Source organism: Vibrio parahaemolyticus (assembly GCF_900460535.1).
Classification (GTDB): domain Bacteria; phylum Pseudomonadota; class Gammaproteobacteria; order Enterobacterales; family Vibrionaceae; genus Vibrio; species Vibrio parahaemolyticus.
The window spans coordinates 1730141-1787811 of sequence record NZ_UHIL01000001.1; the positions used below are offsets into that span (position 1 = coordinate 1730141).

General features: G+C 46.1%; 54 protein-coding genes and 1 pseudogene (2 of these 55 running past the window's edge). 26 read left to right on the forward strand and 29 right to left on the reverse strand.

Features of this window, described 5'->3' with window-relative positions; translation table 11 throughout:
* The 5 genes from DYB02_RS08505 to DYB02_RS08525 form a co-directional block, all read left to right on the forward strand.
* Positions 1 to 1580: the 3' portion of a DmsA/YnfE/YnfF family dimethyl sulfoxide reductase gene (locus DYB02_RS08505; protein ID WP_029804213.1), read on the forward strand. It extends 868 nt beyond the left edge of the window; 1580 of the gene's 2448 nt are visible here — the last part of the coding sequence; the start codon falls outside the window, past its left edge; its stop codon occupies positions 1578 to 1580.
* On the forward strand, positions 1580 to 2209 hold the full coding sequence (locus tag DYB02_RS08510; RefSeq protein WP_029804214.1) for a DMSO/selenate family reductase complex B subunit: 630 nt from the start codon (positions 1580 to 1582) through the stop codon (positions 2207 to 2209). The genes DYB02_RS08505 and DYB02_RS08510 overlap by 1 nt, the downstream gene beginning before the upstream one ends.
* Positions 2209 to 3060 carry a dimethyl sulfoxide reductase anchor subunit family protein gene (locus DYB02_RS08515; protein WP_029804215.1) on the forward strand — a complete coding sequence of 284 codons (852 nt, stop codon included), beginning with the start codon at positions 2209 to 2211 and terminating at the stop codon, positions 3058 to 3060. The genes DYB02_RS08510 and DYB02_RS08515 overlap by 1 nt, the downstream gene beginning before the upstream one ends.
* Positions 3061 to 3171: 111 nt before the next feature.
* Complete coding sequence (locus tag DYB02_RS08520; protein WP_029804217.1) at positions 3172 to 3783, forward strand: TorD/DmsD family molecular chaperone; 612 nt, start codon at positions 3172 to 3174, stop codon at positions 3781 to 3783.
* On the forward strand, positions 3770 to 4267 hold the full coding sequence (locus DYB02_RS08525; RefSeq protein WP_029804218.1) for a 4Fe-4S binding protein: 498 nt from the start codon (positions 3770 to 3772) through the stop codon (positions 4265 to 4267). The genes DYB02_RS08520 and DYB02_RS08525 overlap by 14 nt, the downstream gene beginning before the upstream one ends.
* Positions 4268 to 4323: 56 nt before the next feature.
* On the opposite strand, the gene DYB02_RS08530 is transcribed toward DYB02_RS08525, so the two are convergent.
* Entirely contained in the window at positions 4324 to 4908 is a 585-nt protein-coding gene (locus DYB02_RS08530; RefSeq protein WP_029804220.1) for an FMN-dependent NADH-azoreductase, read from the reverse strand.
* A gap of 185 nt (positions 4909 to 5093) precedes the next feature.
* Between DYB02_RS08530 and hrpA the strand changes: the two genes are divergently transcribed.
* The 5 genes from hrpA (at position 5094) to DYB02_RS08555 (ending at position 12978) form a co-directional block, all read left to right on the forward strand.
* A complete protein-coding gene (hrpA, locus tag DYB02_RS08535) occupies positions 5094 to 9080 on the forward strand; it encodes an ATP-dependent RNA helicase HrpA (protein ID WP_025499062.1) in 3987 nt (1328 codons plus the stop codon).
* A gap of 184 nt (positions 9081 to 9264) precedes the next feature.
* Complete coding sequence (locus DYB02_RS08540; RefSeq protein ID WP_005483427.1) at positions 9265 to 9744, forward strand: outer membrane beta-barrel protein; 480 nt, start codon at positions 9265 to 9267, stop codon at positions 9742 to 9744.
* Positions 9745 to 9987: 243 nt separating this feature from the next.
* The gene (locus DYB02_RS08545; protein ID WP_005454858.1) at positions 9988 to 10503 is read left to right on the forward strand and encodes an outer membrane beta-barrel protein; all 516 of its coding nucleotides are present in this window, start codon (positions 9988 to 9990) and stop codon (positions 10501 to 10503) included.
* A gap of 384 nt (positions 10504 to 10887) precedes the next feature.
* Entirely contained in the window at positions 10888 to 12468 is a 1581-nt protein-coding gene (locus tag DYB02_RS08550; protein ID WP_029806824.1) for a BCCT family transporter, read from the forward strand.
* A 120-nt stretch (positions 12469 to 12588) separates the two neighbouring features.
* A complete protein-coding gene (locus DYB02_RS08555) occupies positions 12589 to 12978 on the forward strand; it encodes an ATP-binding protein (protein WP_020840675.1) in 390 nt (129 codons plus the stop codon).
* Positions 12979 to 12996: 18 nt separating this feature from the next.
* Here the strand turns inward: DYB02_RS08555 and DYB02_RS08560 are convergent, their stop codons facing one another.
* The 16 genes and pseudogenes from DYB02_RS08560 to DYB02_RS08645 all read right to left on the reverse strand — a co-directional run bounded on the left by DYB02_RS08560 (position 12997) and on the right by DYB02_RS08645 (position 31446).
* Positions 12997 to 13635, reverse strand: coding sequence for a sugar transferase (locus DYB02_RS08560; RefSeq protein ID WP_029805304.1), 639 nt, complete (start codon positions 13633 to 13635; stop codon positions 12997 to 12999).
* Positions 13636 to 13645: 10 nt separating this feature from the next.
* Positions 13646 to 14839, reverse strand: a complete 1194-nt coding sequence (locus DYB02_RS08565) for a glycosyltransferase family 2 protein (RefSeq protein ID WP_025818384.1) — start codon at positions 14837 to 14839, stop codon at positions 13646 to 13648.
* Positions 14832 to 15950 carry a glycosyltransferase gene (locus DYB02_RS08570; protein ID WP_029805301.1) on the reverse strand — a complete coding sequence of 373 codons (1119 nt, stop codon included), beginning with the start codon at positions 15948 to 15950 and terminating at the stop codon, positions 14832 to 14834. The genes DYB02_RS08565 and DYB02_RS08570 overlap by 8 nt, the downstream gene beginning before the upstream one ends.
* A gap of 235 nt (positions 15951 to 16185) precedes the next feature.
* Positions 16186 to 17619 (reverse strand): GumC family protein, encoded by a 1434-nt coding sequence (locus tag DYB02_RS08580; protein WP_005455029.1) that lies wholly within the window; start codon positions 17617 to 17619, stop codon positions 16186 to 16188.
* Complete coding sequence (locus DYB02_RS08585) at positions 17616 to 18740, reverse strand: glycosyltransferase (protein ID WP_029805297.1); 1125 nt, start codon at positions 18738 to 18740, stop codon at positions 17616 to 17618. The genes DYB02_RS08580 and DYB02_RS08585 overlap by 4 nt, the downstream gene beginning before the upstream one ends.
* A gap of 115 nt (positions 18741 to 18855) precedes the next feature.
* Complete coding sequence (locus DYB02_RS08590) at positions 18856 to 20220, reverse strand: O-antigen ligase family protein (RefSeq protein WP_029805294.1); 1365 nt, start codon at positions 20218 to 20220, stop codon at positions 18856 to 18858.
* On the reverse strand, positions 20217 to 21647 hold the full coding sequence (locus DYB02_RS08595) for a lipopolysaccharide biosynthesis protein (RefSeq protein ID WP_029805291.1): 1431 nt from the start codon (positions 21645 to 21647) through the stop codon (positions 20217 to 20219). Before DYB02_RS08595 ends, DYB02_RS08590 begins: the two co-directional genes overlap by 4 nt.
* Positions 21640 to 22812 (reverse strand): glycosyltransferase family 4 protein, encoded by a 1173-nt coding sequence (locus tag DYB02_RS08600; protein ID WP_025591111.1) that lies wholly within the window; start codon positions 22810 to 22812, stop codon positions 21640 to 21642. Before DYB02_RS08600 ends, DYB02_RS08595 begins: the two co-directional genes overlap by 8 nt.
* Before the next feature lie 10 nt (positions 22813 to 22822).
* Entirely contained in the window at positions 22823 to 24007 is a 1185-nt protein-coding gene (locus DYB02_RS08605; RefSeq protein WP_029805288.1) for a glycosyltransferase, read from the reverse strand.
* A gap of 150 nt (positions 24008 to 24157) precedes the next feature.
* A complete protein-coding gene (locus DYB02_RS08610) occupies positions 24158 to 25228 on the reverse strand; it encodes a glycosyltransferase family 4 protein (RefSeq protein ID WP_041955146.1) in 1071 nt (356 codons plus the stop codon).
* Positions 25203 to 26747 (reverse strand): sigma-54-dependent transcriptional regulator, encoded by a 1545-nt coding sequence (locus DYB02_RS08615; RefSeq protein WP_025520510.1) that lies wholly within the window; start codon positions 26745 to 26747, stop codon positions 25203 to 25205. Before DYB02_RS08615 ends, DYB02_RS08610 begins: the two co-directional genes overlap by 26 nt.
* A 271-nt stretch (positions 26748 to 27018) precedes the next feature.
* A complete protein-coding gene (locus DYB02_RS08625; protein WP_029806152.1) occupies positions 27019 to 27399 on the reverse strand; it encodes an Hpt domain-containing protein in 381 nt (126 codons plus the stop codon).
* 12 nt (positions 27400 to 27411) lie between these two features.
* The gene (locus DYB02_RS08630; RefSeq protein ID WP_029806154.1) at positions 27412 to 28098 is read right to left on the reverse strand and encodes a CpsD/CapB family tyrosine-protein kinase; all 687 of its coding nucleotides are present in this window, start codon (positions 28096 to 28098) and stop codon (positions 27412 to 27414) included.
* A pseudogene (locus tag DYB02_RS08635) lies at positions 28098 to 30119 on the reverse strand (SLBB domain-containing protein); the annotation flags it as partial. The gene DYB02_RS08630 and the pseudogene DYB02_RS08635, both read right to left, overlap by 1 nt.
* 77 nt (positions 30120 to 30196) lie before the next feature.
* Positions 30197 to 31099, reverse strand: coding sequence for an OmpA family protein (locus tag DYB02_RS08640; protein WP_005495092.1), 903 nt, complete (start codon positions 31097 to 31099; stop codon positions 30197 to 30199).
* Between the two features lie 26 nt (positions 31100 to 31125).
* A complete protein-coding gene (locus tag DYB02_RS08645) occupies positions 31126 to 31446 on the reverse strand; it encodes an STAS domain-containing protein (RefSeq protein WP_005454817.1) in 321 nt (106 codons plus the stop codon).
* 376 nt (positions 31447 to 31822) lie between these two features.
* Between DYB02_RS08645 and DYB02_RS08650 the strand changes: the two genes are divergently transcribed.
* Positions 31823 to 32665 (forward strand): DNA ligase, encoded by an 843-nt coding sequence (locus DYB02_RS08650; protein ID WP_029845658.1) that lies wholly within the window; start codon positions 31823 to 31825, stop codon positions 32663 to 32665.
* On the opposite strand, the gene DYB02_RS08655 is transcribed toward DYB02_RS08650, so the two are convergent.
* Both DYB02_RS08655 and DYB02_RS08660 read right to left on the reverse strand, forming a co-directional pair.
* A complete protein-coding gene (locus DYB02_RS08655; RefSeq protein WP_029804792.1) occupies positions 32655 to 33665 on the reverse strand; it encodes a DUF3080 domain-containing protein in 1011 nt (336 codons plus the stop codon). The genes DYB02_RS08650 and DYB02_RS08655 overlap by 11 nt on opposite strands.
* A gap of 142 nt (positions 33666 to 33807) precedes the next feature.
* Positions 33808 to 35178, reverse strand: coding sequence for an MATE family efflux transporter (locus DYB02_RS08660; protein WP_015296717.1), 1371 nt, complete (start codon positions 35176 to 35178; stop codon positions 33808 to 33810).
* Between the two features lie 287 nt (positions 35179 to 35465).
* Here DYB02_RS08660 and DYB02_RS08665 point away from each other — a divergent pair, with 287 nt between their 5' ends.
* Positions 35466 to 36077: a riboflavin synthase gene (locus DYB02_RS08665; RefSeq protein WP_020840658.1), complete on the forward strand. Its 612-nt coding sequence runs from the start codon at positions 35466 to 35468 to the stop codon at positions 36075 to 36077.
* 108 nt (positions 36078 to 36185) lie between these two features.
* Here DYB02_RS08665 and DYB02_RS08670 read toward each other — a convergent pair whose 3' ends face one another.
* Positions 36186 to 36380: a CPXCG motif-containing cysteine-rich protein gene (locus DYB02_RS08670; protein ID WP_005396219.1), complete on the reverse strand. Its 195-nt coding sequence runs from the start codon at positions 36378 to 36380 to the stop codon at positions 36186 to 36188.
* A gap of 283 nt (positions 36381 to 36663) precedes the next feature.
* Positions 36664 to 37530, reverse strand: coding sequence for a fructosamine kinase family protein (locus DYB02_RS08675; RefSeq protein WP_005455078.1), 867 nt, complete (start codon positions 37528 to 37530; stop codon positions 36664 to 36666).
* Positions 37531 to 37754: 224 nt separating this feature from the next.
* Between DYB02_RS08675 and DYB02_RS08680 the strand changes: the two genes are divergently transcribed.
* The 3 genes from DYB02_RS08680 (at position 37755) to DYB02_RS08690 (ending at position 40173) form a co-directional block, all read left to right on the forward strand.
* A complete protein-coding gene (locus DYB02_RS08680; protein WP_005488594.1) occupies positions 37755 to 38726 on the forward strand; it encodes a response regulator in 972 nt (323 codons plus the stop codon).
* Entirely contained in the window at positions 38726 to 39688 is a 963-nt protein-coding gene (locus DYB02_RS08685; RefSeq protein ID WP_005453915.1) for a GGDEF domain-containing protein, read from the forward strand. Before DYB02_RS08680 ends, DYB02_RS08685 begins: the two co-directional genes overlap by 1 nt.
* 140 nt (positions 39689 to 39828) lie before the next feature.
* Positions 39829 to 40173, forward strand: coding sequence for a DUF3802 family protein (locus DYB02_RS08690; RefSeq protein ID WP_005453925.1), 345 nt, complete (start codon positions 39829 to 39831; stop codon positions 40171 to 40173).
* A gap of 62 nt (positions 40174 to 40235) precedes the next feature.
* Here the strand turns inward: DYB02_RS08690 and DYB02_RS08695 are convergent, their stop codons facing one another.
* Entirely contained in the window at positions 40236 to 40730 is a 495-nt protein-coding gene (locus DYB02_RS08695; protein ID WP_025509788.1) for an NlpC/P60 family protein, read from the reverse strand.
* 133 nt (positions 40731 to 40863) lie between these two features.
* Between DYB02_RS08695 and DYB02_RS08700 the strand changes: the two genes are divergently transcribed.
* From DYB02_RS08700 to DYB02_RS08725, 6 genes are all read left to right on the forward strand, one after another.
* On the forward strand, positions 40864 to 42882 hold the full coding sequence (locus tag DYB02_RS08700; protein ID WP_029804793.1) for a methyl-accepting chemotaxis protein: 2019 nt from the start codon (positions 40864 to 40866) through the stop codon (positions 42880 to 42882).
* A gap of 207 nt (positions 42883 to 43089) precedes the next feature.
* On the forward strand, positions 43090 to 43509 hold the full coding sequence (locus DYB02_RS08705; protein WP_029804794.1) for an NUDIX domain-containing protein: 420 nt from the start codon (positions 43090 to 43092) through the stop codon (positions 43507 to 43509).
* Positions 43499 to 43912: an NUDIX hydrolase gene (locus tag DYB02_RS08710; RefSeq protein ID WP_021449084.1), complete on the forward strand. Its 414-nt coding sequence runs from the start codon at positions 43499 to 43501 to the stop codon at positions 43910 to 43912. Before DYB02_RS08705 ends, DYB02_RS08710 begins: the two co-directional genes overlap by 11 nt.
* Positions 43913 to 44380, forward strand: coding sequence for a hypothetical protein (locus tag DYB02_RS25650; RefSeq protein ID WP_020903778.1), 468 nt, complete (start codon positions 43913 to 43915; stop codon positions 44378 to 44380).
* A 263-nt stretch (positions 44381 to 44643) separates the two neighbouring features.
* Positions 44644 to 45024, forward strand: a complete 381-nt coding sequence (locus DYB02_RS08720; RefSeq protein ID WP_005495070.1) for a hypothetical protein — start codon at positions 44644 to 44646, stop codon at positions 45022 to 45024.
* 44 nt (positions 45025 to 45068) lie between these two features.
* Positions 45069 to 45287, forward strand: a complete 219-nt coding sequence (locus DYB02_RS08725; RefSeq protein WP_005495068.1) for a membrane protein — start codon at positions 45069 to 45071, stop codon at positions 45285 to 45287.
* Positions 45288 to 45379: 92 nt separating this feature from the next.
* On the opposite strand, the gene DYB02_RS08730 is transcribed toward DYB02_RS08725, so the two are convergent.
* Positions 45380 to 46207, reverse strand: coding sequence for a sterol desaturase family protein (locus DYB02_RS08730; RefSeq protein ID WP_015296726.1), 828 nt, complete (start codon positions 46205 to 46207; stop codon positions 45380 to 45382).
* 154 nt (positions 46208 to 46361) lie between these two features.
* Here DYB02_RS08730 and DYB02_RS08735 point away from each other — a divergent pair, with 154 nt between their 5' ends.
* Both DYB02_RS08735 and nagK read left to right on the forward strand, forming a co-directional pair.
* A complete protein-coding gene (locus DYB02_RS08735) occupies positions 46362 to 47111 on the forward strand; it encodes a tRNA-uridine aminocarboxypropyltransferase (protein WP_025522257.1) in 750 nt (249 codons plus the stop codon).
* A 174-nt stretch (positions 47112 to 47285) separates the two neighbouring features.
* Positions 47286 to 48194 carry an N-acetylglucosamine kinase gene (gene nagK / locus DYB02_RS08740; RefSeq protein ID WP_005495063.1) on the forward strand — a complete coding sequence of 303 codons (909 nt, stop codon included), beginning with the start codon at positions 47286 to 47288 and terminating at the stop codon, positions 48192 to 48194.
* Between the two features lie 204 nt (positions 48195 to 48398).
* Here nagK and DYB02_RS08745 read toward each other — a convergent pair whose 3' ends face one another.
* The 6 genes from DYB02_RS08745 to DYB02_RS08770 all read right to left on the reverse strand — a co-directional run bounded on the left by DYB02_RS08745 (position 48399) and on the right by DYB02_RS08770 (position 53373).
* Positions 48399 to 48665: a DUF2960 domain-containing protein gene (locus DYB02_RS08745; RefSeq protein WP_005377584.1), complete on the reverse strand. Its 267-nt coding sequence runs from the start codon at positions 48663 to 48665 to the stop codon at positions 48399 to 48401.
* 74 nt (positions 48666 to 48739) lie between these two features.
* Positions 48740 to 50518, reverse strand: coding sequence for a bifunctional molybdopterin-guanine dinucleotide biosynthesis adaptor protein MobB/molybdopterin molybdotransferase MoeA (locus DYB02_RS08750; protein ID WP_029804052.1), 1779 nt, complete (start codon positions 50516 to 50518; stop codon positions 48740 to 48742).
* Positions 50515 to 51102: a molybdenum cofactor guanylyltransferase MobA gene (gene mobA, locus DYB02_RS08755; protein WP_005453897.1), complete on the reverse strand. Its 588-nt coding sequence runs from the start codon at positions 51100 to 51102 to the stop codon at positions 50515 to 50517. Before mobA ends, DYB02_RS08750 begins: the two co-directional genes overlap by 4 nt.
* Positions 51080 to 51799, reverse strand: a complete 720-nt coding sequence (locus DYB02_RS08760; protein WP_005396189.1) for an energy-coupling factor ABC transporter ATP-binding protein — start codon at positions 51797 to 51799, stop codon at positions 51080 to 51082. The genes mobA and DYB02_RS08760 overlap by 23 nt, the downstream gene beginning before the upstream one ends.
* 50 nt (positions 51800 to 51849) lie before the next feature.
* The gene (locus DYB02_RS08765; protein WP_005396188.1) at positions 51850 to 52548 is read right to left on the reverse strand and encodes an ABC transporter permease; all 699 of its coding nucleotides are present in this window, start codon (positions 52546 to 52548) and stop codon (positions 51850 to 51852) included.
* 6 nt (positions 52549 to 52554) lie between these two features.
* Positions 52555 to 53373, reverse strand: coding sequence for an ABC transporter substrate-binding protein (locus DYB02_RS08770; protein WP_005479446.1), 819 nt, complete (start codon positions 53371 to 53373; stop codon positions 52555 to 52557).
* 325 nt (positions 53374 to 53698) lie between these two features.
* Here DYB02_RS08770 and DYB02_RS08780 point away from each other — a divergent pair, with 325 nt between their 5' ends.
* From DYB02_RS08780 to DYB02_RS08795, 3 genes are all read left to right on the forward strand, one after another.
* Positions 53699 to 55150, forward strand: coding sequence for a sigma-54-dependent transcriptional regulator (locus DYB02_RS08780; protein WP_025545521.1), 1452 nt, complete (start codon positions 53699 to 53701; stop codon positions 55148 to 55150).
* Positions 55140 to 57179, forward strand: a complete 2040-nt coding sequence (locus tag DYB02_RS08785) for a sensor histidine kinase (protein ID WP_029804053.1) — start codon at positions 55140 to 55142, stop codon at positions 57177 to 57179. The genes DYB02_RS08780 and DYB02_RS08785 overlap by 11 nt, the downstream gene beginning before the upstream one ends.
* A gap of 251 nt (positions 57180 to 57430) precedes the next feature.
* On the forward strand, positions 57431 to 57671 hold the beginning of the coding sequence (locus tag DYB02_RS08795; RefSeq protein ID WP_005453913.1) for an ABC-F family ATPase. The gene runs 1352 nt beyond the window's last position; the window shows 241 of its 1593 coding nt (coding positions 1-241); its start codon is at positions 57431 to 57433; its stop codon lies beyond the right edge, outside the window.

Consider the following 57671-nt stretch of genomic DNA (forward strand, 5'->3'; position numbering starts at 1 on the left):
TGATCGCTGCTATCGCAAATGTATTGATCAGCGAAGATAAAGTCGACCAAGACTTCCTTGACCGTTACTGTGTGGGTTACGACCGCAAAACACTGCCAGCGTCAGCGCCAGAAAACGGTAGCTACAAAGATTACATCATGGGCACAGGTCCAGATGGTATCGAGAAAACACCAGAGTGGGCACAACCAATCACAGGTATTCCTGCTGATGTGATCTTGAAACTTGCGCGTGAAATCGGCGATGCAAAACGTATTTACATCACGCAAGGTTGGGGTCTACAACGCTCAGCAAACGGGGAGCAAGCGTGTAAAGCGATCATGATGCTGTCTCTGCTTCGAGGTCAGGTTGGTCTACAAGGTGGTGGTACTGGTGCTCGTGAGGGTAACCACTCTTACCCATTCCAACGCTTCCCGAAAGTGCCAAACCCAATCAGCGCTTCTATCCCAATGTTCCTTTGGACAGATACGATTTTCCGTGGCACTGAGATGACCGATCTTACTGACGGTATCAAAGGTGTTCAGAAGCTGCAAAACAACATCAAGTTCATCTGGAACTACGCGGGTAACTGCCTGATTAACCAACACTCAGACATCAACCGCACACACGACATTCTTCAAGATGAAAAAGCGTGTGAAATGATTGTGGTGATCGATAACCACATGACGTCTTCTGCGAAGTATGCCGATATCGTACTGCCAGACTGTACAACGTCAGAGCAATCGGATTTCTGTATGGATGGTGCGGCGGCGTCAATGCCTTACTTCATCTTTGCAAGCCAAGCGATTCAACCTCGTTTCGAATGTAAGCCAATCTACGACATCATGTCTGGCGTGGCGAAGCGTATGGGCGTGTTTGATGAGTTTACTGAAGGTCGCACGCAAGAAGAGTGGCTGCAATGGATGTACGCTCAGACCGTCAAACAAAACAACGATCCAAACCTGCCGTCTTACGATGAGATGAGAAAGCAGGGCATCTACAAGAAGCAATTCGACCGTCCACACGTGGCGTTTGAGGACTTCCGCCGTGACCCAGAAGCGAATCCATTGCCTTCGCCATCAGGTAAGATTGAGATCTACTCAGAGACCCTCGCGCAGATCAACGAAGAATGGGAACTGGATGAAGATGAATCCATCACACCATTGCCTGAATACGTATCGACGTTCAACGGCTGGGATTCGCCAGATCGTAAAGAGTTCCCGCTTCAGTTAACGGGCTTCCACTACAAAGCTCGTGCGCACTCTACGTACGGCAACGTCGACATCCTAAAAGCAGCAGCACCACAAGATCTTTGGATCAACCCGATTGATGCAGCGTCACGCAACATTGAAAACGGTGATTTGGTTAGCGTGCGCAGCAAGTTCGGTGAAATGAACGTTCGCGTAAAAGTGACCCCACGCATCATGCCGCATGTGGTTGGCTTAGGTGAGGGTGCATGGTACGCACCAAACGCAAAAGGTGTTGACCAAGCGGGCTCAATCAACGTGCTGACAACACAACGTCCAAGCCCGTTGGCAAAATCGAACCCGAGCCATACCAACCTCGTTGAAGTGACGCTAATTAAGAAAATGGGGGCTAAATAATGAGCACAGCGAAACAGTATGGCTTTTACATTGATTCAAGCAAATGTACTGGCTGCAAAACATGTCAGCTCTCTTGTAAAGACAATAAAGATCTGGGTGTCGACCGTAACTTCCGTCGTGTTTACGAATATGTAGGCGGCAACTGGACAGAAGAAAACGGCGCGTTCCGTCAAAATGTGTTTGCGTACTACCTATCGATCTCTTGTAACCACTGTACTAACCCTGCGTGTACCAAGGTTTGTCCATCTGGTGCAATGCACAAGCGTGAAGAAGACGGCTTTGTTGTTGTTGATGAAAGCGTGTGTATCGGCTGTAAATCTTGTCACATGGCATGTCCTTACGGCGCGCCTCAATACAGCGAAGAAAAAGGTCACATGACCAAGTGTGATGGCTGTTACGAACGTGTCGCAGAAGGCTTAATGCCAATCTGTGTGGACAGCTGCCCATTGCGTGCGATTGAGTTTGGTCCAATTGATGAGCTACGCGCGAAATACGGTTCAAACGCGGATGTGGCACCATTGCCAGATTCTCGCATTACGAGCCCAAACCTGATCGTGAAGCTAAATCCAAATGGTCGTCCAACCAATGACCGCACGGGTTTCCTACAGAATCCAAGAGAGGTGAAATAATGTTATACGAAGCACCATTAGTTGCCTTTACGGTTCTTGCTCAAACAGCGGTTGGCGCGCACCTAACGGTTAACGCATTCGAGAAATTCGGTAAGCCACCACGCGTGACAGAACCTCGTATGAACATCGCTCGTTTTGCAATTTTGGTTGTAATGGGATTGGGTTTCTTGTTCTCAACCACTCACTTAGGTAGCCCACTTCGTGCCTTCAACGCATTAAACCGTGTTGGTAGTGCGGCGCTATCTAACGAGATCTTAACAGGTGCAAGCTTTCTGTCTCTAGCGGGTTTGTACTGGTTGCTAACGATTCTAAAAATCGGCAGCGAAGGCGTGCGCAAAATCGTGAACTGGTTGTCTATCGCGGTTGGCGTGATTTTCATGTTCGCGATGGCAAATGTTTACCAAATCGAAACGGTTCCAGCATGGTACTCACCAATGACAACGGTTGCGTTTTGGTTCACGGTCGTGACTTCGGGCCTGATGTTTGGTTACACGCTGATCAACGTATTGGACGTGACGGCTGAGAAAACCAATCGTCGCCTAATGTGGGCAGGTGTGAGTTTGATTGCGCTGAACCTAGCGTTCTCAGTAATGCAAACCATTCACTTCGCAGGTATCTCAACCGCGATTCACAGTGGCTTAGATCAAATCACCATGCTATCTGGCTATGTTGCCGGTCATGTGATGTTGCTTGTGGTTGCTACTGCTCTTTGGGTATTCGCTGAGTTGTTTACCGCAGAAGGTCGTCAGAAGAACTTGCTGGTTATCGTGGCATTCGTCGCCTTGTTCGTTGCGGAGATTCTGGGTCGTAACGTGTTCTACGGCATGCACTTTACATCTGGTTTGTACTAATAACCGTGATTTGTGCTGATAACCATGAATAGAGTGGGGCGAGTGTTCGTCCCACCTCTTTTCCGTTTTACTTAATCGAAGAATAAAAGCGCCAGTCATCAAAGGTACTTCATGCAAATTTCTCAACTTGAACCACAAGATACCAGCATCGTTCTTAAGCTGTTTGGTGCACTGTTTTACTACCAGCCTAAAGATTACTCTGAGGCAAATCTCGATACGTTGCTGAGCAATACAGATACACCAATCGAAGCGCTTAATGACATGTTACGCAGCTTTCAAAACGAGAGCGAAGAGGCACTGCAAATGGAGCACGATCGCATGTTTTCCGGTATTGGTGAGATGCCAGCGCCACCTTGGGGATCGGCTTATCTAGATAAAGAGGCGGTGTTGTTTGGTGAATCAACCATTGAATATCGTTACTTCTTGCAGCGTTGTGGTTTTTCTTTGGAATCTGACCAACGTGAGCCAGAAGACCAGATCGGCTTGATGCTGATGGTGTTAGGCATGTTGATTGAAACTGAACAGCAAAAACTGGCGGCTGAAATGCTGCGCGAGCACTTGATGACGTGGTTTGGTTTTTTCAACAAGCGCTTCAAAAAAGCGGTGACTCTCACGCCTTACTCAAAACTGTCGAACCTTACTGAAGAATTACTTCAATCCTTGAGTGAGCAATACCAAGTCGTTGTGCCAGCAAAGAGAGATTACTCGGATGCGCCAGTCTGAATCGGTTGACCTAAGCAAGCGACGTCTGTTTTCGTTCCGTCGCGCGCCAGTAGAGCAAGCTCAAGAGCCTCGTGTTAAAGCGAGACCACCGTATGCGGTGGAAGAGTCGATGTTCACAAGGTTATGTGATGGATGCGGAAAGTGCGCTTCTGCATGTCCAAGCCAAATCATTGAAATGGTTGGTGGCGTTGCCGCGTTAGACATCAGCTACTCAGTATGTGATTTATGCGGTGAGTGTAAGTCGGCATGCCCTACATTGGCGCTTTCAAATCAAACAGAGTCTACAGGCTTGATTGCAACTATCTCGAACAGCTGTGAAAACTTATACGGTTATTGCGGTAGTTGCGAGGACAGTTGCCCATACGATGCCTTGCAATGGCAAGACGATGCCAAACCCAAAATTGATGCAGCCAAATGCAAAGGTTGTGGGCAATGTGCGCAAAGCTGTTACACCAGCATGATCAGCTTTGACTTAAAACGATAAAAAAGGGATTGGCGTACACCAATCCCTTTTTATTTGTATTCTTTTTGTCGTTGAAGTTATGCCATTGTGGCAAGTTGACTTTGTGCTTCTGAAATGCCTTTCGATGCCGCATAGTCACCCATGTTTAACGCCTCTGCGTAAACAAATTCCACATCAGTGATTCCTACAAAACCCAGTACAGTGCGTAGGTATGGCGTCACGTTGTCGGTTGGTGAATCTTTATGGATACCACCGCGCGTGGTTACTACGATCGCTTTCTTACCTTCAATCAAACCTTGAACGCCGTTTTCTGTGTATTTGAATGTCACGCCTGCACGAGCAATCAAATCAATCCAGTTTTTAAGCTGAGTCGGAATGGTGAAGTTGTACATTGGTGCAGCGATAACCAAAGTGTCTGCTGCCTTTACTTCTTCAATCAAGGTATCAGACAAGTCGACAACCGCTTGTTGTTCTTGTGAAAGGTCTTCCGTTGCGCGAAGTGCAGTGGCAACGGCGAAGTCCAAAACTGGCAGTGGGTTTGCAGCCAAATCACGAACGGTCAGTTTGTCTTGGTCTACATTTTTGATGAAGTCTTCAACCAATTTGTTTGATTGAGAGTAATCGCCAAGGATGCTTGATTTTAGAGCTAGTACACGAGACATAATGGTTATTCCTTAAATAAGTGCTTTCGACTATGGGAGCCATTATAAGCAAGGTAAGTGAGTTCAAAAGCCTAGCGATTCGCTTAACATGTTCGAAAAAATTGAATGAGCTTTCGGTTATCTTGTTGCAGACCTTGTGTGATACAATCCGCGCAGTTTTTGTAATGAAAAGAATAGGAAACGCTTTGACTTCGTCACAGCCCCCAAAAAAGACCCCCGCTGAAGAGCAAGCGACACCGTCAAATGGTGCGCAAAAGGCGACAGCGAAACAAGCTCAAACACCTCAGGCTCAAGTGAACAGCGCGGCATCTCTGCGTAAAGCACTGAATCAGTGCATGATGCGCGACCGTTTTCGTTTGAGTAAAAGAATCTCTGGTGCAAGCAAAATTAAGAAGGACGCAGCGCGTAACGCTGTGTTTGATGAAATCGCATTAGACATTGCTAAATCGATGATGGTTGCGGAACAACGCAGCAGCTACAAGCCAACGATTGAATACCCAGAAATCCTGCCAGTCAGCCAAAAACGCGACGACATTGCGAAAGCGATCGAAGAAAACCAAGTGGTTATCGTTGCGGGTGAAACCGGTTCAGGTAAAACCACTCAGCTACCAAAAATCTGTGCTGAGCTTGGTCGCGGTAAGTTTGGTCTGATTGGCCACACTCAGCCTCGTCGTCTTGCGGCGCGTTCGGTTGCGAACCGTATTGCCGAAGAGATGGAAACCAAACTGGGTGAGTTTGTTGGTTACAAGGTTCGATTCAACGACCAGATCTCTGAAAACACCCAAATCAAATTGATGACAGACGGTATCTTACTGGCTGAGATTCAACACGACCGTTTCTTGAATCAATACGACACCATCATTATCGATGAAGCGCACGAGCGCAGCCTTAACATCGATTTCATCTTGGGTTACTTGAAAGAGTTGCTACCACGTCGTCCTGATTTGAAAGTGATCATCACGTCGGCAACCATCGACCCAGAGCGTTTTTCAAAACACTTCAACAATGCACCAATTATTGAAGTGTCAGGTCGTACTTACCCAGTAGAAACGCGTTACCGCCCACTAAGTGGTGATGACGACAACGATCGTGACCAGCTTGAAGGTATTTTCGAAGCGGTAGACGAACTGTGTGATGAAGGTTTAGGTGACATCCTGATCTTCATGAACGGTGAGCGTGAAATCCGTGATACCGCTGATGCACTGTCTAAACGTAACCTGAAGAGCACGGAAATTGTGCCGCTTTACGCGCGCTTGTCGGCGGGTGAACAGAACAAAATCTTCCAACCGCATGCTGGTCGTCGAATTGTACTGGCAACCAACGTAGCAGAAACCTCGTTGACGGTTCCGGGCATCAAGTACGTGATCGATCCGGGTACGGCGCGTATTAGCCGTTACAGTTACCGTACTAAAGTACAGCGCCTTCCAATTGAGCCAATTTCTCAGGCGAGCGCGAACCAACGTAAAGGTCGTTGTGGTCGTGTGGAAGAGGGTATCTGTATTCGTCTGTACTCAGAGGAAGATTTTGAGTCACGTCCGGAGTTTACCGATCCTGAGATCCTGCGTACTAACCTAGCATCGGTTATCTTGCAGATGACGGCACTGGGTTTGGGTGATATTCAAGCGTTCCCATTTGTGGAAGCGCCGGATAAACGCAACATCCAAGACGGTGTTCGCTTGTTGGAAGAGCTTGGTGCGATTAACGCCGAAGCGAAGGACGCGAAAAAACGCTTAACCAGCATTGGTCGCCAATTGGCTCGCTTGCCTATCGACCCGCGTCTCGCGCGCATGGTTTTGGAAGCTCCAAAATATGGTGCACTAAAAGAAGTGATGATCATCGCAGCGGCATTGTCGATTCAAGATCCGCGCGAGCGTCCTTCAGACAAACAACAATCGTCAGATGATAAACATCGTCGTTTCTTCCATGAAGAGTCGGATTTCCTGACATTTGTGAACTTGTGGGATTACATCCAGAAGCAGCAGAAAGCGTTGACGGGTAACCAATTCCGCAAACAATGTAAGCAAGATTACTTGAACTACTTGCGCGTACGTGAGTGGCAAGATGTGTACTTCCAGATTCACCAGTCGATGCGTGAAATGGAATTCAAACTTAACGATGAGCCTGCGTCTTACCATGGCGTACACAGTGCGATTCTGGTTGGTTTGTTGTCGCACATTGGTATGAAAGACCAAGAGAAGAATGAATACCAAGGCGCGCGTAACGCTCGTTTTCATATCTTCCCGGCATCGGGGCTGTTTAAGAAGCAACCTAAGTGGATCATGTCGGCTGAGCTGGTGGAAACCTCGAAACTTTGGGGTCGTATCATCGCCAAGATTCAACCGGAGTGGATCGAGCCATTAGCCAAGCACCTTATCAAGCGCAGTTACAGCGAACCGCATTGGTCGAAGAAACGCGCGGCGGTGATGGCGCACGAAAAAGTCATGCTTTACGGTGTGCCAATCGTACCGAAACGTTTGGTGAACTACGGCAGTATCGATCCTACCGTTAGCCGCGAAATCTTCATTCGTAGTGCATTGGTTGAAGGTGAGTGGGAAACCAAACACGCGTTCTTCAAGCAAAACCGTAAGCTTTTGCAAGAAGTGGAAGAGCTTGAACACAAATCTCGTCGTCGTGACATCTTGGTGGATGATGATGAGCTGTTTGATTTCTATGACCAACGCGTTGGTACCGAAGTGGTGTCTGGTAAGCATTTCGATACATGGTGGAAAAAGGCATCGAAAGAAAATCCGGAACTGCTGAACTTTGAAAAAGAGATGCTGTTCAAGGGTGATGCTAGTCATGTCACCGATTTGGATTACCCGAACTTCTGGCATCAGAATGGTTTGAAGCTCAAGTTGAGTTACCAGTTTGAACCGGGTGATGATAGTGACGGTGTAACCGTACACTTGCCATTGCCGATTTTAAACCAAGTCGAACCAGCAGGTTTTGACTGGCAGATCCCGGGTTTACGCCATGAGCTTGTGGTGAGTTTGATTAAGTCTCTGCCGAAGACAATTCGTAAGAACTTTGTGCCGGCACCGAACTATGCGGATGCGTTTTTAGCACGCGTAACACCAATGGAAGCGCCGCTGCTGGACTCGCTAGAAAAAGAACTGCGCCGTATGACGGGCGTAGAAGTGCTGCGTGAAGATTGGAACTTAGAACAGGTGCCTGAACACTTGAAAGTCACGTTCCGCGCAGTTGATCACCGAAATCGCAAGCTGAAGGAAAACAAAGATCTTCATGAACTGAAAGAAAGCTTGAAAGACAAAGTTCAAGAAACGCTTTCCAAAGTCGCGGATGACGATATCGAACAACAAGGCCTGCATACGTGGAGCTTTGGCGAACTACCGAAAGTGTATCAACAAAAACGAGGCGGCTACGATGTAAAAGCATATCCGGCGCTTGTTGATACCAAAGACAGCGTTGAGATCAAACTCTACGAAACCGAATTTGAGCAGATCACCGCAATGCGCGCTGGTCAGCGCCGCTTAATTTTGTTGAACGTACCGTCGCCAATTAAATATTTGCACGCAAACTTGCCGAACAAATCGAAGCTGGGTCTGTACTTTAACCCTTACGGCAAAGTGCTTGATCTGATTGATGACTGTATTGCCTGTGGTGTCGATAAGCTTATTGAAGAGCAGGGCGGTTTGGTTTGGGAGCCTGAGAAGTTTGAAGCGTTGAAAGAACACGTTCGCGCTGAACTGGGTGATACCGTGGTAGAAATTGCCAAACAGGTAGAAACCATTCTGACGACGGCTTTCAACATCAACAAAAAGCTGAAAGGCAAGATCGATTTCACCATGGCGTTTGCGTTGTCGGACATCAAAGCGCAAATCGAAAGTTTGATTTTTAAAGGCTTTGCGACGGAATGTGGCTGGAAACGTCTGCCTGATATTCTTCGCTACATGCGTGCAATTGAGCGCCGCATGGAGAAATTGCCGATCGATCCGAACAAAGACCGTTTGCACATGCTTAAAGTGGAATCTGTCACCAAGGATTACAAAGAGTTGCTGAATAAGATCCCGAAAGGGATGGTGATTCCAGAAAATGTGAAAGAAATCCGCTGGATGATTGAGGAGCTTCGAGTGAGCTACTTTGCTCAACAATTAGGCACACCATATCCAGTTTCTGATAAACGAATCAAAAACGCGATTGATGCTTGTTAATCAACAAGTAAAATGGCGCTGTGGTTTGTTGTAAACGATGAAGAAGTTACTGGTACAGTAATTGCTAGTAACTTGTCACGTGTTGTTTTTAGTTCTCGGGAGGCAATGGTTCGCCTCCCTTGTATTTGCAGTACCAACGTCTGATTTGCAAGACGTGGGGAATAATAAAGAGTAAAGGTAGATGATGAAAAAAACTCTATTAGCAGTGGCGCTACTTGGCGCATCTTCTGCGGCAATGGCAGATTCTTGGATTTACGGCGGTGCAACTGTTGGTCAATCTGACTATAAAGGCGAGACAGATACGTCTTACTCTGTGCACGTAGGTACAGGTATTCTACCTATCATCGGTATTGAAGCGGGTGTAACTCAACACGGTGAGTTCAACGTAAACGGCCAAGATACTAAGCTGACTTCTTACTACGCTGCACTTAAGCCAAGCATCGATTTTGGCCCACTGCACGTTTACGCGAAAGGTGGTATCCACCAGTGGGATAAGAAAGTAAAAGGCGGCAAAGACGATGATGATTTCGATCTAATGTACGGTGTAGGCGCTGAGTACTTCATTTTTGGTCCAATGTCTGTTGGTGCTAGCTACATGAACTACACTGCGGGCAAAGACGACATCGGTACGTTCTCTGTTAACGCGACATTGCACTTCCTATAATCATCCGTTCAAGATGATGCAAATTCTGAACACCGGCATTGCGCCGGTGTTTTTTTGTCTATTGATAATCCTAACTGCTCTTAATTCTACTATTCACCTGAATTGATATCACACAAACAAAATCTGAACATAAATTATTCACTTTTTGATCTTAAATTCGCCATACCTTCCAATATATAGTGACGAGTAGGTGCGCATGTATGCGTAATGTTCCGTTCAGGAATCGAACAGGAAGGTATAACTATGAAAACAAAACTCTCGTTATTGGCTTTGGCGTTGTGTTCAACATCAGTGCTTGCTGACTCATGGATTTATGCAGGCGGCCAAATTGGTCAATCAGATATTGATGGCGAAAACGACACAACGTATGGCGTGCATGTCGGAACGGGGATTCTGCCATTAATCGGTATCGAAGTCGGCTATTTCAACCACGGTAAAGTCGACTTGTCTTTCGGTGGCAACAAAGGGGATGCGGATTTCACTTCGTTCTACTTAGCGGCGAAACCAAGCATCGATTTTGGTCCGCTACATGTGTATGCCAAAGGCGGCATTAATGCATTCAATGTCGATTACAATGGCGGATTAAGCTCGGTCAGCAAAGATGATGGCGTGTCTTACATGTATGGCGTCGGCGCGGAATATTTCTTGTTAGACAATATCTCTGTTGGTGCAAGTTACCAATCATTTGGCGTGGATATCAATGGGGACAGCGATAACCTAAGCAGCTTTACGGGCAACGTGACTTTCCATTTCTTGTAAACCGCAAACTTCCCGATCTTCTTTATCCAACTCACTCTTCACAGTTGGTTGAAAAACTCCACCAACCTCAAAATGGTCTCGCCCTTATGTGCGAGGCCATTTCTTTTGTACTGAATACCGTTTGACCTTGTTGATTGACGGTTTTCCTCTGCGTATTCCAATTTCGAAAAATAGTTAGATGTCGTAGCTTATTTCTGTGAGTTGAAGACACTTGTTTTGCGTTCATTTGCAGTAAATATGCAATAAAAGTGTTATTTTTGCATAAATCTGTGATTGGTGATAAACTTCGCATCGTTTTTAAAGTTTAGAGTTCAAATTAATGGAGGGCGGTATTGGAGTTCTTCTCCCCTGAGAAGCGTTTCAAATTACGTTAAATTTGTATTTATGGATAATGCATTTAAAAAATATAGTATCGACACAACAGACTACCAGGTTGGCCAAGACAACGTTCAAAAATGGGGCTTCGATATACACAATCCCGTATTCGGCATCAGTGCTGGTCTCGTTGTTTTCTGTCTTATTTCACTTCTTCTTGTCGAGCCAGTCACCGCACGTGACGCATTAAACGGGATCAAAAACGGAATTATTGAACAGTTTGATGCATTCTTTATGTGGTCTACCAATTTTTTCTTATTGTTCGCTGTTGCTCTGCTTTTCTCGCCATTAGGTAAGATTCGTTTAGGCGGTAAAGAGGCGACGCCGGATCATTCAACCGTTTCATGGCTATCAATGCTGTTTGCTGCAGGTATGGGTATTGGCCTCTTATTTTGGAGTGTGGCTGAGCCAACGGCCTATTTCACGGATTGGTGGGGTACGCCGCTAAACGCAGAAGCGTATTCAGCCGATGCTAAATCACTCGCGATGGGCGCGACCATGTTTCACTGGGGTGTTCACGGTTGGAGTATTTACGCCCTTGTTGCGTTGGCGCTTGCTTTTTTCGCCTTTAATAAAGGTTTACCACTTTCATTGCGTGCGGCGTTTTACCCAATTTTTGGTGACCGTGCATGGGGCTGGTTAGGCCACGTTATCGATATCCTTGCTGTACTTTCGACGTTGTTCGGTCTTGCTACTTCTCTTGGTTTGGGTGCTCAGCAGGCAACCAGTGGTATTAACCATGTATTTGGTTTAAACGGCGGCATCGGTACACAAATGGTGGTGATTGCGTTTGTAACCTTTATTGCTGTGCTTTCTGTTGTTCGTGGTATTGACGGTGGTGTCAAACTCCTAAGTAACGTCAATATGATCGTTGCGTTTGCTCTGCTTATTTTTATTACGTTCATTACCTTTGATACTGCGATGGGTTCATTAGTCGACACGACAATGGCATACATCCAAAACATCATTCCGTTGAGTTACCCGCATGGTCGTGAAGACGAAACGTGGATGCACGGTTGGACAGTGTTCTACTGGGCGTGGTGGGTATCTTGGTCTCCGTTTGTGGGTATGTTTATCGCTCGCGTATCGAAAGGCCGTACCGTTCGAGAATTTTTGTTCGCAGTCATCGTGATTCCGACGTTGGTAACATTGGTTTGGATGTCAGTATTTGGTGGTATTGCGCTTGATCAGGTCGTGAACAAAGTTGGTGAATTGGGTGCGAATGGTTTAACGGATATTTCACTGACACTATTTCATGTTTACGATGTATTACCATACAGCTCAGTGATTTCTATTCTGTCGATTGTTTTGATTTTGGTGTTCTTTATCACCTCATCTGACTCTGGCTCATTGGTTATCGACAGTATCACTGCGGGCGGTAAGATTGATGCTCCCGTTCCACAGCGAATTTTCTGGGCGTGTATCGAGGGTTCAATTGCCGCGGTTATGCTCTGGGTTGGCGGTAAAGAAGCCTTGCAAGCGCTACAGTCTGGTGTGGTTGCGACCGGCTTGCCATTTACCTTTGTTCTACTGTTGATGTGTGTGAGTTTGGTGAAAGGTTTACGTACCGAGCTTTCCGCTTACCGCTAATCGATGTTGATAAATTAATACTCAATGCCGAGCATTCATTGCTCGGCATTTTTATTTCTGCTTTTCTTTTTAAGAAATTCCGTTACAGTTTGGGCTTCTTTTTCATCACTCAACTGCATTATGTCGCTTGCTAAACTTATTCTCATTCGTGGCCTTCCTGGCTCAGGAAAAACAACCTTGGCGAAACAATTGGTGAAAGATTTCGATGCGAAGCATTTCGAAGCCGACATGTATTTTGAGAATGAGAAAGGCGAGTACCACTTCAATCCGTCTTTGCTTCCGCAAGCGCACGAATGGTGTTTTGAACAAACGCGAAAATGGTTGAACAAAGGGAAAATCGTGATTGTGAGTAATACCTTTGTACGACATTGGGAAATGAAGCGGTATTTAGATTACTGCCGAAAGAAATCTATCGAGGTGGAAGTGATGGTGTGTTCGGGCGAATATCAGAGCATTCACAATGTGCCACCAGCGACAATCGAGAAGATGCGTCGCCAGTGGCAAGAGTAACAAAATAGACTCGAAGCATTACTGGCCGCGTCCATCAATCATTACGATAAGCGTTTTACTCATGATAGAAAGATCCATCGTGATCCACGAGTAAAACGAGCCGAGGCTTAGTGCATAGCTGTGGTCAAAACCAACTTTTCTTCTCACGTCTTCAATGCAAGCATCGTAACCTTGGTTTACTTGCGCCAAGCCTGTAATACCTGGCAGTACTCCGTATGTACGCTCTACAAAATATGGAATTTCATCTTCCAACTTTTGGTAAAAGGCAGGTCGCTCAGGGCGAGGGCCAATCATAGACATTTCACCTTTCAATACATTGAATAGCTGCGGTAACTCATCGAGACGAGTCTTACGTAAAAATCGGCCGACCGGGGTAATGCGTGGATCATTTTCGGTTGCCCAAACGGCACCTGAGCGTTGTTCTGCATCGATGTACATCGTGCGAAACTTCATGATTTGAAACAGATCCATCTTCTCTGGTGTGCAGCGACCAACACGCAGTTGACGATAAATCACTGGGCCTTTTGAGCTGACCTTGATGGCAAGAGCAATGAACGGAAACAGTGGCGCGGTTATTAGCAGAATCAACAGCGCAACCAGTACATCAAACGTTCTTTTCGCGTGGAATACATTTGAGTCGTAACGTGAGTTTTTCATGATGCTTTCCTTATTGGTTGACGCGTTTCCAACGCCCGTTTTCCATGCCTAGTAGGTACTTCATACCGCCGACAAAGTTTGCGATATGGCCAACGACGATATAGCTAATCAGTTTGAAAGGTTTCACTGTGTTAAGGGCTGGTATCAGATAAGTCATTAACGCAATACCGTAAATGCCTACCTGCGCCAACAGCAACAATAGAAACACCGGATGTTGAGCAAGTAACAATGAGCACACTAAGCACACAATCATCAAATACGGCGTTGCTAAACGCAGAACCTTTCCTGATAGAAATGCAAAGGCGGTGCCACGATAGCGAGGCAGCAACAATTTTTTCAATTGCATCAGCTGCTGCATGTTTCCGGCTGAGATTCGTAGGCGGCGCTTAAAGTCCGCGTCGTCTGAGCTTTGTTCCAGTTCAAGCGCGAGCATCTTAGGTTCGTAAACCGAAGTGAAGCCTCGCAAAACGATTCTCATAGGGAGAATGAAATCGTCATTGATGGTGCCAGCTTCGAGTGGCTCAAACAGCGTAGTCCTGAACGTGTAAAACGCGCCGTGAGAACCAATCGTTGAACCAAGTAAGGATTCTTGGTGTTTAACGCGAGACTGGTACTGCCAGTAAGCGGCTTCGCCTTGATTGCTTGTGCGCATAATTTGGTATGTCGCGTTAACGACGCCCACTTTCTCATTTTGATAATGCTGACTTGCCAAAAGGAGAGAGTCGCAAGAAACCAGAGCAGATGTATCACTCAGCGCCGTGATGTCGGAAGTGACGTGTTTCATCTCTTCATTAATCAACGCGACTTTGCCACGATTGATAGAGTGGTCGTTCACAATAAACAAGGTATCAGAGCAAATCGCTTCTTGGATGGTATCTTGTGCGATTTCTGCAGTTTTATCGGTACAACCATCACACGCGATTACCACTTTCAGCTTATCCCTTGGGTAGTCCAAACTCGCCAAGTTGCGAATTTTCTCAGCAATCCACTGCTCTTCGTTGTAAGCGGGGATGATGATGGTCACGGAAGGAAGTTTGTTATCACTGGCCGAGGCTTTGTAATGACGCTCTGCAAAGTGTTCGCCTTCGTCGTTAGATTTTGGTTTGAGTGGCAGCCATTTCAGTAGTAACGGATAACCCACATGATGGTAGATGATCAAAAACGCAGACAAACCAAAACCAGCAATCCAAATGAGATCATTCATAAGTCGACTCCTTAGCCAAACGAGTGTAGCGACCAACCATGTCACGAATATCGAAATGTTGAAGAATGTAAGCACGAGGCGAATGGATGTTTGAATCCAATTGTTTAGATAGAGCCTCCGCGAGTGAAAATACGCGGTTAGGTTCTACCAAAGCGCTGCTTTTCGGGCACAGTGTTTCTTTCACGCCGCCAACATCCGTCGCGACGCAAGGGATGTCACACGCTTGCGCTTCGAGTGTTGAAAGCGGAAACCCTTCTTGCAGAGACGGTAAACAAAACAAGTCTAAGCTTTGGTAGAAGCTTGGCATGTCGTCGACTAAACCGAGAAAGGTGACGCGTTGCTCAAGTTTGAGTGTGCGTACCAAATGTTCAAGTTGCTCGCGTTGGCTACCGTCACCTGCAATCGCAAGGTGGGTATGAGATTCAAGGTGAGAGAAGGCCTCTATCAGCACTTTATGTCCTTTCACGGTTTCTAATCGGCCTGCTACGCCAATTACGGTTTTATCCTCAGGTAGTCCAAAGTGATTTCTTTTAGCTTGGCGATCACCGCACTGAAACTTTTGGCAATCAATACCATTGTGAATGGTGCACACATCGCGATAGTTGAGTTTGGTTGTGATTTGATCGGAAACAAAGTGCGCATCGGCAACCATATGTGGGCGAACGGTTTTTAGCAGCACAGACTGTAAGCGCGCTGCTTTTTTATTGTTCAAATGCCAAGCATCATGTTCGGTGTGAATGATGACAGGAACGCCAGCCAAACGTGAGGCAATGCCACCGTAAAGCAAAGGACCAATATGATGTGTGTGTACAACATCTGGCTTCATGCCTTTGATCATCGCCGTAAGTGTGCCTAAGGTTTTAACGCTGAACCCCGGCTGTTTATTGAGAAAATGAAGCTGGCTTTTGTATTCGGTCAACTTAGCCCATTTCGCTAAGGATTGGGATTTGGCGCCTTCTAAGCTCACCACAAACACATCGTGACGAGGTTCTGCGAAGCGAAGCATATCCAGCACTAGCGTTTCTAATCCACCCGGTGCCAAGTGTTGCACCACATGCAACACCACTTTTTTATGATTCCGTTTGGTGTTTTTATCTTCTCTGCGTTCCATCTTTACGCCCTCAGTAGTGTGTATCTACTCTGAACAACGTATTGCACGCTACGTGCCATTATTTATTTTAAATAAAAACAATTGGTTAGGTATGAATGTCAAATCTGAAAATCAACATTCTCAATTTGAGATTCATATTAATGAGAAGACAAAACCATGTGGTAAATTAACGTGGCGTAGCAAAGAAAAAGCACTCGGGTCAACGAGTGCTTTATCGTTATGGTTAGTAGGAGAGTTAACTGGCGAACGTCACTTTAGGCAAGGTGGTGATCACCGGAACGCCCAGGTGTTTTTCTAATGCTCGGCGAGAACGCACCGAGTTATCTGCCAGTTCAAGTATGGTGGCTAGACCAACGCCAAGGCCGGCACCACCGATAAAGCCTAGAATGATAAATACAATACTTGGTAGATTAGACGGAATTGTCGGAGTGAATGGCGCATCAATGATCTTCACGCGTTTGTTTTCTTCAAACACACCAAGCGATCCTGTCAATTGCGCCATTTCGTAACGCTCGACGAGGTCGTCGTACATTTCACGCTTTACGGCGACATCACGTGCTAAACGGTTGATTTCTGTCGCGGTGCTACCAAAGCGATGGGCATTGCTTTCTAACTCTTGAATCATCTTTTGCAAACTGACGGTTTCTTCGGTGAGTGATTCAAAACGGCTACGCATGATTTGCAGTTGATGCAGTTGAGACACGAGCAATGGCTGCGCTTCTCCAAGGCTACTTACCGTGGCGTTACTCGCAATGTCCCACAATTGGTTACTGTTCAGCTCTGGCTGTTTTGAACTGAGCAGAACTGTTCGTTCTTGCTCTAAGCGTTTTAATTCGCGCAATTTTCCTTGTACTAGGCTGTGCGCTTCGGTGTATTTGGCGCGGAGCAGAGTAAGCTCGCTTCGGATCTCGATAATTTGTTCTTCAATCTTACCGATGACGGGATTGGTTTTGGAAAGCTGTTGGTCCAAGCTCCCCAAACTGCGAGTCACACCGGCAAGCTCGGCTTCTTTCTCCGCCAAGGTTTGCTTTAAGCTGGCTAGGCGGGTCAAGCTTTGGGCCTGCATTTCTGGAGTTGCGTGTGAGTAGGTGTTTTTGTACTCGGCAAAAGCGTGCTCGGCTTTGTCGAGCTCTTCTCTTCGCTTATTGATATGAATGGTCAAGAAATGACTAGAATCCTTAATCGATGAGCGTTCCGGTGCCAAAAGTTGCTCAACAAATCGGTTACTCACCGATGTTAACATTGACTCCATTCCTTGTGCTTTACCGCTTCTTAGCTGAATTTGGATAAAGTCTTTACCCAGTTGTTGAACCGATAAGCGCGAAGCGAGATCTTTGATGATGAATTCTTGTTCTTTCGCGCCCATGTCATCGTCAATCAGCCCTTGCTCTTTTGCGACAGAGTAGAGCACGTGACGGCTTTTCAGCAAAGTACTCAACGCACTCAAACGGTCTTTAAGCATGGTTGATACGGCAATATCTTGCAGAAACGGATTCATCTTTGCCGTTTCTTGAATCAACATGCTGGTGTGTGCGACGTACGTTGTTGGAACGAGCTTGCTTACGCCAAAACCAAGGATAGGTAGTACAAGCATCGGAATGACAATCATATAGCGACGTCGCCACGCGCCATGCAGTAATACGCTGATGTTTTCTCGTAAATCGCTCATAGTGCCCTCACTAATTTCTCAACTTGGTCTGCTCTTGCTTCCCAGCTTTGTTGTTGGACATAAGATGTAGAGCCGTTTGGTGGTGGCAGCAGGTGACTTAGGCTGGTACACACGTCTTCGACGTCGGCGACGATGTGTAACATGTGTTTGTAAGGCATCAGAGCCGGAAATGGTGTGCTAATAACGGGCGTTCCCGTTGCCAAATACTCCAAAAGTTTGAGCGGGTTACACGCTTTGATTTGTTCGTTGTCGACAAACGGTAGCCAACTTGCGTCCCAGTGTTGGGAATAGCTTGGCAATAAATGATGCGCGCGAGGCCCTAAGTAATGAACGTTGTCTCTCTGTGGTAATGGATTGTGGGCAAACTCATTCGGTCCAATAAAAACCAAATCCCAATCCGGTGCGTGTTGGGCGACTTGGTCGATCAAACGATAGTCTAGCCAGTCAGACAAACTGCCATAAAAACCCAATATTTTACGGCCATTGTTCGGCAAGTCGCTTGCCTTTTCAGCAGGCGTTGAAAATAGGCTGAAATCGACCCCGTGTGGCAGCGTTGTGGTTTTATTATCCGGAAATCTAGCGGCCAGCTTGTCGCTTGCAGCAAGAATAAAATCGGCGTTATCAACCAGTGTGCGTTCATGCTCCAAAACGGTTTGATGATCAACGCCCGCTAACGCGCCAAAATCGTCGCCGCAGTAGTAAATCAGCCCGCGCTTATTCATGGCATTACACACATCAGCGGCGGTTGGTAGGGATGTCCAAAACAATGGGTTGTCGAAGTTCAACGCTTTTAAGTGTTTTTCTAGTTGGTGCTGCATCATCTTCGCTGCCACTTTTCTTGAAAAAGCAGAGTGGGGAGCCGGTATTGTCAGCAAATTTACCGTGAAAATGTTGTCTACCGCATCACAATGCATGGTTGGCTTATCTGAGCCAGTATCGCCGAAAACGCGGGAAATCTTGCTCACTAAACGTTGAATGTCTTTACTCGTCGGTTTTGGTTGTCTTAAACCGATGGAATTAACCCAAAGAATGCGATGGTTGGTGGCAAGTCGCTGAACGATGTGCTGCGTTGATGATGGTAGGCCGCCGAAGTCTTCGCCAAATACTACGATATCCGTCATGTGTTTCTCCTTGAGTTCTTAAGATTTGGTTTCTGATAGAAGGAGTAATCACAATGCGTGCCAAGGATTTAAGCCTTTAAAAACAGCTAGTTGCATTGTTGTCAAAATAAAAGGATTAGGATTTCTCATTTTGACAATCAGATTGAACGATACGACTAACCACCACGGTGAGCGCGGCAAGGATGTAGATCGGCCACGTAAAGCCTTGAGTAAGAAACGTACCCGAGACAATGGTGCCGATAAGGCCGCTCAATACCGCGTTTGCGCCAACAGTCAATGCGTAATCGGAATCGGGTGTGAGCAGCGAAATGGATTTTAAAGAGGTGCGAATCAACGAGACGATCAGCGTGATGAATACCGCTAGCCCGACAAATCCGGTTTCCGCTAACACGCCAAACCATGTACTGTGCACCGCGTGGTTGATGCCATCCCAATGTGGGCTGTAGAAATAGTAGTTGAAGTAGAAGTTATCCAGTCCTACTCCGGTAAACGGGTGGTGGAGTGCCATTTTGAAAGCCGCTTCCCATGCGTACAAACGACCCATCGCTGATGCGTCGATACCATCTTCTGCTGCGCCGCCGGATTCACGCCCCGAAATCCCAGCAAAAGCATATAAGGCTAAAGCCGCAACCGCCCCAAGAACCAAAACCAAGGTTTTGCTTTTGATGTGTTTAAAGGCGAAGTAAGCAAACACGGAGAGCGACCCCAACAAACCGCCACGGCTTTGTGTTTGTATCACTGCGAAAAACAGGATAAAGCAGGTGATAAGCGCGAAGAGTCGTAATAGGGTTGGCGAGCGCTTTTCCATCAATTGACTAACGGTAAAGGCGAGAGGAAACATCAACACGAGTGCCAAATCGTTAGGGTCGCCCAGCACTGAACCAATGGAACGCCCAATCGACACGCGAGTGCCTTCGACTAAATCAATGCCGTTCGCTGCGTTGTTAAGCGCGACTAACCCAATCAACATGCCGGCGACGATGATCGCTTTGGACATTTGAGCAAGCTGCTGAGGTTTGGTGATCAGCCAAGTGATCGCCAAGGTCATCACAATGATTTTCCAATACGTATTTTTAAATACCGTGATGGCAATATCTCGGCTAGAGGCGAACACAATCCCGATGATAACCAGCCCCCAGAAAATGCACAGCCACTTGAGTGAAGGGTGCCAGAATGCCGTAAGTTGACGACTTAGCAGTAGATGAAAAGCTAGCGCAGCTAACGCGCCAAGGGATAAAAGCAATGGAATTTTAAAGCTGTAAATGGCAGGAAACGCTTCGTGAATACGGAAAAAAGAGAAGATAACGAACAGTGTCACGAGCCAAAAGGTTTGATTGAGGACGAACAGCAATGCCAACGGTGCAAAGCACACTGCCACAATCAAAATGGGGTGAGGCATCACGATCCAAAGCAGCGCAATCACGACGGTGATCGCCAGCGCTGCAATGGACTGTTTTGTTCTCACATCGGTTGGGCTCATATCGAATATCTCTTCACTTGTCCGCGCCATCGAATGAATTGCTGACTTAATGCGCTGCGGGCTTCTTTACTCATGTAACGAACGGTGAGTCCTGCCAGCAGGCTGCATGTCAAAATGCAAATTGCGATGGCGATTCCTATCGATTGTGAAGAGTGAAGCAGGAACAGTGCCACACCTGAGATAATTTGCAGTAAAACCATCAAACTCAAATGGAATGGTAGAGTCATACACTGTTGGCCAACCGCGTAAGTTAAGCCGAGTTTACAAAGCTGCGCGTAGTACAACGCAATGAACACGCCAAAAATACCGAGAGAAGACAACCCAAACAGCAACCCAATCGCAACGAAGGCAGAAACCACATTAATACCAAGCAACCATCGGGTTCTGCGTTTGAAAAGAATGGCGATGTTTAATAATTCGCTCCATTCCTTGAGCATCGCAATCGGTAGCAAGAACAGAGTGTAAAGTACCGCTTCATGGTAGGTCTCTGGCAAGAAGTTCGTGATCATGACCATTGCTAGTGTCGCTACAACCACGCTGAGCGCAGAAACATAAATCATCCCTAAATGGGAAACACGCACGGCTTCATTATCTCGACCATTTTCGAGGTATGCAAAGCGTCGTGGCATCCACCACATGCCAAATGGCTGCACCAAAATACACATACCCACTGCGAACTTAACCGCAATCGCATAAATGCCTAACGTCGCCAACGAAGCATTTGCACCGATGAACCAGCGCTCGGCGCCATTCAAACAAAACGCGACAAGCGCAGACAACATTACTGGTAGGCAGTAATTCAAATACTGCTTGGCTAAGGCAATCTGAGGCAGAGCAAGGGTGTAACGGTTGATGATGTGTAACCAAACAAATTGCATGACCGCAGCGATAAGACCGCCAATCAGCACCGAGATGACATGTGGGTGCAGCGCAAGCGCCGCGACGATAAACGTGACTTGCAGTAGAGTCGTCGTCACCATCACTTGAAGCAGTGTTTTGGCTTTGTCATCTTGAGTGCGCAGCCAAGCCGTGCCAATCGCAATGCTGCCCTCCAGAACAATGGCAAGCGTAACAACAGCAAATTCGATGCGCGTAAAAGGTTCAGGAATAGGGAGTAACGCAATCAGTAACAGGAGAATCGCAGCCACCGCGCTGGCGATCAGCACCGACAATGAATAAAGTTGGTTGAGAGAAACGGTTCTTTTTTGTGCGTCTTTCTCCACGCCGACAAAACGATAGAGTGCTTCGTGCAAAGCAAAGCTGACCAACAAGGTTGTCACTACGCCAAAAGTGGTCAGTAGCTCGAGTTTGCCCATTTGCTCTGGCGTCAAAAAGTGTGGGAGCACAGGCAACATGAGTAAGCTGATGCTTTTGTTGATCACTAACGCAATCGCGAAAAGTGACATGTTGGTCATTGCTTTAGACATGGTCATATCCTTTGACGTTGTTTCGCGCTTTGGCACCGTGATGACTGGTTGGTGCATGCTCTGAACATAAATATTGAGCGATTGGCATGTAGCAGCGTTCAGCGCTGTATAGCTGTGCGACATTTAAGGCTTCAAGTCCCATTGTGACCTTCATCCACGGTGACTCATTAAGCAGACGAATCGCGTTGTGCAGAGAAGCCGCATTATTCGGTGTGTATTTGATGCAGTTCTTTCCATGAGTCAATACGCGATCCCAATAGCTATCATCGTGAGGGATAACCACACACATACCGGACGCCAGTGCTTCTAAAATGGAAAGCCCGAAAGGTTCGTTCACGCTGGTGGAAACAAAAACACCACACTGTGCACGCAATTCGTTGAGGTTGTTTGGAGATTCATACCAATCGACCCCTTTGGTATTAAAATCTGGAGTGGAATATTCAACGCCTGGTACATTCGGTTTGATGTAACAAATGGTGGATTGAATGGTGGTGGTGTTTTCTAACGTTAGGGCATCCAGCAGTAAATCCACGTTTTTCCATTTCAACAAACTCGCTGCCCAAAACACGCGATTGGAGATTGGATTAGCTTGTTTCGGCCAGCGTTCGCGAGAAAGGCCGTTCACAAATGTGGAGGCGTTCAATGTGCTCCAATATCTTTCCGTCGCAGGTTTTGGTGTTTTTAAATAGGCTTGCAACGCGTTAATCAAGGATTCGCGAGTGTTTGACAGATAGTAGATAGCGCTGGCTTTTACTAAGCAGTAGCCGGACGATCTTGCGACGCCAACAGGTCCGTGAATCATTTGTACCACTGGCTTGCGGCTGAACAATCTCATCAGGTACAAAGGCATGTCATTGCTTGGGCAAGAAAGCCCCAGATACCAATCTATTTTTGGCAGCTTCATGCAAACCTTGAGCAGTTGAATCAGGTAAAACGCGTTCATCAACCAATAGATAAGGCCATGAGTGGAGCAAAACGGCGCCGCTTTTATGTTGAGAATCTGGATGCGCGGCGTGTCTTGCAAAAGTGGCGTCCAATGCTCAGGTTTTGTTGTCACCAAATAACCAACAACGTTGAGCTTATTGCACTGTTTGAGTAGCTCCGCATTGGCGATTTTGGAACCACCTTGCATTGGAATCGCATCGAACATCAATACACGTTTCATGATCTGTTCCTCAGTTGATGCTCAACCAGCGGGAAATGGGTTTCATGCACTGCGCCATTGGCATCGGTACAACAGTTTTGTTTTCCAGCTCGGTTTCATAAATTGCTTCAATCGCTTTGACGGAAGCGGTCGTGGTCAAGTTTTGGCTAGCATGTAGGTAGGCATTTTCAGCCAGTTTTTCTCGCAAGTCGGCATCTTGCATGACCAATTGAATCGCATTCAGCAGTCCCGCCATCCCCTGGTTTGGATAAAGAAGGGCGCTATGGTTGTGCTCGAACAATTCGGGAATACCTCCAGTTTTAGGTGCTACGATTGGCAGTTTTGCTAATGCCGCTTCTCCTACGACTAGACCAAAAGCCTCTTCGTATGCGCCGCTAATGAAAGCGTCAGCATTGCCCGACATCCAAGCGCCTGCATTGGTCTGTTCTCCGACGAAGTGCACGCGGTCTTGCATACCAAGGTCGGTAACTAATTGCTTCAAGTTTTCGCGCTCTTCACCGTCGCCGACAATCACGAGATGTGGATTGGTTTGATGGTAGTTGTGCATTCGCATAGCATGAATGAGGCGGTCAAACCCTTTGCGTTTGATCAGCGAACCAACCGAAAGGAAGGTGAACGCATTGGAAGGAATCCCCAAGCGCGCTTTGATGTCGATAGGCGCTTCAGAGTCATCCAAAGAGACGCCGTTGTGCACTACGTGCAGTTGCTCTTCTGGATAACCATCGCGCAGAATTTCACGGCCTACATCTTTGCTCACACAGATCAGTTTCGGCGAAAGGTGCAAGCCAAGCGAAAAACGATCGCGCAGCGTGTAGTGACAATGCAATTGCGTGACTAGAGGTACATGATTCATGCGCGCGGCTAAGGACATCCACTGGCAAGGGCCACCGCTGTTGACATGAACGAGGTCGATATTGTGCTTCTCGATGAGCGCTGACCCTTGTTTGATCAGGTTATTCCAACCCGTGATGTCCCAACGCGGCGCACACCAGCCACCGACGAGATTGAACGTAGAGTGCTCTGCTTTGATACCAAGATCTTGGCATTTCTCAATCAGAGGTTGGCAGTTCGACCAGACAATTGGCTCGAACTTGTCTCGGTCGATACCCAAGATAAGATCGAGTAGTACCACTTCACTGCCGCGAATCCAGTTATCACCATAATGAACGTAAAGAATGCGTTTTGGAGTAGTCATAAGTCACCTCGGTCTTATCGTTAATCTAATTCGACTACTGCAACCGAGATGCCAAAATATGCTATTGGTTTAAGTGATTGAAATGTATAGATGAGGAAATGAAAACAAAGAGGCAGCGAGACAAATTCTCAATTTGAGAACCAATATGGGTTAGTTATCCATCTCAATTTGATATTGCGTTAGCAATACGGGAATAACGCTCTCTGTTGAGAACTGCTCTACGATCGTTTGGCGTGCGTTTTTACGGATTCGTTCTTGTTGGCTTTTCTCCATCGCCATCCAGTGTTGCAGATTGAGTGCGAGAGCGGGGACATCATCGGCAATAAAGCCATTGTTGCCTGTTTGAATGATGTCGGGTAAACGTCCGACCTTTAGACTGATCACCACAATGCCGCGTGCCATTGCCTCAAGTGCCGCCATGGGTAGTCCTTCGAAGCGAGAAGAGATGATCAATACGCTGATATTTTCCCATACCGCGTTCATATCGGTTTGATGACCATGAAAAATGACATTCGCTGGTGCGGTTGTCTCTAAGGTTTGTCGCTCAGGCCCATCGCCATAGATAGAGAAGCGATAATCGGGGCAGGCTTTCGCTAACTCGATAAATTGATCTGCGCCTTTTTCATGGCTTAAGCGACCAACAAACGAGATCTCTTGATAGTGGCTGTTCATGCTTGGTAGCGCGACAAAGTTGTTGAGCAGTTGCGAGGGGCAGAGCACTTTATCTTGAATACTTTTGCTTACTGCAAAGCAGTGATCCGAGAGATAGCCTGAGCATCTGTCCAGCCCGTCGTAAAGCCACAGTTTGCCCGATGACGACTCACCGGCATGATAAGTTGAAACCAAACGCGGAAAAGTGCGAGTGAGCAGTTTGGCGGTGCGAGCCAGTATGCTCGCCTTGTAGCCGTGAGTGTGCAGTACACTCGGTTGGTGATGCGCGACAGCACTGGTGAGGTGCTTGATCGCAATTGTATTCAAAGGAACGCCAGATATTTGCGGCAAATAGCTGGTGGGAATGTTTGCCGCTTGCGCTTTCTCTACAAGCTGCGCTTGAGGTGTGTACTCCGTTGGCAACACAATACGCACGGCGTGCCCGAACGCGAGAATGCCTTTTGCCAGCTCTAATATGTGGCTTTCGATGCCGCCAAAAATGCGGCTATCAACAAAAATCCAAACTTCGCCCACCATGGGTAAATCAGGATTGTTCGAGATTAACTTCATCCGCTTCCCACGCTTGTTTTTTACGATAGACCGTTGAAGGGCTTAGCTCCAGCATCACCGCGGCATTGAGCACGTTACCATCACAATAAGCGATCGCGTTTTGAATCGCTTCACGTTCGACTTGCCACATTGGTCGGATACTTCCGTCTGCATTAAAGTACGGCGATAAGGAATGACTCGGTGTTTCAACGCCGACAGTAGGCTGTGTTTGTTGAGCAGGCACCTCTTGAACAGGTTGCACTGGTTCAATGGGTGGTGTTTGCATCGCTGGAGCATTATGTCCGTTGAGATTGTTGCTCGGGCTTGATGATTCGACGTGCACAGGGGTTACGGTTCTTGCCTGCGTTTTCTTTTGAGTTAACTGAGCGGGCAGGTGAGCCACCGTGACTTTTTCATCATTGTTGAGTACCACGATATTACGAATGATGTTTTGTAGCTGCCTTACGTTGCCAGGCCATTCGTAATGTTTGATCACGTGCTGCGCTTCGGTATCAATGTTAGAGAATTTTTTCTTGTCCTCTTTGGCATAAGTTGTGAGAAAATGTTTGGCTAACGTGACAATGTCACTTCCTCTTTCTCTCAAAGGTGGCATATCAATCGGCACAACGTGAACACGGTAATACAAGTCTTCGCGAAAGCGTCCTTCTTCCACCTCTGTAAGTGGATCTCGGTTGGTGGCGCAAATGATACGTACATCGACTTTCATCTCTTTTGTGCCGCCAAGTGGGGTGTAAGTGCCCGTTTGTAAGAAGCGCAGTAGCTTTTTCTGCATTTCCAGTTCCATTTCACACAGCTCGTCGAGAAATAGCGTCCCACCGTGGGCTAATGTTGCTGCGCCTTTTCTGTCTGTGGTTGCGCCAGTAAACGCCCCTTTAACGTGACCGAAAATCTCACTTTCCATCAAATCTCGTGGTATCGCACCACAGTTGATGGCGATGAAAGGTTTATCTCTGCGATCACTTTGGCGATGAACGGCTTCGGCGCACACTTCTTTACCCGTGCCACTTTCACCGACGATAAAGACGCTGGCCGAGGTTGGTGCGACGGCATCTATCGTTTTGTATACCGCTTGCATCGGTAGGCTTGAACCAATGAAGCCATGATAGTTGTGGCGATCGAAGGTAGACTGAATGTTTTCTACCAAGTCTTCCAATTTGGCTCGCTTTAGATGCAGTGCCACAGAGGTTTTAAGACGGTCGGCATTGATGGGTTTTTCTAAGAAGTCTTCAGCGCCTTTTTGAATCAAGTTTACAGCTAAGTCGACGCTGCCGTGTGCGGTGGCGATGATGACCGAAGTGGGAATATCATTTTGATTGATCCAATCCAACACGTCTTCCCCCGACATGTCTGGAAGTTTTAAATCCAAAATGATCAGTTGAGGCTTGCTGCGTTCAATGAATTGAATGGCATCACGACCTGTCTCGACATGGAAAATGTCGTAAGGCTCATCTTTCACATATTGCTTATAAAGTATGGCTAATGAGGTAGAGTCTTCTACCAGTAACACCCTTGGTCTCATAGTCCTATCCCAACTTAATCTGATTCATTGTTATGATTCTGCCAGCTCACTTGGAGATTGATGAGAAAGAAAAAATAGATAAGCATCCTCAAGTCGCTAGAAGATTCTCAATTTGAGAAAAGTTATAGTTAAGTATTAGCACAGGGCAGGGATATTGCGAAAATTCTTTACTTTTTAATTGATTAAGCGCGGTATGAATTTTAAAAGATGAAGACCAAATCGCACTTTAATAAGTGCGATGGTTCATATGGTTTTGCGGGTTTTCTTCTTGTTACTCAAAACCTTGAGCCTTGCGCAGGTTGAGCGCTTCAAACGAACGTTTAGCCAGTAAAGGCAATGCTGCACACAGTTCCAATGCTTGTTGGGTTTTACCTTCGACACAATGTTTCTCGATGCTTCTGGCTTGACGAGACAATGGGCGATTGCCTAATGCCAGTGCAGAACTGCCAAGTGTATGGACTTCAAACTCGAGTTTTTCTAGGTCATGCTCACCCAACGCCCGCTCAATTTTTTGCATCCGTTCGCGAGACTCTTCGATATAGTGTTCAATCAACGTGGGAATGATCTCCGCGCAGGTGTCTTTAATCATTTGCTGGAGAATGAGCTCATCAACCAACTCTTGTTCAATGTGTTGTGCCGTATTGGAATTCATAATAAGCGCTCCCTATAACATAAACAGTTCACTTTTTTTAATCTGCTGGGCCAGTTTGTCTTTCCATTTTTTCGGTAGAAAACGCAGCTTTTCGACTTGGCGAATCAGCTCGTCTTTTAGGCTCGGAGTGTGTTTCATGTTTAGCACCGAGCCAATCAGATTGGCATCGCTTGTTTCAAGCAGCTTTTTGGCTTGCTCAAGTTGCGTTGTCGTCGTAGACCCGTAATGAGCAACCAGAAGCGTTGCATCACAAACTCCCGCGATGACTTGCGGTGGAATGTTACTCTTATTCACACTGAGCAACGGAGAGGTGTCGATGACAATGCGATCATACTGAGATAACCATGTCTCGATGTTTTTCCTCAGTGCGGTTGGATCTCGATACGCCAGTTTGGTGCTTGCCAACGACGGGGCAGGCAATCCCACCAGCGTTTGGTGCGCATCTTTGCGCGTAATTAAATGACCGACATTTGCGTCATCATCAAACTCGTGCACCGTGTGATACGCGGGTTTGAATAAGTTCAAGTCTACATATAACGTGTTGTAACCTGCCAAGATAAGGCGCTCGGCAAGAGAAGAGGCAACAGACGTAACGCCTTCTTCAGATTTACAGCCCACCACACAAATCGATCTGTGCCCCTTTTGTTCACTTTGCAGATAGATTTGCTCGATTTCAGCATGAGTCGCAGGAATGGTCATTACAGCGCTCCTATTAACACGATGGTGGTGGTGATTTGAAGAATGTCTCTCAAACCAGCGCGCGCTTTTTCTGCAAAGCTTTCATCTTTATGAGGAATGTAAATCGTATCCCCAGCTCGAATGACAGGCAAATCGTAAATGTTGGCGGTTTTGCTGAAGTTTACGAGGTCGAACGTTCTCGCTTGGCCTTGGCAGCACGACATATTGACGATGCTAATTTTCTCAAGGTAAGCGCTGTTTGTTGGGCCACCAGCTTCTGCTAATAAGTCTAAAACCGTCATGTTGTCGTTGAACACGTAGCGTCCCGGATCTCGTACTTCACCCAGTACGCGCACGGTGGATTCTTTAGAACGGTCGAGCCAGTTTTTGTTTTTCTCCGGAATGTAAATAGTGTCGCCAGGGCGCACGTCTGGCAGGATAGATTCATCTCCCGTTTCGAAATACATCGACAGATTTAGTTTGCTCACTTTTGCGTAGCCTAAGCCGCGATGAGTCACGCGAATATTGTGGATATCGGCATCCATCGTCGGGCCGTCGGCGGCCGAAAGAATATCGAGAAAGTGCATTTCGTCCGTGAAGCGATAGCGACCAGGTGCGTTGATTTGACCAAACACGTAAATGGACGCGTCTGAGCTTTGGCTGACCCATTGAGATTTGTTGTCGGAAGGGTCGTCTGGCAGTGCATGAACGCGCACGACCGTGCCGGCAGAAACGCGTGGCAAGTTAGACGCTGGCGAACCATCTAAAATGTACTGGTCTAAATCGAAATTCGTCATTTGACCGTTGTTGGCCACTTCAATTTTGGAGGTGTCGGCACGGCGAGTCGGGCCGCCAACGTGAGCCAGCAAATCAATGAGGTCCATTTCATCCGACCATTCGATTCGGCCTGGACGAACGACTTCACCCATTACGGCAACGGCGCGACTTGGTGCGACTTTTAACCATGACTTTTCATTAAAGTCGGTTTTTTCCGGTACGAATATCGCGTCGCCGGCGCTCACTTTTGGTGGAGCTACGGAAGAGAGCCCTTCAGTATGCGCCGTTAAGTCGAATTTGATCACCTGACCGTCGGCTTTTATCACTCGTATTTGGCGTGATTCTGCGTAACGAGTTGGGCCTCCCGCGTTTGCCAGAATGTCCATAAAGCTCGCGCCTTGTTTACCTTCGTAAGCTCCCGGGTGCGCAACTTCACCCATGATATAAACTACGTTCGCGCCAGCTTTTATCTCTTCTTCCTGCTTAGGAACAAAGATGGTTGCGCCAGGCAATATCTCAGGCAGCAAGCTTTGATCGCCAGTATCTAGGTAGGTTTTCAAGTTGAACATGGTTGGTGTGTTGTTCGTAATCACGCGAATTTGCTCAACGCTCGCGTAGCGAGTAACACCGCCAGCGCGCATGACCACATCGACAAGTGTGGTGTTTGGCTTGTAAGTAAATGAGCCCGGGGCGTTCACTTCACCGAACACTTTGATTGCGCGGGCGGAGTCGGCACTGTCACCAGAGTTGGCGAGTTTGGCTGCATCGAACTCTTGCTCAATGTTGCCGACCAATGGGGAAGCAGGCACAAATAACACGTCTAACGATTCCAGCTTGGGTAGCTGGCTGTTGTCGCCTGTATCCAAAAAGCGTTTGTAATCGAACTCGATGTTCTGATCGCCACGTTTGACGATCATTTTGTCGAGCTGCGCGCCAGCGCGGAGTCCGCCAGCTTCGTAAACAAACATTTGGATGTTAGAACCTGCGGGCAACGTGTATTCACCCGGCTTAACAACGTAGCCTTGCACGGAGACAAGCAGTTGTTGCTGTTTAATGAACACGCGAGCGTTATTCACGTCTCGATAGACGGTTTTCAGCGTTTCAATAATGACATCTTGCAATTGCTGCTCGTTATAACCAGCAACAAACACCGGACCGATTTCCGGTAAGTTGATTCGTCCGCGGCGGTCCACTTGAAAACCTTGGTTTAGCGATGCTTCGCCGGGCAGGTTGATCTGTACTAAGTCACCAACTTTTACTGTGTCGTTCTCTGCGGCATGCAGAGGGGTTACCCAAGCGAGCACGCACATCATGAACAAGGCAAAAAACGTTTTGAAAATGCTCATAACGCGCCTCCTATCGAACCGCTTGCGCTCGTTGGCATGTTGCCTTTGTTAGGTAAATTGTGATTACTTGGCGCATTGCTATCAGAGTTTGCGCTGAGAACTTCGATGCTCACACGACGGTTGGTTAGGCGCACGGCTGGCGTTTGTCCCTCATACAAAGGCAATGTGTCGCCAACAGATTTGGTTTGCACACGGTCTGACGCTACACCGAACACACTTAAGTATCGTTTAACTTGCTCGGCTCGTTCCTGTGCTAGTTTTTTATTGTGCTCAGGCGTACCCGTTACGTCCGCATGGCCAGTGACAACCAGAGACAGAGCAGGGTGGTCGCGCAGAATATAAGCGGCTTCTGCCAAGTGTCCCATGTACTTCGGATTGATCTCCGCAGAATCAATGGCAAACTGATTGTCGACGTTGAGCAGCGCATAAATATCGGCGACGATGTTTAAGTCATTCCTTAGTGCATCGATGTCATCCGGCGGCGTGCAAGTGGTTTGTGTAAGTACGTAGTCGAGTTGCTGCTCAAGCTGGTTTAATCGACGACGCTGGATGACCAGGTCATTGGCGGCATCAAGCAGTAAACCGCCTTCTAGTTCACGAGCAATGCGATTTTGCTTCTCGAGTGCTTGCACCACTGCAGCAGGGAAGCACCAACGAGCGCCTTCTTGAATCAAAGCGTCGAGATGAAGCTTGGTCAACTGCCAATCGAATCGCAATCCATGCTCTGGGCCCAATGGTTCATCTGGCATAACAGGCGAGAACTGATAGTTCTCAATCGAAATATCTTGATAGCTTTCCGCCAATCCACCCTGACCATGATCGGGATAATCAAATGACGAACAACCAAACATGCCGACAACGAGACCGCTAACTACACTTCGTCGTATTAGATTTACCATGCCAACCTCCGTTTAAACCGGTATTTTTAGTGTCCTTTTGAGTTGACGGGAATGGCATGGTTGATACGTAGCAAGCTCATGATTTCTAATGGCTGACCTGATACGTTTTCAATACTCATGCTTCGTTCACGTTCAACTAGGCGCTTATATAAGTAAACAATGGCACCAATCCCTGAGGAATCAAGAAATTGGACGTGCTGGAGGTTGATTTCGACTTCTTTGTGATGATTGTTGTGAATTACTTCATCAATGTGATGTTGGGCTTGACGACAGCCGTTTGCATCCAAGTCACCAAAAATCTCAATCGCTAGTTTGTCTTGGGTGATTTCAAGTTTGCGTAGTTCCATGATCCTATCTCCATTTAGGTTCTTTCCTAATCTCGTAGAGCAGGGAGCGTGCCAAAATTTAAATTCAATAATTTCAATCAATTAAAGTGATTGCAGTGTGATGTTCAAATTGAGAAACGCCCAGTTCTCAATTTGAGAATCAAAAATGAACGATGATTTAGATGCAGATTGAAAATTGAAGAGGAGAGTTTGGCTTTATAACCGTGCCATTAACGTGAGCTGAAAAAACAAATGCAATACCTGTCTAAACTTTATGATTTACATTGCAAATCATTACTTATGTTGATTGTTCTGAGTCGAATAATTAACACTGACAAATAGGTAAATCGGTGGAGTTACGTTTCAATAAAGATGCTTTTTTGTACAAGGTTCCCCCATGCCATTAAAAATGACATTGATTGCCCTTGCCGTTATGGCATCTGCGCAGCCCCAAGCGAATACACCTATAGCTCCGCCCGTCTCTCTTGCTGAAACCTATCAAGATGGAATAGATGTTTCTGAGTATTGGTACAGTGAGAAACTCGATGGAATTCGAGCCTACTGGACAGGTCAACACCTCGTGACCCGCAACGGAAACCGAATTTATGCGCCCGAGTGGTTCACTGAGTCACTCCCGAACTATCCATTGGATGGTGAACTTTGGGCCGGACGCGGAAATTTTCACATTGTTCAGCAAACCGTTCTTGATAAAACACCAATTGATAGCGCGTGGCGCGAAATCGATTTTATGGTGTTTGACATGCCGTATTCCGCAGGAGATTACCGAGAACGTTATTACAACATTCAGGATTTAGTGTTTGATATTGATGAGCACCACATCAAATACGTTGAGCACCGAGCCATCCAAAATGAGCAACATTTGTTTGCTCAACTGGATAAAATTTCCTTGTCCGATGGCGAAGGCGTGATGCTGCGTAAAGTGTCGAGCCGTTACCAAGCGGGCAGAGGAAGCGACTTACTTAAGCTAAAGCGCTACGCCGACACGGAAGCTCAAGTGGTTGGCTACAAACCGGGAACGGGGCGTTTGCTTGGGATGATGGGCGCAATGCTCGTGCGTTTGCCAGATGGTACAGAGTTTTACATCGGCAGCGGTTTTACGGATGAAGTTCGTCGCCATCCGCCGAAAATCGGTTCTACCATTACGTTTAGATACAACGGATTTACCCATACGGGGAAACCAAGATTTGCTCGCTTTTTGAGAGAACGATTCAAGGAGTAGGTGAGTTTCCAACTACCACGCCACAACGTTTAAAAAGACCCTGCCAGAACTTAACATGTTCGAGGGTCTTTGTTCTAAATTGCTCATGCGCTTTTATCACGCCATAACTTTCCCCATGAAGTTCCATTCTCTGCTCAATGAGTATTGCACCATCATTCAACTGCTGATATGTACTGTCGACAAAGGCGAGGTATGGCTGTACTTCTTCAACATAAATTGACTGGAAAACATTTTTCAAATAGCGAAATGGTGTGGCGTCTCGATTCTTTCCACACACAATGCGCTCCTGATTTTCTTCTAGCAATTTTGTGGTGACATCAAGCCACTCAGAAGTGCTGTTCAAGGTGAAGTAAACCTTACCCATCAAGCGAGACTTTTCCATTTCCTCTTGATATTGCACGAAGGAGAAAGAGGGTAAGCGCGAAATGACCCCTTTAGGCGTCTCATACATGGCATTTAACGCATGAAAGGTTTTACTGACATGAGCAGTTTGATTGCGGCTTTTGGCTGATAACCAACTTGAAGCGGTGAGTTGCTTGCGCATGGTTTCGCTTGTGAGGAGAACGTTATCAAGATGAACGGGAAGATGCTGCCATTTTTGTTCATACAGGCGAGTTAATGTCGTGCGTTCGTCTTCGCTCAAGGGGTATTCAGTCAAACAACCATTGAGCGTGTTGAGCAAAGTGGTCTGGTAATCCAGGTCATGGAAAGGGTCTTGTACTTTGCCCAATTGGGAGTTCTTTTCCGCAATCAGGTTGAACAGGCCGCATTGGCGCAGCTGGTAACTCTCTAGTAACCCTAGCGACAATCTTGGCAGCTCTTGATACAAAGCCCTTTTATCAGGAATCGTGATAGCGGAAACCTCGTCCAGCTCTCTCGGGGGAACGTCGAGTACGTTCGCTAAACGTTGATGGTACTTTTCAAAGATTGCGCGCTCTGGATTCGTCCAACCGTTGCAACCGCTGAGCAAAGCGAGTAATGCGAAGAATAGGATTTTCACGAACTTCCTTATCTGTTTGCTTGTGTTACTCAATTAATACGTTGTCAAAAAGTATACCTAACAACTTGCCATGAAGATCAAAAAAGCCAGCGAATGCTGGCTTTTACGTTCTGTTGTAAACCGTCACCAATGGTGAGCAGAATTACTGCAGAGAAAAGTTAAGTTGTACATCGGGCTCTTGACGGTGCATCCAACGAAGGCGAACACCAAGCATTAACGCAGCTGCGGTCAGGCCGATGATAAAGCCAAGCCAGAAACCTTGTGCGCCCATTGGTTCAACAATCCAATCTGTACGACCAAGAATGTAACCAGTAGGAAGGCCAAGAATCCAATACGCGATGAATGTACGGTTGAAGATCGCGCGCATGTCTTTGTAGCCACGAAGTGCACCGGCTGCGATTACTTGAACGGCGTCAGTGCATTGGTAAACGGCGGCAAACAGCAATAACTGCATCGCTAGTGTGATTACTTCAGGGTTATTGGTGTAAAGCTCAGCAATCAGTTCTCGAGACAGTACTGTGATGATCGCTGTAATCGTTGCTAAAGCAAGACCAACCATAATACCGACGCGAGATGCAACGCGTGCACCGTCGACATTTTCTTCGCCCAAACGGTGACCAACACGAATACTTACCGCAGCACCTACACTCATTGGCAACATAAATACCAACGAAGAGAAGTTAATCGCAACTTGGTGCGCCGCAACGATGATTGGGCCAAGTGGTGATACCAACAGCGCCACTACAGCAAACAGTGTCACTTCAAAGAATAGTGCCGCTGCAACAGGGAAACCCAGTTTGAACAGGCGAACTTGCGCTTTCCATTGTGGTTTATGGTATTCGCCAAACACATTGATGCTTTTTAGTCGTGATGACGTCATCACATACGCCAACAGCAACGCGAACATAACCCAATAGACGATGGTGGTTGCTACGCCACAACCTACGCCACCCAACTCAGGCGCGCCAAATTTACCGTAAACGAAAATCCAGTTAAGCGGGATGTTCAGCAGCAAACCAATAAATCCAATCACCATCGCTGGTTTGGTTAATGACATACCATCAGTGAAGCTGCGCAGAGTTTGGAAGAGAAGAAAAGCTGGCACAGCGAAAATCACAGCATGAATGTAGCCGACGGTTTTATCTGCCATCACAGCTTCTACGTCCATCAATTGTAGAATGAACTGTGTTTGCAGTAACACACCAATGATCGGGATACTGATTAACAACGCAAGGACAACACCTTGCTGAATTTCAAATGGGATCTTTTCGCGACGCGCAGATCCGTTAAGCTGCGCCACAACAGGAACCAAAGCCATAAGCAGGCCAATACCAAACAAAATAGATGGCAGCCAAATGCTTGAAGCGACAGATACCGCAGCCATGTCAGTTGCGCTAACGCCACCTGCCATTACGGTATCGACAAAACCCATGCCCGTTTGAGCGACAGACGCGATCAATACAGGGGTAGCCAATTTAATTAGACTCGATGCTTCTTCTTTATAGCGATGCACGAAAAATACTCCAGAGCGGAACAATAAGATTGAAAGAAAGGGAGTGCTCGAGGACAAAAGATGTGATGAACTGATCTGATGGTTGATTTTAGTCACGATAAGGTGAAAAAATGCCTCGGAGAAACTCCGCGCAAATGATAAACAATTGTATGTGCATATGCTATACCTAAGCGATTCTCATTTTGGCTTTCTTCGAATGATTGTTTAGGTATAGAAGGCAAAATGTCGCGGGACTTCAGTGTCTGTGCGGATAGCCAACGTTTATATTGCATCAGTAGGTAAAAGACATGTTTACAGGAATAGTGCAAGGAACAGCGAAGGTTGTTCAGATTGATAAGAAAGAGCGTTTTCAAACTCACGTCATTGAACTCGATGGCGCGTTAATTGAAGGGTTAGAAATTGGTGCGTCTGTTGCGCATAATGGTTGCTGTTTAACTGTGACGAACATCGATGGAAATCGAGTCAGCTTTGACTTGATGCAAGCCACGCTTGCGTTGACCAACTTGGGGCTTCTCGAAGAAGGAAGCGCCGTTAACGTTGAGCGCGCTGCTAAATTTGGTGACGAAATCGGTGGGCACAGTATGTCTGGTCACATTAGCTTAATGGCAAATATTGTGGATGTGATTGATACGCCGAACAACCGCACAATTTGGTTTGAGTTACCACAAGAGTCGATGAAATATGTTCTTGCGAAAGGTTACATCGGTATCGACGGCTGCTCGCTAACCATTGGAGAAGTTGAAGCAAACCGTTTCTCTGTGCATTTGATTCCTGAAACTTTACAAAGAACCTTGTTTGGCAGTCGACAGGTGGGTGACAAGGTGAACATTGAATTCGATCCTCAAACTCAAGCTATCGTTGATACTGTTGAGCGCGTTTTGGCGGCTAAACAGTTGTAGCTGGAACGCAGATTTGGCCTTATATATTGGCCTCATATAGATGAAGAAAAAGGAGCAAAGAGGCTCCTTTTTCTATTTTAAATGGATTTAAAACAATACCGAGGGTGGCTACTCGTAGTTGTCATCAATAAACAACTCGACTTTATCTTGAAGTTCGTCCACGCGCATATTTAAATGAATCGCATGGCAACAAGCCGGGCAATCATCATAAAACTCTTGATCCCCATTACTGGCATCCAATGTTATGCCTATTGAGTGCCCACAATGCGGGCACTTAACATGCCTTTCAGTATAATTTTTCATACAACAACTCCTAGTATTGCAGGGCTTTTAAAACTCAATATTTAAGGAAGTACAGCCCTTTCACTTACTTTGCCTGACCATTCACAAATCGCGTAAACGCCATTTATGCCAACGTCTCAGGCACAATCTAAAGATAAGTTACTTAGATATTAGGTGGACTTGTTGCTAATTGATTCGAAATAAGTACAAAACTTGACCCCAAACTCAACCTTGAATCTGGGGTCTGTAGCTTGAGTGATGTGCCTCGAAAATTGACACAAAGCAGTGGCTTGTGCCTTCCAAATCAGTAAGAAATAATTTTATTGATAGTGAGCTGAGCTTGCTCCAAATAATGCCCACCGAACAAATTACAATGATTGAGGATGTGATAGAGGTTGTAGATATCTTTTCGTTCATGATAGCCAGGCAGCAATGGCATCACCGATTCATACCCTTGATAGAACTCAGGTTGGAACCCTCCAAACAATTCAGTCATCGCGATGTCGCATTCTCGGTCCCCCCAATAGCATGCAGGATCGAAACAAATCGGGCCAAACGCGGTGAGAGCGACATTACCATTCCATAAATCACCATGTAGAAGAGACGGTTCTGGCGTATGGTTCGCAAGAAGCTGTTTTACAACGTCAATAAAGTCGTCGATATCAACTAGCGTCACGCCTTTCTCTTTTAATAACTGCAGTTGCCAACCAATACGTTGCTCAGCGAAGAACATGCACCATTTTTTGTGCCATTGATTCGGCTGCAGGGTGGAACCGAGATAATTGTCGGTATCGAAACCAAACTCTTTCTGTTCTCCCCATTGATGCAGTTGAGCTAATTGTTGACCAAATTTGAAGCTGTTTTCAGGGTCATCTAAGGGTTTGGTAGGAAGGTAGTTTAAAATAATGAAAGCGTTGTTTTTGGTCTTACCGACCAATACCACTTCAGGGACAAATATTGTCGAAGTTTCGCGTAACAAGTGCAGGCTCTCGGCCTCAACTTCAAACTTGTGCAAGAATTCTCGGTCGTTGATTTTGACAAAATAGCGTTGCTCACCGTCGTTTATCATATAGCTTTCGCTAATGTCTCCGCCGGATAGTCGAACTTTTTCGGTGATCTGATATTCAAACAGTAAAGTATCAGAAAGTTGTTGCGATATTGCTTGCCACATACAAAACCTCGCGAATCTATTTGACCACCAATAGTTTAGGATAAACGACAAGAGATTGGCGCGGAGTTGAGCATACTTCGGCAAGAAAACTTTGATTAAAAACACCTATTTTTTATAAGTGTGAATCAAATCTCCTATAAGCCTATGATTTGTCGGCTTAACATATGGAGCAATTTGTTTACAACAGGTATGATTATTTTTTTGACTTTAGTTCCATTGGTGGCATGAAAATACTGATATGTGATGACTCGGCGGTTGCTCGTAAGCTTATCGCTCGAACCATCGTACAAGATACCTCATTGCACCTTATCGAAGCCCAAGACGGGAATGAGGCGCTGAAAATCTTAGCCGAACAAAATATTGACGTTTTGTTCCTCGATTTAACGATGCCCATTATGGACGGTTTCGAGGTTCTTGAGTCTTTACCCGTAAGCCATTATCCAACTCAGATCGTGATCGTGTCGGGTGATGTACAACAAGAAGCAAAGCAGCGCTGCCTAGAGTTAGGGGCAATGGATTTTATCGCAAAGCCGTTGTCAGAAGAACAAGTCATCCCGCTGTACGAGCGTCTTGGGTTGCATTATGCACAGCGAACATCAATGGAGCTTAATTCTGCACAAAGCCAAGAAGAGCTTTCATCCCTTGCCAAGTTTCGTGAAATTGCCAACATTGCGCTAGGCAAAGGGGCGGCCATTATGGCTGATCACTTGCATGAGTTTATCCAGTTGCCAGTTCCTCATGTTGGGCCATTGTCCTATGGTGAATTGCATATGACGCTGGTGGACGTGATTGGGCGAGATAGCTCTGTAGCGGTTTCGCAGCGCTTTGTTGGCGGCGGCATACACGGAGAGGCGTTGGTTTGCCTACGTGGGAAAGATATCAATCAAATTGGCGAAAGGTTGGGGTATCTGCTCGAATTTACGCCTCATAATGAAATTATTTTAAATGTCTCTAACTTGCTGGTTTCGTCATTCCTAACCTCTTTAGGGAACCAACTTGATAAGCAGTTTTCACTTCGTCAGCCGGGCATCGTCGATACAATCACTCCTTACAATGAAGAACAAGGAGAATCAGGCGAACTCTTTACCATCGAATATACCTACATGGCGGAAGCGCTCGATTTTGAGTGTGAAGTATTATTTCTAATAGACAAACCATCAGTAGAAATTATTTATGAAATCATGGAGTTAATCTGATGTCCGATATCACGCTGGACATAGCAGACTTTCATTGGGTCACACAAATTTTAGATACCATGGATTCTGGGCTCATTGTTCTTGATCCAGAATATAACGTGTGTGTCTGGAACAGCTTTATGCAGTCTTACAGCGGTGTGCTGTCTCAAGATATTTTAGGTCAATGCTTGTTCGATCATTTCGACGAACTACCACGAACGTGGTTGGAAACGAAACTAAAGGCCTCTGCTGATCTTGAGACTCGTTCCTTCTCCAGTTGGGAAAACCGACCATACCTTTTTAAATTCAACAACTTTTCACCGGTTTCCAACAGCTGTGACTTTATGTTTCAAGACATCGTTATCACGCCATTGCGTTCACTTTCTGGCGAAGTAAGCCATATTGCGATTCAAGTGAACGATGTTTCCGAAACGGCGAGAAACCGAATCCATTTGCGAGAAACCAATCAGCATTTGTCTGAGATCAGCAGAAAAGATGGTTTAACAGGTTTGTTTAATCGAGCATTTTGGGAGCAATCATTAAAAGATGAGTTTGCGCACCTCAAAGTGATCGACGGACCATGTTCTCTGGTTATCTTCGATATTGACCACTTTAAAAAAGTAAACGACACCTATGGCCACCCAACGGGTGACGAGGTAATTCGTCGTACTTCTGCTTTACTTCGTAAAACCGCGCGCAGCAGTGACATTTGTGGCCGCTTCGGTGGCGAAGAGTTTACTGTGCTATTGCCGCATACCAACCAAGAGCAAGCGTGCTATTTTGCTGAGCGATTACGTAAGAGAATTGAGCAAGAGATCGTGAAAGTAGAAGATTTTTTGATTAATTACACGATAAGTATTGGTGTTTGCGAGTATAAGCCTTATTTTGAAAGTCATACTCAATGGTTAAAGAGTGCTGACGCGGCGTTATACCGTGCAAAAGAAAATGGGCGAAACCAAACTTGTTTGCATGAATGCGATTAACCTAATTGGTTGAAAAACATCCAGTTAGTGCATGAATGTTTATTAATATGAAATAAGTTAATGAAATTTTCTCGGCATGTCTTACTATTGAAACTAATTCGCTTTCAGCTACGAAGGCTTGCAATAAACGGAGAAAAACAGTGGTTGTAGAAACCGATGGGTATCTCGCTCTCATTGAGCATTTGTCGCTTAATCTAGATATTTTCACAACGGAAATTGGCGATACAGGTTCCGAAAGCATCGAAGATGTGGTTACTGACATGGTTGCTTCAAACATCATGGCGATCTTTGAGCAAAACCCTGAGCTTCACTCAAGCGTACGTTTTAAACTGCTAAAAGAAGCAGATGCCGTTGTAGAAGACCTTGGTGAAGTGCTAGCGGGTGTGTGGAGCAAGAAAGCAACGAACGAACAGATTGCTTTTCTAGATGAATACATTGCGTTAGTGAAAAACCTATTTGATACCGCAGTCGCCACTTACGACTAATGTTCAAATGCCGAGTATGCCCCCTAATATTCAGCTAAACACTATTCCAACAATAAGAAGGGTTACAAGGTAACTCTTCTTACTTGCCAAAACTTGGACGCCCAGTAAGGGTTGTCGATTCTCGAGATAATTACCCCTTTAGACGTTGATGCGTGCATAAACTGCTTGTTCCCCAAGTAGATTCCAACGTGGTAGGTGCTTCGTCGAGTTTTAAAAAACACCAAATCTCCTTGTTTGGCATCCGTCCAACTCAGCTCAACGCCTTGTGTGGATTGCTGCTTTGTCGTCCTTGGTAGGGCGAGTTGATACGCTTCGACAAAGGCTCTTTGAACGAAAGCCGAACAGTCGATTCCAGATTTTTGTGTTCCACCAAGTCGATAGGGCGTGCCGTGCCACTCGTTGTAAAACTGAAACAAGTCAGGGTTATTAGACAATAACTGATTGGTGGGTACAGTTACTTCAACCTGCTCACTCAGCTCTGGGCCAGACGAACAAGCTGAAAGTAGAGCACTGATTATCAAAGGAAAATATATACGACGCAAATCTTCACCTGTCATCTGTATGACTCATAACTGAAATATTAATGTCATAACCAATCCATAGTATGGGCTGAAAATCACGGTTTTGTCTCACATGTGTGACGGATTCACGACAAAGCCGACTCAACCTCAAGAAAGATAAAAATTGATTATGGCAACGCGCAAACGCTCACGCACATCGCTTTCACTGATTCAGACTATCAGCGCAACATTTTTAACTATCATCGCACTTGTTATAGCCCTTTCTGTCTCAAGTTTCAAAGGAATGGGGCAGGTTGGAGAACAATTTGAAGATTTGTCTCAAAAAGCATTACCGATTGCGATGGCCAATGCGACTCTGACCAGAAATGTGTTGGAAATGGTGAAACTGCTCAACTATGGAATGCAGGTAACGGAAGCGAAAGAGTTGCCGCTTGTAGAAGCGCAAATTGAAGCGCTGGCGAAACAGACAGAAGGTCTGATCGAGAAAACATCCGAAGTCGCTCCACAGCTTTCCAATGAGTTAAAAGATAAAGTGGAGACGTTGCACCAAATCACAAACTCCATTTTACTCAAGCAATCCGCGGTGATTCAGATGCAAGGGCACATCGACGCGAATGTTGGTGGTTTTCGCTATGGACTGAGTTCCATCGGCCCAGAGATGAACAGAATTAGCTCATTTTTAAACCTGGATGATCCTGAGTCGAGTGACGCGGCAAACCGTTTTATTGCATCTGCGAGTTCGATGGAAAGCACTTTCCTTGTAATGATGATGCATACCGATTTACCTAAAGCGGAGAAAGAATATCGGGAGATGCGAAATCGAATTGCGGGGATTAACCTTGCTTACGAAGATTTCAAAGCCCTACACTCTGAAGTCAGTGACTACGCCAGCTTGACAGCGCCTTATGAGATGGTGAAATCAGGCTTTGACGAAGAGGGCATTTTGCAACTCATTCTTGCCAAGTTGGTCCAAAGCGAACAACAGCAGCGTGAGTTTCATCAAGCGTCGTTATTCGCTGACGAAACCATGAGGCTCTTGGATAGCATTTCGCAGTCGGCATCGAACTTGATTGATGAACGCGAAGCCACGGTCAATAACACCATAGGCAACGTCAGCATGATGGTTCTTGTCGCGGCGTGTGTTATCTCTCTGGTTATTTTGGTCTCTTGGTTCGGGCTAAAAACGTGGACAAACCGAGGACTGAAGAATGTGCTGGTACGTTTATCCGCATTAACTGACCACGATTTTCGTGCCAAAGCAGATGAGATGGGCCCCTTTGAGCTAAAAGAGGTCGCACGCAAATTGAATCAGGTGATCGATTCAACACACGACTCTATCCAAACGGTTACACGTAATTGTGAGACGCTTTATCAAACCGCAGAAATCAGCCACGATGCAGCTGAGCAAACCAATGACGGTCTAACAACGCAAAACGAAGCGTTAGCGAGCATGGTGACTACGATTACTCAGCTAGAGGCGTCCATACGTGAAATTGCCACAGTAACGAATGCTTCGTCAGAAGATTCATTACTTGCTACACGACATACCGAAAAAGGTGTCCAAGTTGTCGAGCAAAACCGCAAGCGGTTGGAATCATTAGAAAGCTCTTTGGATGTGAATGAACAATCGATGTTAGAGCTAGACCAGCGTGTTAAGCAGATTCGTGAAATGGTCGACATGATCAGTGGTATCGCGGAAAACACCAATTTACTTGCGCTGAATGCAGCTATCGAAGCTGCTCGCGCAGGTGAACAAGGGCGCGGGTTTGCGGTTGTCGCGGATGAAGTCCGAAAACTGGCAAAGGATACCTCCCAGCAAACGACCAATATTCGTGAAATGATGAGTGAGCTTATTACTGCGGCAGAGCGTTCTCGCCAAGCGGTAAACGATTCGCGAGAAGAAATGACCCACGCGCTGCATTCCAGCAATGAAGTGAAATCGACGTTCTCTGACATCAACCTCGCGGTTAAGCATATTCAAGAGCGTGTTGAGCAGATCTCTGTTGCCACGGAAGAGCAAGAACGTGCGACGGCGGACGTGTCTCAATCCATCAATAATATTTCCGAGCTTGGAGAGCGTACAAAGCTACAACTTGAATCCATGGTTGAAAGCTCCGAACAAGTGGCAGAAATTGCAGGGCATCAACAAGCGATGTTGCATAAATACGAGCTACATCAGTCCGCCTAAGTGACATGTTTTTATTTTCTATAAGCAGAACTTCGGTTCTGCTTTTTTGTTGCTTCTACGCACCTTCTCATTGCTATTCAAATCGCAAAAGTGAGTTATATCGCATCTTGCTCATTTCTTAAGGGCTGAGTTATCACTACGTGGTGTTAATGCTATGTCGGTAAAACAAGATGGCTAGAATGTTGTCCGAATTCAAAGGAATGAATCATGCAACTATTACAAAGAGCCAGCCTTATACTGGTTAATCATCAGCAAGAACTTTTGCTTATCCAGCGTTTTCAAAACGATAGACATTATTGGGTTTTCCCCGGCGGTAGTGTTGAAGTTGGAGAGCAGCCTGTTGAAGCTGCGAAAAGAGAAGCGCTGGAAGAAACCTCATTGGAACTCAATCGGATCCAAAAGGTTTTTGAGCTCGAAAACCAAGGTCGCTTAGAAACCTATTTTCTTTCTTATGTAGGGAACTCAAAAGTGAAGCTGGGGGTAGGGCCGGAACAAACCAGACAGTCAGACGTTAACCAGTATCATTTAAAGTGGGTGCGTTTAGAGCAACTTCATACGATTCCTTTGTATCCAGAGCAAGCCAAAGCTTTCTGCTTAAATAATGAGGAGTGGTTTTATGATCGATAAAGTTTGCCCCGTTGTTCTGCGTAAGCAAAACCAAGAGATCCTACTTTTTCAGCATCCCTTAGCGGGTATTCAGCTAGTCAAGGGAACGGTTGAGACGTTTGATGAAAGTTACATCACGGCTGCAAAACGGGAGCTGGCTGAAGAATCTGGGATTACGCACGTTATCTCCGCTCGGTATTTATGCTCATGGGACAGTGGCTTTCAAAATCAAGCATGGCATTTTGTTTTGTGTGAGTGTGCGGACCTAGAGGATTCATGGACGTTTCATACGCAAGACGATGGCGGACATGATTTTGCGTTTTTTTGGCACGATATAGGGAGCGATATTTCCTCACAGGCGCATACTGTTTTTCAGCATGCACTGGAAAAAGTTCGAAAACTGATAGACCAAGGGGTGGTGTAAGTGAGGTTGCAAGTTGGAGGTTTAACAAAGAAGAACTTGTTAAAGCACTTGAGTAAAAAAGGTGTTCAATTGAATGCCTTCGCCCAACAACTATTCGATGATGACAAAGTCGAGTGCGCAGATGAGATTCAATCGTTCTTTTTAACGATAAAAACACCGTTTGACTTCGGGCTTTATTTTGGCGCGACCCTTGGAGAAATGATTGAAGCGGCGTCGACACAAAATCTATCACCTTGCCCTTTAGTTGTTGCGCCATACCTCCGTTTACAAGAAATTGACTTGGCGAAGGGAGAGTACCTTACTGTGGTGTCTTCCCCGCTTTCGAATGACAAAGCTTATCCTCGTGGTTTGTATCTACGGGATCTCGACGACGGATTCTGGCTACGAGGCTTTAGATGTTCGGACGATTGTATCTTTCCGCCGTCGAAAAAATTTGTTTTTGTATCTGAGATCGCGAAGGAGTGTTGAGTGTGACATATCTTTATCATCGCGAGCCCAACAACCTTTCTCACCTAATCTCGAGGGAAAACTAGCGGATTTGAGCGAAGTGCCAAAGCAAACACTATGCTTCTATCAGGAGCGAATAGATAAGGAAGAGCAGTCGTTACTCTTCTTTCGCACGCCTCGTGTACGGTTTAAAGGCACTGTCGATCTCAAAAATGGCTATGAGATTACAAATGTTTAATTGACTTCTATATGCTTTGCGCATTCTTTCAGATAAGGAAACGATAATGGATAAATTCGTAGTGTTTCTCTTATGCCTTTTTATGACGATAGGTGGCGTGGTTCACCTGTATGACAACATCGTTGATGGCTTTTTGCCTTACGATTTTGCTCCGCGTTGGCTAAACATTTATTGGAGCGCATTAGGTCTTTTAGATTTGTTAGCGGTGTACTTATTAGTGAAACATCGCAGAGTGGGCTTGGTGTTGATGCTATTGATTTTGATGACAAACGTTATTTTTAGTTCACACGCTCACTATACATTAGAAATATTGGACAACAATGTGGCTCTGCAAATGAAAACGCTGTTCTTGGGCTTTTCGTTGGGCGTTTCCATCTGGCTTTGGAATGCGCGAAAGCACCAGCAATCGCGTCAGATATTTCGTTAACTTTATCTACTCACACATTTAAGGATTATCAACAGGGATTCGTTATGAACGATTTTAAAGACTTGGCGAGTTTTGCCGGTTTTAGTGCGTTAACAGGTTTGAGTTTTGGCACCATTTTCTTCAGTCTCGCTTTTGTGTACAGCTCCTTCGAAACGCAGCAACACGTCAACACTAGCGCGTTAATTTGTGCTGTTTTTGGTGTCATAGGCTTGGTTGTTGGCATTACGCAATTAAATAAAAAACGCCAATTAGTCGAAAGTTAATTCGGCAAGTCTTTTCGGTGGATGGGGTCTCCAAAACTCTATAATGAACTCTGTGATTTGTTTTTGTTGGTTACTCCATCTACGTTTTTCTTTTAATCATCGTTCTTGCCCTTGCCTTCGCGATAACGAAAAGGCTGTGTCAGCAGCTTATCCAATCTTTGCTCGCTCGCTTCCCTGATCTCAGGCACGCCAATCACGACATCGTTATGTCCAAGCGCTGGTTGTGCGCGATACGTTCCAAACCATCTATCCCAAACGGAAAGGAAAAAACCAAAGTTCGAATGGGTTTCCTTCACAATCACCGAATGGTGCACGCGGTGCATGTCTGGTGTCACAATGACTTTTCGCAGTTTCTTATCGATAGATAACGCAAGCTTTGCGTTACTGTGATTGAACATCGCACTCGCATTTAGAATGATCTCAAACACCACAATCGCGAGAGGTGAAACACCAAGAATGAATACCGAGGCGATTTTGACGACCATCGATATGATGATTTCAATTGGATGAAAACGCGCGCCAGTTGTGACATCGATATCCAAATCGGCATGGTGCATACGATGAATTTTCCATAATGGTTTAACGCGATGAAAAACCAAGTGCTGAACATAGATGATGAGATCGAGAACAATCACAGCAAGCAACACGTTTAACCAACCGGGCAGGGATAGAAGATTGAATAGTCCCCATTGCTGATCATGAGCAATGGTCGCAGCTTGAAACGCAGCAATAGGCATCACTAATGCAATGATCGCGCTATTTAGGGCGACCAAAGAGAGGTTGTTTAACCAGCGAAAGGAACGTTTGACGGTGAGCGTCTTTCTTGGGAGCTTGTTTTCCCAAAGAGTACACAGCAACAATACGCCAATAAAACAGCTAAGTCGCAACCAAGATGGGTCGGTAAACGTGTTTTCAGTCACTGATCTTTCCTTCTTCTCCGCATTTATCGCAATAGACCTTAACTAACGTGAGATTCTTTCAATGTTTGGTCTTTAGAGTAATAACGCTGCCGCCTTGTGAGCGAGCGGTTATACCAGTAGAATCGCGCTCTCGTTTTTATTTGGCATTTCCTTCATGAGAATCCACGCTTTCCATCGTTTATATCAGTATCGTCAATCCATCTCAACGAAGCCTTTCAATGCTCGTGGATGCAAAGTTCAGCGCTGCCCATTCTGTCAGGTTTCAGAGCAGCATTGTTTATGTGAATTGCAACCTGATATCGATAGCAATGTCGCGTGCATGCTGATTGTGTCTGAGAACGAAGTGTTTAAGCCAAGCAATACAGGCCGTTTGATTGCTGATACGGTGAAAGAGACTTACGTGTATCAATGGAATCGCACTGAACCTTCACAAGAGATGCTTGATCTTTTGTCCAACGAAGACTACCTGCCTGTCATTGTTTTTCCTGCCGATTACGTTGATCAACCTGAGCGATTGCTAGATGGATTACACACTGAGCACTTACATCGCACTGATGGTAATAGCAAAAAGTGGTTGTTGATTTTTATCGATGGTAGTTGGCGTGAGGCGCGAAAAATCTTCCGTCGCTCTGAGTTTTTACAGTCTCTACCAGTCTTATCTATCGAGCCGGAGTGTTTATCAGAATACATCATGCGCCGTTCTGAGAACGAGCAGCATCTTTCGACAGCTGAAGTCGCGACTTTAGTTTTGAAACAAGCCGGTGAGAACAAAGCATCGGAATGCCTTCAATTGTGGTTTGAAGCCTTCAGAGAAACCTACATGCTGACCAAGACCCGAGTCAAAAACGATCCTAATCGACCGCATTTGAAACGTTTCAAAGAGTGGGTGAAAACCGAGAGCTGACTCTAAGGAATGAACTTTTGTTGATGGCATGTTGTTCAACTGACTTCAGCGAGGGGATAAATCTGCATTCGGTCACGGTTTGCAGGCGTACAGATATGGATAATGCCACTAGTTTATACTTTTGACTCCAGCCATTTTTGGAGTCGTTTAAGCATTTTTTTAGGAGAGAAATACATGTATTACGGCTTTGATGTCGGCGGCACTAAAATTGAATTTGGTGCATTTAACGAGAAGCTTGAGCGTGTAGCGACGGAACGTGTACCTACACCAACAGACAACTACGAGCTGCTGGTTGATACCATTGCGGAATTGGTTAACAAATACGATGCAGAGTTTGGTTGCGAAGGCACCATTGGTCTTGGTCTACCTGGCATGGAAGACGCAGACGATGCAACGGTATTAACAGTTAACGTTCCTGCGGCGAAAGGCAAACCACTGCGCGCGGATCTTGAAGCGAAAATTGGTCGCAGCGTAAAGATTGAAAACGATGCGAACTGTTTTGCGCTATCAGAAGCATGGGACGAAGAGCTTCAAGATGAGCCTTCTGTACTTGGTTTGATCCTAGGCACTGGTTTTGGTGGCGGTTTTATCTACGATGGTAAAGTTTTCTCTGGCCGTAACCACGTAGCAGGTGAGGTGGGTCATACTCGTTTACCTATCGATGCTTGGTTCCACTTAGGCGAAAACGCACCTTTGTTGGGGTGTGGCTGTGACAAGAAGGGTTGTTTAGACAGTTACCTTTCTGGCCGAGGCTTCGAACTTCTTTATGCCCATTACTACGGTGAAGAGAAGAAAGCGATCGACATCATTAAAGCGCACGCAGAAGGTGAGGCGAAAGCTGTTGAGCACGTTGAGCGTTTTATGGAGTTGCTGGCAATCTGTTTTGCAAACATCTTTACAGCGACTGACCCACATGTTGTTGTGCTGGGTGGTGGTCTTTCCAACTTCGAATTGATTTACGAAGAGATGCCAAAACGTATTCCTAAGTACCTGCTTTCTGTCGCGAAGTGTCCGAAGATCATCAAAGCAAAACACGGTGATTCAGGTGGTGTACGTGGCGCTGCGTTCCTAAACATCAAGTAGTGACTGAAACCTTACTCGATATAAAGTAAGACGAAATTTAAAGCCCCGTTTAGACCATCAAGGTAAAACGGGGCTTTTTACTTATATATCGAAGTAACTCATATACCTAAGTAATTTCGGTATGCTCGGGTATAGAGCACGAACAAAAATAGCATGTATAAAAAAACTCGCGACGAATCGCGAGTTTTCTGTTTGCAGCTAAGCTTATTTGTTCTTTTTGCCTACGCCTAGGTTTTCTTTTTGAGCTAGGGTGATTTTACTAAAGCCTAATTTTCTGAAGTAGTTATCGCGGTAGTTGCGCACCGCTTTAGTGTCAGACACTGCTTCGATTTGTTGCTCCATCTTTAGGAACTCAGTGATATCGATACCTTCTGCTTCGGCAACCGCTTCTTGAATGTTGCGGTGCTGCTGGTATGAGAACGTCAGTTCTTTGTCTTGGTCTTTGTAAGTGTAAAGAATGGTGCGAGCCATAGCTGTCTCTCTGAAAAGGTTTCTGTATTAAACAAAAAGGCCAGACTCGCTGACCTTTGAATTTCTAGTTTGGGCTAGATTCTGCCTTGAAGTGGGATAATTGTCACGCTTTCTCCCGCTTTTACTGTATCAACAGCTGGGGAGATTTCGATCAAACAGTTCGCCTCACTCATTGAGCGCAAAATACCAGAGCCTTGCTTGCCTGTTGTACGAACGGTTAAACGGCCAGTGTCATCCAGTTCATAGATTCCTCGACTAAACTCGGTACGACCTTGGCGAGAGCGAAGATTCTCAGTCGCGATGGCATTCACTTTCAGAGGCTTCCAGCCTTGTTCGCCTTGCATCTTACGCAGTGCAGGCTCGACAAAGTTAATGAAAGAGACCATCACGGCAACAGGGTTGCCCGGCAGACCAAAGAACGGCTTGTTGTTGATTTGACCAAACGCTAATGGACGTCCCGGACGCATGTTGATTCGCCAAAAATCGATTTGACCAAGTTTATCCAAGGCAAGTTTGATGTAATCCGCATCACCAACGGATACGCCACCAGAAGTCATAACCACGTCTGCTTGCGCCGATGCGTTTTCCAACGCTTCGATCATTAACTGTTCATTGTCTTCCAGAATACCGAAGTCCAAGATCTCGCAGCCGAGCTTTTCAAGCATGCCCATGATGGTAAAACGGTTGGAATCGTAGATAGAATTCGCTTTTTGCTCTGTTCCCGGCGCTTGTACTTCGTCACCGGTGGAGAACACGGCAACTTTCAATTTGCGGAACACATTCGCTTCACCAAAACCAAGCGAAGCGGTCATGCCCATTTCTGGAGAGGCTAGGCGAGTGCCTGCGGTAAAGACGTCACTGCCGATAGCGAGATCTTCACCTGCTTGACGAACGTTTTGGCCTGCTTTGATATGCGCACCGTTAAAGGTGACCTTGTCACCTTCTTGAGAGGCTTGCTCACGCATGACCACTGTGTCGCCGTTAAGTGGTGTTGGTGCGCCAGTCATGATCTTCACCGCTTGACCAACTTGAAGAGGCTGATCGTAAGCATGGCCCGCCATCACTTCAGCAACCACTTGGTAGCTATCGCGGTCAACATCATCACTGCGGATGGCATAACCGTCCATCGCGGAGTTGGTGTACTGCGGCACGTTTACTGGTGAAATGATATGTTCCGCAAGAACGCGGCCATAGGCGTTTTCAATCTTGCATGCTTCTATTTCCGAAACCGTGTTCACCAAAGAAAGGATTTTTTCTTGGCCTTGAACCACAGAAAGGAAAGCCGGAGAAAGTGTGTCGCAACATGCGACGTCTTTCTCTTTAGATTTTGGTGCTTTTGCATCTTGAACGTATTGAAGAACAAATTGAGCGATGGCATCCAAATCATTGATGTTCATTTGAGGGAGCTCAGAATCTAACCCCGCACTGTCGGAAGCGATAGCAATGATGTTTTCATCGTGAGGGTAAAGCCAAGGTTTACCCACTTCTTCACGGTGCAATTCAATTTTAGGAAACGCGATGTTTTTACAGCCTTCAACCAAAACCACATCGAGCTTGTCTTCATCAAAACGAGTTAAGAGGTATTCAAACTCCGCTTCGGCTTCTGGCGTTTCTGTCATTAACGCAAAACGGTTGCGAGAAGCAATCAGCATTTGAGACGCGCCAGCTTTGCGTAAACGGTAGCTGTCTTTACCCGGCTTATCGACATCGAAGTTGTGGTGTGCATGTTTTAGCATGCCAATGCGTAAACCTGCTTCAGTCAGCTTTGGCAATAGGGCTTCAAGTAGCGTGGTTTTGCCTGTGCCTGAATAAGCTGCAAAACCAAGAATAGGAATGTTTAGCGTGTGTTTCATGATTCTAATTGTCCAAATTGCGCCAGTTCTTCCGGAGTGTTCAAGTTGACGAAACAGTTTGGTGAGTCGCTAAAGTCAACGTAACTGGTGTTGCACTCTTTGTAGAGCAGAATGATTTTGCGGTCGCCACGTTCTAAAAATGCGGTGAGTTTTGGCAGTACGCGTTTGTGGTAGAGCGTGAAAACAGGTTGCTGATGGTCACCATCATGCGCGACTAAAATATCACTGTCTTCTTTGACGGCCTGGCAGAAACGCTCGACAAGGTCGGTGTTAATTTGAGGGCTATCGCAAGGTACAAATCCGACCCAGTCAGTTTCCGCATGCATCAAACCCGCGTGAATACCGCCCATAGGTCCAGGGAAATCTTTGAATTGATCACTAAATACGAAACCAAATTTGCTGTACGCATCTTGGTTGCGATTGGCATTAATTAAAATGCGTGGTGTTTGTGGAGATAAACGTTCAATAACGTGTTCGATGAGTGGCTTCTGATTTAATTCAATCAGACCTTTATCTTTTCCACCCATACGGCTGGCTTGGCCACCAGCCAAAATGACCCAACTAGTTTGTGTTGGTTGAAGCATATGCATTCTCTTGGGATGTTTCTTTTGGTATGACATACAACAGAGGAGACTCTATCAAAGTCTTGTCTTTAATCCACCACTGTTTTTTACATAAGTCGGTCAGTGCGTTGGTTTGATGGCTTGTCACCACGATACTGGAACCACGATCCAAAAGATCTTTCGCCATCACCACCAATCGTTCAATGGACTCTTGGTCTAAAGACGCACTTGGCTCGTCCATCAATAAAATCGACGGTTTTAAGATCCAAGCTCTTGCCATGGCAACACGCTGCTTTTCACCGCCGGACAACACGGAGATATGTTCGTCCGCTAATGTTTCTAAACCTACCATGCGTAGTGCGTGAATAACTTGAGCTCGCTTATCTTTTGGTGTGTCTTGTTGATATTTCACTCCATAGACTACGTTCTCATAAACAGTGCCGTCAAAAAGGTAAGGAGATTGATGGAGATAAATCACATCGACACGGCCGTTGCGGCGCGTCAGTCTTTTCAGCCACGTATCTTTTGGTGCAACAACATCGCCAGTAGAAGGTTTTAGCAAGCCAGCAAGGATTTTGAGTAGGGTAGTTTTGCCCACACCATTGTCACCCTTGAGATAAATGGCATCATTTGGGCCGATGGCTAACTCAGGGATGTGAAAAAGCACACGCTCTTTAAAGCGCATGGATAACTGCTCGGCGGTGATTTTTATAGTCATAATGCGCCTCTACATGGGGTTAATGGTGAGTCGTTTGTTTGCTTCATGTTCTATGTTCTGAGGTAGCCTTTGCCTCTCATGCTTGATAAGAAGAAGTTTAGTGCCAACGCTAAAGATAGTAATACAATTCCTAATGCAACTCCTTGCGCAAAAGCACCTTTGCTGCTTTCCATTGCGATAGCGGTCGGAATATTGCGCGTTACGCCCATAATGTTTCCGCCTACCATCATTGAGCAGCCCACCTCGGTTACGATACGTGAGAATCCTGCAATGATAGCTGCGAGTAGAGGAAAGCGGGTTTCCCAAATCATCGTAGCAGCCACGCGCGGAATGGAGACGCCTAGGGTGATGGCGGTTTCCACTGCGCGACGGTCGCTAGATTGCAATGCACCATGCATCATCGATACCAAAACAGGGAAGCAGATCACCATTTGGCCGAAGATCATCGCCTTCTGAGTGAACAGCATTTGCCAGTCTCCCCAAGGGCCAGCGCGTGATAGCAACATATACAGTAAAAGGCCAATCACGACGGTAGGAACCGCTTGTAGCGTATTCACGATCGACAGCAAAAACCATTTACCGCGAAAGTCGGTATACGCCAGTACAAAGGACATCAAAATAGCCGGCAAGACCACTAAGGATATTGCCGTGATAGAAACACTAAAGGAGACCGCAACGATCTCCCATAGGTCTGCATCAAAATTCACCAGTAAGCGAAGCGCTTCCAGTGTTGTATCAGCAAGATTCATATTGCGTTATTTGCTCTCAGCATTCGCAACAAACAGTTGTTTACCGTTCAGGCGGAAACCATTGATAAGTTCCTGACCGCGAGGGTTCACCAACCAATCACTGAAAGCTTTCGCGCCTTGGTAGTTGATTGTTGGGTAACGCTCAGGGTTAACAAGAATAACTTGGTACGGGTTAAACAGTTTTTCATCGCCTTGGAACAGAATTTCTAGATCCAACTTGTTTTGGTAAGCCAACCATGTACCGCGGTCTGACATTGTGTAGCCTTGCATTTCAGACGCCATGTTCAGAGTTGGGCCCATACCTTGACCTACGCTGCGGTAGCCTCCAAAGTTTGGTTCGATTTTAGTTTGAGCCCAAAAGCCCATTTCTTTTTTGTGCGTACCAGAATCATCGCCGCGAGAGATGAACGTTGCGTTTTTGTTCGCGATCTCTTTGAACACGTCTAACACGCTTTCGTCATCTTTGATTTTTGCTGGGTCTGCTTTAGGGCCAACAATCACAAAGTCGTTGTACATCAGCTTACGAGGTAGAACGCCGTAGCCTTTCTCAACGAATGTGCCTTCGGCTTTTGGTGCGTGAGTCATCACCAAATCTACGTCACCGTTTTCGCCCATTTTTAGCGCTTTGCCAGTACCTGCAGCAATAACATCGACTTTGTAGCCAGTGTCTTTTTCAAATTGTGGAAGTAGGTAGTCAAGCAAGCCCGAGTGGTAAGTACTGGTTGTAGTTGCTAGGCGGACGTGTTCAGCGTCTTGAGCAGAAAATGCAGAGTAGCTTACAAGCGTGATTGACGTTGCGGCCAATGTTAGCGCAATTTTTTTCATTTTTATGTGTTTCCTTTCCAATGATTCTTTGGCTTCTATCCGTCTAGGTGACAGCGAAGTCTCCGGAGCGATCTTGATTGCTCAAATCACAAGTTGCCTTAGGGTGTTGGAATAGCAAGTTCTCCAACATCCTGAGATCACTTGGATACCCCTTATAGCAAACAAGATGCCAACATTTTACAAGCCAAAAATGTTTGATTTATGCGCGGATTCATGGAGTTATTTGCACAAAAGTTTGCGTTGGTACAAAATGTCGCACTTTTTGTAGGGTATATCGTTTCAAACTTGGTACACTCTGTCCCATCCGAATCCATCTGGGGTAAATATGTCTACTCAATCCCATATTAGTACAAACCAACAATATAACGCCTTTTCCGTATTGGTCGTTGATGATGAATTGGGCATGCAAGCCATTTTAAAAAAGGCATTGGGAAAGCTTTTCTCACATGTCGACACCGCTGGCAGCATCGAAGAAGCAGAACAACTGCGCAATTCTCGCCATTATGATTTGATTTTGCTGGATATTAATCTGCCGGGGCGTTCTGGGATTGAGTGGGAAGAAGCGTTTGAAGATGATGAAAAACGCGCCGATGTGATTTTCATGACGGGTTATGCGGATCTAGAAATTGCCATTCGAGCGCTGCAGCTCGGTGCTTCCGACTTTATCCTCAAACCATTCAACCTTGAGCAGATGTTAAAAGCGGTCAGCCGCTGTATGGATCGCCGTTTGAACGAGCGCATGCAGTACGCCATGAAGCGTGATTATCAGCGTCACAATACTTCCGAGATCATTGGTGGTTCAGAAAAAACGCGTCAGCTCAAACAACTTATCACACAGTTTGCTCCATCACGAGCCTCAGTATTGGTTGAAGGCGAATCTGGCACGGGCAAAGAGTTGGTCGCGCGAGGCCTTCACCAAGCAAGTGGGCGAACGGGCCCATTTGTGCCTATCAACTGTGGGGCGATTGCGCCAGAGCTACTTGAAAGTGAGTTATTTGGTCACACATCAGGTGCGTTTACTGGAGCGAAAAAGTCACGCGAAGGTTTGTTCCGCGTAGCGAATGGCGGCACTTTATTCCTTGATGAAATTGGGGAAATGCCGCTTTCCATGCAGGCATCATTATTGCGCGTGTTAGAGCAGCGTACAATTCGTCCTGTCGGTTCAGAAAGAGAGATCAGCATTGATGTCCGTATCGTGGCGGCAACCAACCGTAATCTGCAAGAAGAGGTCAACCAAGGCAATTTCCGCAGTGACCTATATTACCGTTTAAACGTTCTGAAAATTGAAGTGTGTCCGCTGCGAGAGCGCAAAACCGACTTATTTGAGTTAGTGCCATTTTTCAGCAACATGCTGACGCGCGAGCTCGGTATGCCTGCGCCAAAATGGGCGCACGAAGACATGGAAGCCATGAGTGAATACGATTGGCCGGGCAACATTCGTGAGCTGAAGAACCTCATCGAGCGCTGCATTTTGCTTGGTAAGCCACCAGCGCATTACTGGCGAGAGCTGAACGGTGGTCATTCTCTGCCTAATGTTTCGATTACCGTTTCTCACTCCGCCGAGTTACCAACTTTTAGAGAAGGCAAAGAATTTACTGGCGAAGGCTACCCAAACAATTGGACTTTAAAAGAAGTCGAGAAAGCGCATATCAAACAAGTCGTTAATTTGCATGAAGGCAATAAATCGGCAGCGGCGCGCGACTTAGGCGTTGCCCGCAAGACGTTAGAACGCAAATACAAAGAATGGGATTCTGAGGATGAGGGATATGCCGACTAACTGGCAGCAGCACAAAGGATTGTCGAAATGGACGCACCGTTTTAAAACCATGGTGCGTTATCGCTTATTGATTTTAACCTCTGCACCGATCTTCCTTACGTTGATAGCGCTGATCGGTATTACGATTTATTGGTCTATCCATTACACGTGGCAAAACGCGCTGCTGGATGTGTCAGAGCGTTTGGGTGTGGCAAATAACAGCGTGACGTTGTTACAACAAAAGCAAGCCAATTACGTGCGAGCGTTTGCTGACTCCTACGACTTTCGAACCCGAATAAATCAAGGGACACCACAAGACGAGCTACAAAAGTGGGTTACTGAACAGAAAAAACGTTACTCCCTAGACTTTCTCTCTTTCCAACGCGTTAATTCGATGGAAAACAAATTCCGTTTTATGGATCTCACCAAGCGCGAATCGTTTTTTGATGTACTCAATCGGGAAGAACTCGAACAGCTCGATCCGGAACTCGCCAAACGGGCCGAAGTGCCCATTCTGGCTGATGGTGGAATGGAAGCGCGCGGCTTGGTGAGCCGTACCGTTATTCCGGTATACAGCCAAGTGAACGATTTGATCGGCTTCCTTGATGGTGGTTTGCTCCTCAACAACAGTACTGTGCTGGTGGATCAAATCCGCGATCTCATTTATCTCAGTGATAATGACCGCCTTCGTCCTGTGGGTACGTTGACCGTGTTTCTTGATGATTTACGTGTGAGCACCAATGTTCCACTAGACAGCGATCATAGGCTAGGGCGCGCTATTGGTACGCGAGTGAGTGCAGAAGTGTATAACCAAGTGCTCTCTAAAGGTCAGCAATGGGTCGACCGCGCGTATGTGTACGACGCGTGGTACATCACCGCTTATCAACCAATCAAAGACCAGTACGATAACGTCATTGGCATGCTTTATACCGGCTACCTGATGTGGCCATTTGTGAAAGCGTACATGACCAACATCGCCGAAATCAGCCTTATTACCTTAATGCTATTACTGGTCTCTGGCGTGATGGTCTATCGCGGTTCGCGTGATTTGTTCCGACCAATTGAGCGCATTCATAAAGTCGTTAAGCTCGTTCAACTTGGCAAAGAGAAACGTATTGGTCCACTGGGGTTGGATGATCATCATGAGTTGGCGCAGTTGGCTAGACAGTTCGACAATATGCTTGACGCCTTAGAAGACCGCAAAATCGAACTCAAAAATGCTGCGGCGCAGTTGGAGTGTAAAGTTCAAGAGCGAACGGCTAGCTTGCGAGAAAAAACTGAGGAACTCGAACTTCACATTCAGTTGCTCAACCAAACCCGCGATAAATTGGTAGTGCATGAAAAACTAGCGGCGCTCGGTGAGCTGACCGCCGGGATTGCACACGAAATCAATAATCCAACTGCGGTAATTCTTGGTAACGTTGAGTTGATTCACTTTGAGTTGGGTGAAGATGCGAGTCGAGTTCAAGAAGAAATTGATGCAATTCACGCGCAAATTGACCGTATCCGCAATATCACTCGCAGTTTATTGCAATACAGTCGCCAAGGCGGTGTTCAAGATGAAATCACTTGGCAACATGTCAACCCGATCATTGATGAGAGCATCACATTGGTCAAAACCGGTACTAAGAAGCGCGACGTCGAATTTGTTACCGATTTACAAGCGCATACGCCAGTTGAAATTAATCGCCATCACTTGCTACAAATTTTGGTTAACCTGCAAATGAATGCCATTCACGCGATGAACGGTAAAGGAAAACTGATCGTAATGAGTGAAGATTGGATTGAAGAAGGTGAAATAAAGGGCGCGGCGATTCATGTTATCGACGATGGTTGTGGTATCAAACCAGAAAACTTAAATCGAATTTTCTCACCGTTTTACACGACGAAACGCGACGGCACAGGATTAGGCTTGTCGGTTTCGCAGAGTATTCTTAGTCAAACCGGTGGCGAGCTGAAAGCCGAATCGGAGTGGGGTAAAGGAAGTACATTCAGCATCTATTTACCGAAGAAAGCCGAGCTACTGCTGGAAGTGACGAACATCGCGTAACGTCAACTAACGCCAATTCCATCAAAAAAGGTCAGTGAAAACTGGCCTTTTTCTTATCTACTCATCTTATCCTTCGTTGCGACTTTAAGTACGACAAATGACATGGATTTTTCGCCTTTTCGTACAGAAAAACACAGGTAACGAAACATATTTCCCATTAATTAATAAAAACAAAACTTGAAGTATGTAGCTTGAAGCAGTACCGTTGCCCGGTTTTTTCTCAATACACTTAAATTGCTAAGGTAAAGGTTTTGATCTCCACAGCGAATATCACTCAACAATTTGGCGCTAAGCCGTTATTTGAAAACATCTCAGTTAAGTTTGGCGAAGGTAACCGCTACGGCTTAATCGGGGCTAACGGTTGTGGTAAATCAACCTTTATGAAGATCTTAAGCGGTGAGCTTGAGCCAACAGGCGGTAACGTAAGCTACGATCCAAACGAGCGCGTTGCAAAGCTAAACCAGGATCAATTCGCGTACGAAGAGTTCACGG

Excerpts from the sequence above, each read along its gene's own strand:
- DYB02_RS08510 (WP_029804214.1), top strand. The coding sequence starts at position 1,580 with ATGAGCACAGCGAAACAGTATGGCTTTTACATTGATTCAAGCAAATGT.
- DYB02_RS08515 (WP_029804215.1), top strand. The coding sequence starts at position 2,209 with ATGTTATACGAAGCACCATTAGTTGCCTTTACGGTTCTTGCTCAAACA.
- DYB02_RS08520 (WP_029804217.1), top strand. The coding sequence starts at position 3,172 with ATGCAAATTTCTCAACTTGAACCACAAGATACCAGCATCGTTCTTAAG.
- DYB02_RS08525 (WP_029804218.1), top strand. The coding sequence starts at position 3,770 with ATGCGCCAGTCTGAATCGGTTGACCTAAGCAAGCGACGTCTGTTTTCG.
- DYB02_RS08530 (WP_029804220.1), bottom strand. The coding sequence starts at position 4,908 with ATGTCTCGTGTACTAGCTCTAAAATCAAGCATCCTTGGCGATTACTCT.
- DYB02_RS08540 (WP_005483427.1), top strand. The coding sequence starts at position 9,265 with ATGAAAAAAACTCTATTAGCAGTGGCGCTACTTGGCGCATCTTCTGCG.
- DYB02_RS08545 (WP_005454858.1), top strand. The coding sequence starts at position 9,988 with ATGAAAACAAAACTCTCGTTATTGGCTTTGGCGTTGTGTTCAACATCA.
- DYB02_RS08550 (WP_029806824.1), top strand. The coding sequence starts at position 10,888 with ATGGATAATGCATTTAAAAAATATAGTATCGACACAACAGACTACCAG.
- DYB02_RS08555 (WP_020840675.1), top strand. The coding sequence starts at position 12,589 with ATGTCGCTTGCTAAACTTATTCTCATTCGTGGCCTTCCTGGCTCAGGA.
- DYB02_RS08560 (WP_029805304.1), bottom strand. The coding sequence starts at position 13,635 with ATGAAAAACTCACGTTACGACTCAAATGTATTCCACGCGAAAAGAACG.
- DYB02_RS08565 (WP_025818384.1), bottom strand. The coding sequence starts at position 14,839 with ATGAATGATCTCATTTGGATTGCTGGTTTTGGTTTGTCTGCGTTTTTG.
- DYB02_RS08570 (WP_029805301.1), bottom strand. The coding sequence starts at position 15,950 with ATGGAACGCAGAGAAGATAAAAACACCAAACGGAATCATAAAAAAGTG.
- DYB02_RS08580 (WP_005455029.1), bottom strand. The coding sequence starts at position 17,619 with ATGAGCGATTTACGAGAAAACATCAGCGTATTACTGCATGGCGCGTGG.
- DYB02_RS08585 (WP_029805297.1), bottom strand. The coding sequence starts at position 18,740 with ATGACGGATATCGTAGTATTTGGCGAAGACTTCGGCGGCCTACCATCA.
- DYB02_RS08590 (WP_029805294.1), bottom strand. The coding sequence starts at position 20,220 with ATGAGCCCAACCGATGTGAGAACAAAACAGTCCATTGCAGCGCTGGCG.
- DYB02_RS08595 (WP_029805291.1), bottom strand. The coding sequence starts at position 21,647 with ATGTCTAAAGCAATGACCAACATGTCACTTTTCGCGATTGCGTTAGTG.
- DYB02_RS08600 (WP_025591111.1), bottom strand. The coding sequence starts at position 22,812 with ATGAAACGTGTATTGATGTTCGATGCGATTCCAATGCAAGGTGGTTCC.
- DYB02_RS08605 (WP_029805288.1), bottom strand. The coding sequence starts at position 24,007 with ATGACTACTCCAAAACGCATTCTTTACGTTCATTATGGTGATAACTGG.
- DYB02_RS08610 (WP_041955146.1), bottom strand. The coding sequence starts at position 25,228 with ATGAAGTTAATCTCGAACAATCCTGATTTACCCATGGTGGGCGAAGTT.
- DYB02_RS08615 (WP_025520510.1), bottom strand. The coding sequence starts at position 26,747 with ATGAGACCAAGGGTGTTACTGGTAGAAGACTCTACCTCATTAGCCATA.
- DYB02_RS08625 (WP_029806152.1), bottom strand. The coding sequence starts at position 27,399 with ATGAATTCCAATACGGCACAACACATTGAACAAGAGTTGGTTGATGAG.
- DYB02_RS08630 (WP_029806154.1), bottom strand. The coding sequence starts at position 28,098 with ATGACCATTCCTGCGACTCATGCTGAAATCGAGCAAATCTATCTGCAA.
- DYB02_RS08640 (WP_005495092.1), bottom strand. The coding sequence starts at position 31,099 with ATGGTAAATCTAATACGACGAAGTGTAGTTAGCGGTCTCGTTGTCGGC.
- DYB02_RS08645 (WP_005454817.1), bottom strand. The coding sequence starts at position 31,446 with ATGGAACTACGCAAACTTGAAATCACCCAAGACAAACTAGCGATTGAG.
- DYB02_RS08650 (WP_029845658.1), top strand. The coding sequence starts at position 31,823 with ATGCCATTAAAAATGACATTGATTGCCCTTGCCGTTATGGCATCTGCG.
- DYB02_RS08665 (WP_020840658.1), top strand. The coding sequence starts at position 35,466 with ATGTTTACAGGAATAGTGCAAGGAACAGCGAAGGTTGTTCAGATTGAT.
- DYB02_RS08670 (WP_005396219.1), bottom strand. The coding sequence starts at position 36,380 with ATGAAAAATTATACTGAAAGGCATGTTAAGTGCCCGCATTGTGGGCAC.
- DYB02_RS08675 (WP_005455078.1), bottom strand. The coding sequence starts at position 37,530 with ATGTGGCAAGCAATATCGCAACAACTTTCTGATACTTTACTGTTTGAA.
- DYB02_RS08680 (WP_005488594.1), top strand. The coding sequence starts at position 37,755 with ATGAAAATACTGATATGTGATGACTCGGCGGTTGCTCGTAAGCTTATC.
- DYB02_RS08685 (WP_005453915.1), top strand. The coding sequence starts at position 38,726 with ATGTCCGATATCACGCTGGACATAGCAGACTTTCATTGGGTCACACAA.
- DYB02_RS08695 (WP_025509788.1), bottom strand. The coding sequence starts at position 40,730 with ATGACAGGTGAAGATTTGCGTCGTATATATTTTCCTTTGATAATCAGT.
- DYB02_RS08700 (WP_029804793.1), top strand. The coding sequence starts at position 40,864 with ATGGCAACGCGCAAACGCTCACGCACATCGCTTTCACTGATTCAGACT.
- DYB02_RS08705 (WP_029804794.1), top strand. The coding sequence starts at position 43,090 with ATGCAACTATTACAAAGAGCCAGCCTTATACTGGTTAATCATCAGCAA.
- DYB02_RS08710 (WP_021449084.1), top strand. The coding sequence starts at position 43,499 with ATGATCGATAAAGTTTGCCCCGTTGTTCTGCGTAAGCAAAACCAAGAG.
- DYB02_RS08720 (WP_005495070.1), top strand. The coding sequence starts at position 44,644 with ATGGATAAATTCGTAGTGTTTCTCTTATGCCTTTTTATGACGATAGGT.
- DYB02_RS08725 (WP_005495068.1), top strand. The coding sequence starts at position 45,069 with ATGAACGATTTTAAAGACTTGGCGAGTTTTGCCGGTTTTAGTGCGTTA.
- DYB02_RS08735 (WP_025522257.1), top strand. The coding sequence starts at position 46,362 with ATGAGAATCCACGCTTTCCATCGTTTATATCAGTATCGTCAATCCATC.
- nagK (WP_005495063.1), top strand. The coding sequence starts at position 47,286 with ATGTATTACGGCTTTGATGTCGGCGGCACTAAAATTGAATTTGGTGCA.
- DYB02_RS08745 (WP_005377584.1), bottom strand. The coding sequence starts at position 48,665 with ATGGCTCGCACCATTCTTTACACTTACAAAGACCAAGACAAAGAACTG.
- DYB02_RS08750 (WP_029804052.1), bottom strand. The coding sequence starts at position 50,518 with ATGAAACACACGCTAAACATTCCTATTCTTGGTTTTGCAGCTTATTCA.
- mobA (WP_005453897.1), bottom strand. The coding sequence starts at position 51,102 with ATGCTTCAACCAACACAAACTAGTTGGGTCATTTTGGCTGGTGGCCAA.
- DYB02_RS08760 (WP_005396189.1), bottom strand. The coding sequence starts at position 51,799 with ATGACTATAAAAATCACCGCCGAGCAGTTATCCATGCGCTTTAAAGAG.
- DYB02_RS08765 (WP_005396188.1), bottom strand. The coding sequence starts at position 52,548 with ATGAATCTTGCTGATACAACACTGGAAGCGCTTCGCTTACTGGTGAAT.
- DYB02_RS08770 (WP_005479446.1), bottom strand. The coding sequence starts at position 53,373 with ATGAAAAAAATTGCGCTAACATTGGCCGCAACGTCAATCACGCTTGTA.
- DYB02_RS08780 (WP_025545521.1), top strand. The coding sequence starts at position 53,699 with ATGTCTACTCAATCCCATATTAGTACAAACCAACAATATAACGCCTTT.
- DYB02_RS08785 (WP_029804053.1), top strand. The coding sequence starts at position 55,140 with ATGCCGACTAACTGGCAGCAGCACAAAGGATTGTCGAAATGGACGCAC.